General features: G+C 70.1%; 52 protein-coding genes and 1 pseudogene (1 of these 53 cut by a window edge). 27 read left to right on the top strand and 26 right to left on the bottom strand.

Annotated features, from left to right (window positions below; translation table 11 throughout):
* Positions 1–471 precede the first annotated feature (471 nt).
* The gene (locus tag HW837_RS34920) at positions 472–1,611 is read left to right on the top strand and encodes a DUF262 domain-containing protein (protein WP_193383135.1); all 1,140 of its coding nucleotides are present in this window, start codon (positions 472–474) and stop codon (positions 1,609–1,611) included.
* 20 nt (positions 1,612–1,631) lie between these two features.
* Positions 1,632–2,372, top strand: coding sequence for a HEPN domain-containing protein (locus tag HW837_RS34925; protein WP_193383136.1), 741 nt, complete (start codon positions 1,632–1,634; stop codon positions 2,370–2,372).
* A gap of 984 nt (positions 2,373–3,356) precedes the next feature.
* On the opposite strand, the gene HW837_RS34930 is transcribed toward HW837_RS34925, so the two are convergent.
* The 4 genes from HW837_RS34930 to HW837_RS34945 form a co-directional block, all read right to left on the bottom strand.
* Positions 3,357–3,653, bottom strand: coding sequence for a hypothetical protein (locus tag HW837_RS34930; RefSeq protein WP_193383137.1), 297 nt, complete (start codon positions 3,651–3,653; stop codon positions 3,357–3,359).
* A 304-nt stretch (positions 3,654–3,957) separates the two neighbouring features.
* Complete coding sequence (locus tag HW837_RS34935; protein ID WP_193383141.1) at positions 3,958–4,191, bottom strand: hypothetical protein; 234 nt, start codon at positions 4,189–4,191, stop codon at positions 3,958–3,960.
* Positions 4,188–5,024, bottom strand: coding sequence for a hypothetical protein (locus HW837_RS34940; protein ID WP_193383138.1), 837 nt, complete (start codon positions 5,022–5,024; stop codon positions 4,188–4,190). Before HW837_RS34940 ends, HW837_RS34935 begins: the two co-directional genes overlap by 4 nt.
* A complete protein-coding gene (locus HW837_RS34945) occupies positions 5,021–5,269 on the bottom strand; it encodes a PadR family transcriptional regulator (RefSeq protein ID WP_237270506.1) in 249 nt (82 codons plus the stop codon). Before HW837_RS34945 ends, HW837_RS34940 begins: the two co-directional genes overlap by 4 nt.
* A gap of 346 nt (positions 5,270–5,615) precedes the next feature.
* Here HW837_RS34945 and HW837_RS34950 point away from each other — a divergent pair, with 346 nt between their 5' ends.
* The 3 genes and pseudogenes from HW837_RS34950 (at position 5,616) to HW837_RS34960 (ending at position 9,103) form a co-directional block, all read left to right on the top strand.
* Complete coding sequence (locus HW837_RS34950; RefSeq protein ID WP_193383139.1) at positions 5,616–6,074, top strand: hypothetical protein; 459 nt, start codon at positions 5,616–5,618, stop codon at positions 6,072–6,074.
* Between the two features lie 605 nt (positions 6,075–6,679).
* Positions 6,680–7,791, top strand: a pseudogene (locus HW837_RS49715) (ArsR/SmtB family transcription factor).
* Between the two features lie 52 nt (positions 7,792–7,843).
* A complete protein-coding gene (locus tag HW837_RS34960) occupies positions 7,844–9,103 on the top strand; it encodes an MFS transporter (protein ID WP_193380353.1) in 1,260 nt (419 codons plus the stop codon).
* Positions 9,104–9,382: 279 nt separating this feature from the next.
* On the opposite strand, the gene HW837_RS34965 is transcribed toward HW837_RS34960, so the two are convergent.
* Positions 9,383–10,042 carry a response regulator gene (locus tag HW837_RS34965; protein ID WP_193380352.1) on the bottom strand — a complete coding sequence of 220 codons (660 nt, stop codon included), beginning with the start codon at positions 10,040–10,042 and terminating at the stop codon, positions 9,383–9,385.
* On the bottom strand, positions 10,039–11,235 hold the full coding sequence (locus HW837_RS34970) for a sensor histidine kinase (protein WP_193380351.1): 1,197 nt from the start codon (positions 11,233–11,235) through the stop codon (positions 10,039–10,041). The genes HW837_RS34965 and HW837_RS34970 overlap by 4 nt, the downstream gene beginning before the upstream one ends.
* 162 nt (positions 11,236–11,397) lie before the next feature.
* Here HW837_RS34970 and HW837_RS34975 point away from each other — a divergent pair, with 162 nt between their 5' ends.
* The 3 genes from HW837_RS34975 (at position 11,398) to HW837_RS34985 (ending at position 15,104) form a co-directional block, all read left to right on the top strand.
* A complete protein-coding gene (locus HW837_RS34975) occupies positions 11,398–12,138 on the top strand; it encodes an ABC transporter ATP-binding protein (RefSeq protein ID WP_193380350.1) in 741 nt (246 codons plus the stop codon).
* Positions 12,135–14,144 carry an FtsX-like permease family protein gene (locus HW837_RS34980; protein WP_193380349.1) on the top strand — a complete coding sequence of 670 codons (2,010 nt, stop codon included), beginning with the start codon at positions 12,135–12,137 and terminating at the stop codon, positions 14,142–14,144. The genes HW837_RS34975 and HW837_RS34980 overlap by 4 nt, the downstream gene beginning before the upstream one ends.
* 696 nt (positions 14,145–14,840) lie before the next feature.
* Entirely contained in the window at positions 14,841–15,104 is a 264-nt protein-coding gene (locus HW837_RS34985; protein WP_193380348.1) for a hypothetical protein, read from the top strand.
* Between the two features lie 111 nt (positions 15,105–15,215).
* On the opposite strand, the gene HW837_RS34990 is transcribed toward HW837_RS34985, so the two are convergent.
* The 3 genes from HW837_RS34990 to HW837_RS35000 form a co-directional block, all read right to left on the bottom strand.
* Positions 15,216–15,566, bottom strand: coding sequence for a YybH family protein (locus HW837_RS34990; protein ID WP_193380347.1), 351 nt, complete (start codon positions 15,564–15,566; stop codon positions 15,216–15,218).
* 391 nt (positions 15,567–15,957) lie between these two features.
* On the bottom strand, positions 15,958–16,308 hold the full coding sequence (locus HW837_RS34995) for a YybH family protein (protein ID WP_193380346.1): 351 nt from the start codon (positions 16,306–16,308) through the stop codon (positions 15,958–15,960).
* 162 nt (positions 16,309–16,470) lie between these two features.
* A complete protein-coding gene (locus HW837_RS35000) occupies positions 16,471–17,283 on the bottom strand; it encodes an MBL fold metallo-hydrolase (protein ID WP_193380345.1) in 813 nt (270 codons plus the stop codon).
* 90 nt (positions 17,284–17,373) lie between these two features.
* Here HW837_RS35000 and HW837_RS35005 point away from each other — a divergent pair, with 90 nt between their 5' ends.
* The 4 genes from HW837_RS35005 (at position 17,374) to HW837_RS35020 (ending at position 20,962) form a co-directional block, all read left to right on the top strand.
* The gene (locus HW837_RS35005) at positions 17,374–17,748 is read left to right on the top strand and encodes a winged helix-turn-helix transcriptional regulator (RefSeq protein WP_193380344.1); all 375 of its coding nucleotides are present in this window, start codon (positions 17,374–17,376) and stop codon (positions 17,746–17,748) included.
* A gap of 329 nt (positions 17,749–18,077) precedes the next feature.
* Positions 18,078–19,232: an ABC transporter ATP-binding protein gene (locus HW837_RS35010; RefSeq protein WP_237270507.1), complete on the top strand. Its 1,155-nt coding sequence runs from the start codon at positions 18,078–18,080 to the stop codon at positions 19,230–19,232.
* Positions 19,233–19,235: 3 nt separating this feature from the next.
* Positions 19,236–20,099, top strand: coding sequence for an ABC transporter permease (locus HW837_RS35015; protein WP_390623602.1), 864 nt, complete (start codon positions 19,236–19,238; stop codon positions 20,097–20,099).
* Positions 20,100–20,101: 2 nt separating this feature from the next.
* Complete coding sequence (locus HW837_RS35020) at positions 20,102–20,962, top strand: ABC transporter permease (RefSeq protein ID WP_237270508.1); 861 nt, start codon at positions 20,102–20,104, stop codon at positions 20,960–20,962.
* A gap of 51 nt (positions 20,963–21,013) precedes the next feature.
* Here the strand turns inward: HW837_RS35020 and HW837_RS35025 are convergent, their stop codons facing one another.
* Entirely contained in the window at positions 21,014–21,754 is a 741-nt protein-coding gene (locus tag HW837_RS35025) for a TetR/AcrR family transcriptional regulator (protein ID WP_193380343.1), read from the bottom strand.
* A gap of 143 nt (positions 21,755–21,897) precedes the next feature.
* Positions 21,898–23,598 (bottom strand): IclR family transcriptional regulator domain-containing protein, encoded by a 1,701-nt coding sequence (locus tag HW837_RS35030; RefSeq protein WP_193380342.1) that lies wholly within the window; start codon positions 23,596–23,598, stop codon positions 21,898–21,900.
* 318 nt (positions 23,599–23,916) lie between these two features.
* Here HW837_RS35030 and HW837_RS35035 point away from each other — a divergent pair, with 318 nt between their 5' ends.
* Complete coding sequence (locus HW837_RS35035) at positions 23,917–24,735, top strand: IS5 family transposase (protein WP_193380341.1); 819 nt, start codon at positions 23,917–23,919, stop codon at positions 24,733–24,735.
* An 86-nt stretch (positions 24,736–24,821) separates the two neighbouring features.
* Here the strand turns inward: HW837_RS35035 and HW837_RS35040 are convergent, their stop codons facing one another.
* On the bottom strand, positions 24,822–26,138 hold the full coding sequence (locus tag HW837_RS35040; protein WP_045556178.1) for a M6 family metalloprotease domain-containing protein: 1,317 nt from the start codon (positions 26,136–26,138) through the stop codon (positions 24,822–24,824).
* Positions 26,139–26,405: 267 nt separating this feature from the next.
* On the opposite strand from HW837_RS35040, the gene HW837_RS35045 reads away from it, so the two are divergent.
* Together HW837_RS35045 and HW837_RS35050 are read left to right on the top strand one after the other, a co-directional pair.
* Positions 26,406–27,089, top strand: a complete 684-nt coding sequence (locus HW837_RS35045; protein WP_045556179.1) for a TetR/AcrR family transcriptional regulator — start codon at positions 26,406–26,408, stop codon at positions 27,087–27,089.
* A 317-nt stretch (positions 27,090–27,406) separates the two neighbouring features.
* Positions 27,407–28,945 carry an MFS transporter gene (locus tag HW837_RS35050; protein ID WP_193380340.1) on the top strand — a complete coding sequence of 513 codons (1,539 nt, stop codon included), beginning with the start codon at positions 27,407–27,409 and terminating at the stop codon, positions 28,943–28,945.
* Positions 28,946–29,086: 141 nt separating this feature from the next.
* Here HW837_RS35050 and HW837_RS35055 read toward each other — a convergent pair whose 3' ends face one another.
* The gene (locus HW837_RS35055; protein ID WP_045556181.1) at positions 29,087–29,593 is read right to left on the bottom strand and encodes a MarR family winged helix-turn-helix transcriptional regulator; all 507 of its coding nucleotides are present in this window, start codon (positions 29,591–29,593) and stop codon (positions 29,087–29,089) included.
* 208 nt (positions 29,594–29,801) lie between these two features.
* Between HW837_RS35055 and HW837_RS35060 the strand changes: the two genes are divergently transcribed.
* Positions 29,802–30,587: a dioxygenase family protein gene (locus tag HW837_RS35060; RefSeq protein WP_045556182.1), complete on the top strand. Its 786-nt coding sequence runs from the start codon at positions 29,802–29,804 to the stop codon at positions 30,585–30,587.
* Positions 30,588–30,847: 260 nt separating this feature from the next.
* A complete protein-coding gene (locus tag HW837_RS35065; RefSeq protein WP_045556183.1) occupies positions 30,848–31,198 on the top strand; it encodes a DUF1330 domain-containing protein in 351 nt (116 codons plus the stop codon).
* 70 nt (positions 31,199–31,268) lie between these two features.
* Here the strand turns inward: HW837_RS35065 and HW837_RS35070 are convergent, their stop codons facing one another.
* On the bottom strand, positions 31,269–31,787 hold the full coding sequence (locus HW837_RS35070; RefSeq protein ID WP_093791168.1) for a GNAT family N-acetyltransferase: 519 nt from the start codon (positions 31,785–31,787) through the stop codon (positions 31,269–31,271).
* A 211-nt stretch (positions 31,788–31,998) separates the two neighbouring features.
* On the opposite strand from HW837_RS35070, the gene HW837_RS35075 reads away from it, so the two are divergent.
* A complete protein-coding gene (locus HW837_RS35075) occupies positions 31,999–32,997 on the top strand; it encodes a sigma-70 family RNA polymerase sigma factor (RefSeq protein WP_045556185.1) in 999 nt (332 codons plus the stop codon).
* A 1,012-nt stretch (positions 32,998–34,009) separates the two neighbouring features.
* Here HW837_RS35075 and HW837_RS35080 read toward each other — a convergent pair.
* Positions 34,010–34,984, bottom strand: coding sequence for a helix-turn-helix transcriptional regulator (locus HW837_RS35080; protein WP_045556424.1), 975 nt, complete (start codon positions 34,982–34,984; stop codon positions 34,010–34,012).
* Positions 34,985–35,046: 62 nt separating this feature from the next.
* On the opposite strand from HW837_RS35080, the gene HW837_RS35085 reads away from it, so the two are divergent.
* The 5 genes from HW837_RS35085 (at position 35,047) to HW837_RS35105 (ending at position 41,431) form a co-directional block, all read left to right on the top strand.
* Positions 35,047–36,642, top strand: a complete 1,596-nt coding sequence (locus tag HW837_RS35085; protein WP_045556186.1) for an MFS transporter — start codon at positions 35,047–35,049, stop codon at positions 36,640–36,642.
* A 241-nt stretch (positions 36,643–36,883) separates the two neighbouring features.
* On the top strand, positions 36,884–37,708 hold the full coding sequence (locus HW837_RS35090; RefSeq protein ID WP_193380339.1) for a DeoR/GlpR family DNA-binding transcription regulator: 825 nt from the start codon (positions 36,884–36,886) through the stop codon (positions 37,706–37,708).
* A complete protein-coding gene (gene pfkB / locus HW837_RS35095) occupies positions 37,705–38,652 on the top strand; it encodes a 1-phosphofructokinase (RefSeq protein WP_045556188.1) in 948 nt (315 codons plus the stop codon). Before HW837_RS35090 ends, pfkB begins: the two co-directional genes overlap by 4 nt.
* 186 nt (positions 38,653–38,838) lie before the next feature.
* Positions 38,839–40,974, top strand: coding sequence for a PTS fructose transporter subunit IIABC (locus tag HW837_RS35100; RefSeq protein ID WP_045556189.1), 2,136 nt, complete (start codon positions 38,839–38,841; stop codon positions 40,972–40,974).
* Between the two features lie 178 nt (positions 40,975–41,152).
* Entirely contained in the window at positions 41,153–41,431 is a 279-nt protein-coding gene (locus HW837_RS35105) for a hypothetical protein (protein WP_045556190.1), read from the top strand.
* A gap of 31 nt (positions 41,432–41,462) precedes the next feature.
* Here the strand turns inward: HW837_RS35105 and HW837_RS35110 are convergent, their stop codons facing one another.
* The 4 genes from HW837_RS35110 to HW837_RS35125 all read right to left on the bottom strand — a co-directional run bounded on the left by HW837_RS35110 (position 41,463) and on the right by HW837_RS35125 (position 46,176).
* Positions 41,463–42,221 carry a DUF6227 family protein gene (locus HW837_RS35110; protein WP_045556191.1) on the bottom strand — a complete coding sequence of 253 codons (759 nt, stop codon included), beginning with the start codon at positions 42,219–42,221 and terminating at the stop codon, positions 41,463–41,465.
* A gap of 157 nt (positions 42,222–42,378) precedes the next feature.
* The gene (locus tag HW837_RS35115; RefSeq protein ID WP_045556425.1) at positions 42,379–43,596 is read right to left on the bottom strand and encodes a L,D-transpeptidase; all 1,218 of its coding nucleotides are present in this window, start codon (positions 43,594–43,596) and stop codon (positions 42,379–42,381) included.
* 272 nt (positions 43,597–43,868) lie between these two features.
* Positions 43,869–44,900 (bottom strand): P1 family peptidase, encoded by a 1,032-nt coding sequence (locus HW837_RS35120; protein ID WP_193380338.1) that lies wholly within the window; start codon positions 44,898–44,900, stop codon positions 43,869–43,871.
* Positions 44,890–46,176: a low temperature requirement protein A gene (locus tag HW837_RS35125; RefSeq protein WP_078853327.1), complete on the bottom strand. Its 1,287-nt coding sequence runs from the start codon at positions 46,174–46,176 to the stop codon at positions 44,890–44,892. Before HW837_RS35125 ends, HW837_RS35120 begins: the two co-directional genes overlap by 11 nt.
* 190 nt (positions 46,177–46,366) lie before the next feature.
* On the opposite strand from HW837_RS35125, the gene HW837_RS35130 reads away from it, so the two are divergent.
* On the top strand, positions 46,367–46,561 hold the full coding sequence (locus tag HW837_RS35130) for a hypothetical protein (RefSeq protein ID WP_193380337.1): 195 nt from the start codon (positions 46,367–46,369) through the stop codon (positions 46,559–46,561).
* A 28-nt stretch (positions 46,562–46,589) separates the two neighbouring features.
* Here HW837_RS35130 and mscL read toward each other — a convergent pair whose 3' ends face one another.
* Together mscL and HW837_RS49050 are read right to left on the bottom strand one after the other, a co-directional pair.
* Positions 46,590–47,066: a large conductance mechanosensitive channel protein MscL gene (gene mscL / locus HW837_RS35135; RefSeq protein WP_177262042.1), complete on the bottom strand. Its 477-nt coding sequence runs from the start codon at positions 47,064–47,066 to the stop codon at positions 46,590–46,592.
* 129 nt (positions 47,067–47,195) lie between these two features.
* Positions 47,196–47,717, bottom strand: coding sequence for a hypothetical protein (locus tag HW837_RS49050; RefSeq protein WP_234442465.1), 522 nt, complete (start codon positions 47,715–47,717; stop codon positions 47,196–47,198).
* A 4-nt stretch (positions 47,718–47,721) separates the two neighbouring features.
* Here HW837_RS49050 and HW837_RS50130 point away from each other — a divergent pair, with 4 nt between their 5' ends.
* Positions 47,722–47,880: a hypothetical protein gene (locus HW837_RS50130; protein ID WP_193380336.1), complete on the top strand. Its 159-nt coding sequence runs from the start codon at positions 47,722–47,724 to the stop codon at positions 47,878–47,880.
* Between the two features lie 133 nt (positions 47,881–48,013).
* Here HW837_RS50130 and HW837_RS35150 read toward each other — a convergent pair whose 3' ends face one another.
* The 4 genes from HW837_RS35150 to HW837_RS35165 all read right to left on the bottom strand — a co-directional run bounded on the left by HW837_RS35150 (position 48,014) and on the right by HW837_RS35165 (position 52,768).
* Entirely contained in the window at positions 48,014–48,970 is a 957-nt protein-coding gene (locus HW837_RS35150; RefSeq protein ID WP_234442449.1) for an S-methyl-5'-thioadenosine phosphorylase, read from the bottom strand.
* Positions 48,971–49,242: 272 nt separating this feature from the next.
* On the bottom strand, positions 49,243–49,566 hold the full coding sequence (locus HW837_RS50135) for an FmdB family zinc ribbon protein (protein WP_078853328.1): 324 nt from the start codon (positions 49,564–49,566) through the stop codon (positions 49,243–49,245).
* Between the two features lie 69 nt (positions 49,567–49,635).
* The gene (locus HW837_RS35160; protein ID WP_193380335.1) at positions 49,636–50,925 is read right to left on the bottom strand and encodes an MFS transporter; all 1,290 of its coding nucleotides are present in this window, start codon (positions 50,923–50,925) and stop codon (positions 49,636–49,638) included.
* A 262-nt stretch (positions 50,926–51,187) separates the two neighbouring features.
* Positions 51,188–52,768 carry a potassium/proton antiporter gene (locus HW837_RS35165; RefSeq protein ID WP_045556196.1) on the bottom strand — a complete coding sequence of 527 codons (1,581 nt, stop codon included), beginning with the start codon at positions 52,766–52,768 and terminating at the stop codon, positions 51,188–51,190.
* A 262-nt stretch (positions 52,769–53,030) separates the two neighbouring features.
* Between HW837_RS35165 and HW837_RS35170 the strand changes: the two genes are divergently transcribed.
* Entirely contained in the window at positions 53,031–55,817 is a 2,787-nt protein-coding gene (locus tag HW837_RS35170; protein WP_193380334.1) for a penicillin acylase family protein, read from the top strand.
* 62 nt (positions 55,818–55,879) lie between these two features.
* Here the strand turns inward: HW837_RS35170 and HW837_RS35175 are convergent, their stop codons facing one another.
* Positions 55,880–56,455 (bottom strand): 5-formyltetrahydrofolate cyclo-ligase, encoded by a 576-nt coding sequence (locus HW837_RS35175; protein WP_045556198.1) that lies wholly within the window; start codon positions 56,453–56,455, stop codon positions 55,880–55,882.
* A gap of 133 nt (positions 56,456–56,588) precedes the next feature.
* Between HW837_RS35175 and galU the strand changes: the two genes are divergently transcribed.
* Positions 56,589–57,061 carry the 5' portion of a UTP--glucose-1-phosphate uridylyltransferase GalU gene (gene galU, locus HW837_RS35180; protein WP_045556199.1) on the top strand. It continues 439 nt past the right edge of the window, so only the first 473 of its 912 coding nucleotides appear in the window; the start codon lies at positions 56,589–56,591; the stop codon falls past the right edge of the window.

Genomic DNA, 57,061 nt, shown 5'->3' on the forward strand with positions numbered 1-57,061 from the left:
CCCCACACGCACCGCAACGACGCGCACAGAAAAGCCGATCACGGCCACCGTCAACCATCAGCTGGGATCGAACTGTCAAGCATCAACCGGGATCGGACAAGCCCCAGCAGGCCGACTGAGTTACAACTTTCTCTACTGGTTCAAGGCGGCTCGCTCCGCTCACCGCGCGCGGCACGGGCGCCGGCCGGGCCTGCGCTCCTGTCTCCGCCCCGCTCCAGCCCGGCCGGCGCCCGTGCCGCACGGACAGCGACCAGTCGTGTGCGGTCAGAGAAGATGTACTTCGTGGCGGGTCGGCCCACTCTGCGACTTTAGCCAGCGATGGACGGGCTCCGCAGTCCCGTACGTCCACCCGCCGGGAGTGCAATAGTGAGTAGTCCATCTTGATGACAAGTACCCACACGGACGAAACCGTTGTGGGAGCATCTGGGCCACCAGCATCAAGGCAGCATCCAGACGGCAAGGGAATCATGCATGGCCGATACCGAAGAGAACACCCTCAGTAAAATCATCGAAGATGAAAATGGCCAGGAGGCGCAAAACGAAGGCGACCGAAATGCGATTAGAGAACGTTGGGAAAGGGGACAGCGTGAGCTAATGACGTACGCATTCGACTTCAATGCGCACACGCTGACATCTCTGGTTAGGGACGGGCAGCTAGATATTTCGCCCGGATATCAGCGCAGGCCGCGGTGGGACATCTACCGCCAGTCGAGGCTTATTGAATCATTCTTGCTCAATATCCCAGTCCCAGCCATTTATTTGAACGAAGACGAGGCTGGGATGTACTCGGTAATCGACGGCATGCACCGAATTGCTGCCATTGTCGATTTCTTTGGAGATCGATATGCACTTTCCGGACTCGAAGTTTTCTATGAAGCAAACGGAAAAAAGTTCAGCGACCTCGACCCGGGAATGCAGCGAACTTTGGCCGCGAGAGCGACTATGCGGGCTACCGTAATTAGTCACCTATCGGATCCCGTAATGAAGTATGATCTATTTCAGCGCTTGAACATGGGCGGCGTTCCACTTAACGCCCAAGAAGTCCGGAACAGCACATTCTCTGGCCCATACAACGATCTTCTTGTCGAGCTGTCCGAGTCCGATGATTTCCGCACTGCGCTCAATTTCACTACGAATTCTTACTCTGCCGTTTGGCGGGCAATGAAGGATGTTGAGCTAGTCCTTCGGTACTTTACCTTGCGCGACTCATGGACGAGCTTCAGGGGCTCCATGACTTACGCCCTGAATGCTCACATGTCTAAGAATGCGTACGCCAGCCTGGGCGAACTGCAGGAGCTGAGAGAGGACTTTCTTTCTACGCTAAAAAAGGCCGCAGCAGCATTCGGCCCGCATCTATTTCGCAGGATCACTAACTCAGGACGCCCATCACCTAGAATCTCAGTCCCCATTTATGATGCCCAAATGCTGTCGGTTCGCGGCTTCTCGATTGCCCAACTCGAAAGAAATACCGAAGCCATCCAGCAGGGAATGAAGGAACTGCTTCAAAATGCATACTTCAACGAATCAACCAGGATCCACACGAGCTCACCGCACAGTATTCACTATCGCATTGAATCCCTAATTGGCATGCTCCACAACGCCGTGGAGTAGACGTGCCTCGACAGACATTCATGAAGCAACTTTCCGACGTAGATGAGCTCCTAAACCTTGCGGATTCACTAGCCGTAAAACACGCATCCCTCACCTATTATCCTCATCGAATCAGCGTAAACCCCCTCCTTTCCGGGGCCGTGGTGTTGCTGTGTGCTCGATTTGAGGAATTCATTAAGAGTGCAATCACTTATGCACTGGAACAGCACTCCCATGCGGTTCCATCATTACAGCTGCCAGACCTCCCGGAAGAGCTTCAAGTTCATATAGTTCATCAGAGCATGAACGCTGCTCTGCAAAGAACGCGGTTTGGTGTCGCGCGCACACCGAACGACCGGCTCAGCGGGGGCCTTGCCATGGCAAGGCGTTTCTTGGCCGGTGACATCTGGGCAGACCATGCTATTGACACTGGCGGGAATCCAGGGCCCGAGACAGTAAAGAACCTAATGAAACTTGTCGGCATTCGCGACCCGTGGGGCGTACTGCAGGGCAAATGCAGGTCTGGCTACAAGCAACCGTCCATTCCTGGCATGACTATAATGCAAGTTGGCGATCCGAAGGATCGCCTTGAAAACATTATGGCTATCAGGAACGAGGTCGCTCACAGCGGCGCGCACATCTCCGCTTCGTCTGCGGAAATCAGATATGATGTTGACTTTGTAGGTCAACTCTCTGGATGGATTTACGATGTCCTTCAGAAGCACGTTGAGGATTTCGCGAGAACCAAAGGTAGGACGCCGGCCGTTTGGCAGCCACGCTAGCTGGGGCACTTGCACTCAACTTGTTGTCAGATGGCGATGTCGTTGTCCACCTACTGACTTTCAAAGCGTGGTGTCGTGAGGATCTGACTGCTCGTGATCCGAGCGGTACGCCGTCTTCATAGGGTACGCGCAGGGTGGCGGGCTGATCTCCGAACGTCGGGCGTTTCGTGAGCGATTGCTGCTGGCCGGGACCTTGCTGTGCGCCGTCCAAGAGAACTGCCATAGGGCATAGTTGAGGACGCGTGCGGCGCTGATCGTATCCGTGTCGGTCAACAGTGGGAGGTTTTCAGTAGGTGACCGCGCCGGTCTTCGGCAGCCGCTGCCTCCTCAAGGACCGCTGACGTGGGTTCCAACGGTGAGGGGGTAGTCGGTAAGCTCCCGACCGGCGGCAAGGCGGAGGCTGACCATGCAGACCTCCTTCACGGCCCGGGCGTAGTTCGTATACGCCGACAGACGACGCTCATCCCACCTGACCGCTCGCTGACGACGCCAACGAGAACGCCCTCGGTGACTGCAGTGAATAGGTAAGAAGTGGCAGCGCCTATCGCCACTCCAAGCAGCGTGGGCACTTGGTCAGCCAACGCCACTTTGAGGGGGGGGGATGCCCCCGAGTCGCCTTCGCGGGCCGACCGTCGCGGCTTGCCCTGGTCGACGGCACCAATAGCGTGGCTGAATGCCGGTGGGGGTGCAGCGAGGCACACGCGCGCCTGGGCGGTCGGCTGACGCGCCGTCGTGGCGGGCTTTCGTCGGCTGAGGCTGAGGCGCGCTGCGACGAAGACGCCGGCCGTCAGCCGAACGAGCCCCCGCACCGGGCGAAGCTGGGCCGTCCAAGGCCGCTCGAAAGTAGCCAATGACGACCAACGACGACCACCAGGCGCACGAACCCATAGCCCCTGACCAGCAAAAACCCAGCTCACCAAGATCCCCGGCAAACCCAGGGCAAGAAGAAGTAGTGCACCGAGCGGTTAGCGTCTGTCGTTTGGATCAGGCCGTGGGACGGCGGCGAGCGCGGAGCCAGTGGGCGGCCTTTACGGCGTAGACGGCAGTCATGAGCGCGAAGCCAGTGAGGGTGAGCCAGAACCAAGATTCTTCCACTGCGAGACTCAGCAGCAGGCCGCCGAGGAGCAGTATGGAGCTGACGACGTCCAGCAGGTCAAGGCGAGCCTCGAAGCGCACTGACGAGTCGGGTCCGCGCAGTCGGCGGATGACGGGAACGAGGCCGAGGGCCTGCAAGACGGCCAGACCAAGAGCGAGCCAGACGAACCAGCCGGGTATGTCCACGGCGCGCACTGTATCGCGCCCTCCGGAACCCTGGAGTGTCTAACCGCGTGACAACGCCGACGAACAACGGCGGACAAGCGTGGACGTCGGCGGACCATCAGCGCAGGTGAGGGGTGCACCAGCCCAAGGCCGAGCGCCCACCCAAGTTGCTTCGGGACGAAGAGGTCGCGGGTCAAATCCCGCCACCCCGACAGTGAAACACCAGGGCAGGAGGCTGGTTCGCATAGCGGTCAGACCTCTGAGTGGTTTCCAGGCCCGTTGGAAGAAATCTGGGCAACTCGGGTCACGGAACGCCCGCAGGCGGTCAGTTGCCGATCAGTTTGTGCAGGCCGAGAGTGCTGGTGCCGAAGCCTGTCAGGCCAGCGAGCAAGGCGGCTGCAACCTGGCCCGCGCTGAAGTAAGTCAGAACGCCGACGACGGCACCGACGAATGCGGCAGCGAGGAACACCACGACAGCGCGCTGACTCAGTAGCGGCTCGACCTCCGGACTCGACGAGTCCGGCGCGGTCGGGGGAGTCGACGGGTGCGGAGTTGTCATTCCGACCCCTTCTCCAGTGTCGACAAGCCGAGTTCGCGCAGCGCGCGGCTCAGGCAGCGCCGCGCGGCTTCGGGAGCACCGCGGCGCTGGTACTCCCGGGCCGCGTCGTGCAGCTGCTGCGCGACCCAGCGGTCACCGTCGGGCTGGGTCTCCAGCAGATGCCGCGCCGTCGCCATCGGACCGTGCCCCGCATCCACCAAGTCCCAGGCGGCTTTGTCATGCATCGCATGACGCACGCTGCACGGAATGGTCTGGTAGACCGTCGTGGCGATGAGCGGGTGCCCAAACTTCGGCATCGGGCCGTCGGTGAAAATCCGCTCGGACCGCAGCAGGTCCGCCGCCTTCACGGCCTCGGCCGTGCCGAGCGCCGCCAGGGACGCCGCCAGGGCCGGCGTCGCCTCGGAACCGAGGACGGCCACAGCCCAGGCCAGCCTCACTGCGGGGCTGCCCAGCTGATCCACCTGGTTCGCCAGGCCCCAAACAGGTGGGGCATCCATATCGGCTGGCTCGCGCCGCAGCGAGCCGAAGCGGTCGGTACGCACCGTGTACGCGTACCGCGGCATTGCAAGGAGCTGCATGACGATCCACGACCACTGGGACCAGCGGCCAGGCAGGTCCGTCAGGTAGCCGCGCTGCTCCTCCAGCCACTCGGTCTGCTCGTCTCCGGGTAGAAGCCAGGCCAAGAGCCGAAGCGCGGTGATACAAGTGCAACCGACTTCTGTGTCTTCGGCCGGTTGAACGGGCTTGCGTAGCCGCCTCCACAGGGGCTCCCGACCAAGCCGAAACCATGGGGAATGCTCCGGCTCTTCCTTGCCGGTCCCGTAGTCGTTCACCCGGCTCCTCCCACGAGGCCGGGTCGGGCGACGCCGGGACGGCCACTGGCCGGCGCGGCGGCGGTGGCTGCGGCGAGGGCGCGCGGGGCGCGTTCGGCACCCTTGGGGGTAATGCGGTAGTAGCGGCGGCGGGGGCGGCCTTCGGTCTCAGCGGCCTGGTCCTGCTCCCAGTACCGCTCGACCCAGCCAGCCTGCCGGAGGCGTTCAAGGAGTGGGAAGAGGGTGCCGTTTGGCAGCCTGGTCATCTCCGACAGCTTCAGTCCGTACAGTCCCTCATTCAGCACCACCGAGCGGCGTTCGCCGTCCGCCCCCTGTCCAAGGAGCGCACGCAGCACCGTTTGAGTGTGCGGAGTCATCCTCACCTCTGACATGTCGTCAATCTACCTAGGTAGGCAGCCTGCGTCTACCTAGGTAGACGAGCTGGGAGCCGTACGACCTTACCGCCGGTACTCAGCTCGGCCGTTCGCCCAGGTCAGCACCCGAACCCGCCTCGAATGCTCGCAGCTTCCCAAGCCGAGGTACCAGCCAAGTCACCGGCGGCAACTGACCTCAAGTCCTGCCACCGGACGTACGAGTGTCTACGATCGCGCGGTGAGCTACGACATCTACTTCTTGAGCCGACGCGAAGGGCAGTCCTGGGATGACGCCCTGGAGGCCATGGAGGACGCAGCTGGGGAGAGCGAGCCGATCCCTGGCCGCCTCCTTGAAGCTTGGGACCGAATCGTGCCGCAGGCTCGGACCCTGCTGGGCGAAGTAGAGATCACGGAATATGGGCAGGAGTCGCGGGACCTGAGTCACTCGGGCACCGGCATCGACCTGTCCGTCTTCGGCGACGAGGTGAGCATCACTGTGCCCTACTGGCATGCGGGGGACGACGCTGCGGTCGTACTCGACAAGGTTTTCGCCCTTGCGGCCATCGTCGAGAAGGAGACTGGGCTGACTGCCTACGATCCCCAGGTGGAGCGTCCACTTCGAGAGACACCGTTGCAGGGCGCTACCGGGCTGATGTCGCGCATCACCGAGGATTTACGCAGCCGCTACGGCGGTTGATCACCAGGCAAGGCGGCGCCGGGCCAGGTTCGAGCCATCTACGCGTCGCGTGCCACAGTCGTGCCAGATACAGGGGTCAGCTGCGGTCAACAGGGGTGACCGGCAGGCACCATCGTGCCGACTGGCTTGGTCGGGGTATCCGCAGGTCACCTACCTTTCCACCCAGCCTCTCTCCTAAAGCGGGTGTCGCAGGTTCGAATCCTGCCGGGGGCACAATGCGTTACCGCTCTGACCTGTGGTTTCTTCCCCAGGGAGGCGCTCTATTCGGCCTCGGACTCCTCGTCCGGGGCCGTTTGCGTGAGCGGACGGGGAGTTGACCTCCCGAGCGTCTCCCAACGGATCAACACCGTTCGGCACGGATTCCGTGTCGGGCTCCTCCGCGTCGGCGGGCTCGAGTTCCGCTTCAAAAGCGGTGTTCTGCCTCGTTGATCGCCAGGTCCGCGGAAGTAGGGCCTCTTGCGCAGCCCGCAGGCGGGACACGCTCACCACCTCGAGGCGGGCCCCCGGTGAGAACGACGCACAGGTCATCGTCAGTCACCATCGCCGACCACCGTCTCGTGCGGCACGCTCCCTCAGGGGACGCCGGACGGCGAGGATGGCGAGTCATGACGATCGTGTTCCGGGTGCCCGCCGGTGGTGCGGAGCGGGTGGGGTTCGCCTACTCGCCGGCGATGGAAGCCGTACTGAGCCTTCATGTGCTGGTGGAGCCCAAGCACCACCCCGTCCAGCACGGCTGGGTACGCGCGATGCGCAAGCTGTCGCCGGCGCTGAAGCGGGAGATCGAGGCGTTCTCCTACGCGGTGCGCTCGTACTTTCCCGAGTTCCTCTTCCGCGGCCGACCGGAGGGCTCGCGGACTTCGGCAGCGAGCTGGCCGGCCTGCGCACGGCGGACCCGGAGCTGGTCCGCATGGAGTTCGCCATCCCGCTGCTTTCGCCGTGGCCGGGCGGCGGCGAGGGCAGGGACCCCCACGCGCTGCGGGAACCGGACGCACGCGGCCTGCTGCGCGAGCGCGCCGCGCGCGAGAGCGACGAAGCGATGGCCGCGATGCTCCTGGACGACCCCCGCGCACTCCTCGAAAGGTTCCTGAGCATGCTGGAACGCTACTGGCGGGAGGCGTTCGAGGAGGAATGGGCCCGGATCGAACCGGAACTGGCCGCCGGGGTGAGCGAGGCCGGGCACCAGATCGAACAGCGCGGCCTGTACGGCATGCTCCGCGGCCTGTGGCCGGAGGTGCGCAGCGACCGGCAGGCCGAACGCTTCTGGCTGGAGCGTCCCCACGACCACGAGGTCGCCATCGGCCCGGACGACACCCTGCTGCTCGCCCCCAGCGCCTATGTGTGGCCGCACGTCCGGGTCAACTGCGACGGCCCCTGGCCACTCGGCCTCGTCTTTCCCGTCTCTTCGATCGCCCGGGAGGCCCGCCCCAGAATTCCCCCCGCACAGCTCGTCGGCACGCTTCGCGCGCTCGCCGACGACACCCGCCTGCGTGCCCTCCGGCTGATCGCCGAACGCCCGCGCAGCACCCAGGAGTTGGCTCCACTCGTCGGCGTCAGCGAGGCCGCCCTGTCCAAGCACCTGCGCGTCCTGGCGGACGCGGGCCTGCTCGAACGCCGCCGTGAGGGCTACTACGTCCTCTACCGGCTCCTGCCCGGGCAGGTGGCGGGTCTCGCTCCCAGCCTGGAGAGCTTTCTGCATACCGCCGACCCCATTGATTAGCCATCTGCCTAATAAGTGGATCAGGTGCCCGAGGAGATCCGACAGTGGCGGCATGTCACTGCTCAGGGACCGCGATTTCCTGCTTCTCTTCGTCGGCCAGGCCGTCTCACGCTTCGGCGACGGCCTGTACACCGCCGCGACCGCCTGGCTGGCCTGGACGCTGACGAAGGACCCGACGGCCGTCGCCGTGGTCAGCGTGGCCGCGTTCGCGCCCGCGTTCCTGGCCACGTTCGTGTCCGCCTCGTACGCCGACCGTTACGACCGCCGCAAGCTGATGATCGCCACCGATCTGGCCCGGGTCGCCGTGGTGGCGGTGGCCGCGGTGCTGCTGTCCCTCGGCCTGCTGAACCTGCCCCTGCTCGTGGTGACAACGGCGCTACTGGCCCTGATCGGCGCCCCGTTCGCCCCGGCCCGCAACGCCATCGTCACGCAGATCGTCCCGGCCGACCGTCTGCAACAGGCCAACGGGCTGCTGCAAGTCGCCTTCCGGGCCGCCTTCTTCGTCGGCCCGCTCATGCTCGCGCCGCTGCTGGCCCACGGCTCCATGCGGGCGGCGCTGGTGGTCAACGGACTGACCTTCCTCGGTTCGGCGGGCGCCGTGGCCGCCATCCGCGTCACCCGCCCCGTCCTCGCCGCAGGCCAGGCGGGCCTATGGGCCGACCTCGCCGCCGGGCTCAAGGCCGTGCGGGCCGCTTCCGACGTGCTGGTGGTCATCGTGACCTTCGTGCTCGCCCTCGCCCTGACCAGTGGTTTCCTGACGGTGGGGCTGGTCGCCGTCGTGGGGCAGGGCGGCCGCTACGGGCTGTTGCTGGGCGTCGCCGGGGTCGCGGAAGTGGCGGGGGCGCTCCTGTTGGCCGGTCTGCGGATGCGCAGGCTCGCCCTGGCGGCGGTGCTGGCCTGGGCCCTGCTCGGCATCTTCCGTGCGCCGCTCGGGATCGTCACCTCCACTGCCGGGGCCACAGTGCTCCTGATCGCCACCGGGCTGGCCTCGGCCCTCACGGACATCCCGCTGATCGCGCTGGTGCAGCAGCGCATACCGAGTCACCATCTGGCGAAGGCGTTGGGTCTGTGGGAGGCCGGAGTGGCAGGAGCCCTGGCCGTTTCCCCCTTCGTGGCCTCGACCACCATCGCACTCACCGGAGTCCAGGACGCCTTCCTCCTCTCGGGCGCGGCCCTCGTCGTTCTGGCCATGAGTGCCGCGCTCACCCTGGCCCGCATGGACAGAGCACAGCGGCCCGGGCAGTCGCGCATCGGCGTTCCGGCTGGTTCCGAGGCCGAACAACCGGTGGTCGTGCCGGAGTCCGCCCGGTGACTGACCCCCTGCTGTCGTCCAGCCGGCCCCGATTCCGGACGGCCCGCCGTGAGTGAGGCTCGCCGCACCAGTCGTGAGCCGTTCGCGCTGAACCAGACGTCCGCGCCGCCGCCCTTTCGGCCAGACACGCCTCCTGGGAGCCCGCCTGACCTTCCGCGATCGTCCGGGCGGCGAGACGGAAGCCGTGCTCGGACTACCGACCGGCCTCCAGGGTGAAACCGCCGGCCCTTTCCGCGACGTCGAACTCCCGGTCTGGCCGCAGCGACTGTGCAGCGGGTCCTATCGTTCTCGCACCGTGCCGGACTCCCAGGCCCAGGCGGCGATCTCGACCCGGTTGCGGGCGTCGATCTTCTGCTGGATGTTGGCCAGGTGGGTCTTGACCGTGGACAGTGACACCACGAGTTGCTCGCAGATCTCCTGGTTGGTGCGACCCACCGCGACGAGTCGGGCCACGTCGAGTTCGCGGTCGGTGAGCGGGCTGCCGGCGTCCGGGGCGGGCCGTGTGGCGGACAGTTCCCTCAGCAGCCGGACGGTGACGGCGGGGGAGACCAGGGCGTCGCCGCGTGCGGCGGCCCGGACCGCCTCGATCAGCAGGCTGGGCGGGGCGTCCTTGAGCAGGAAGCCGCACGCCCCGTTGCGCAGCGCCGTGTGGACGTAGTCGTCCTGGTCGAACGTGGTGATCACGACGACCCGCATCGGGTTGTGGACGCCGGGTCCGGCCAGCGCGCGGGTGACGTCCAGGCCGTCCAGTTTCGGCATCCGGATGTCGACCAGGCACACGTCGGGTCGCAGCCGGCGGGCGAGTTCCACGCAGGCGGCGCCGTCGGCGGCCTCGCCGACCACCTCGATGCCGGGCTGGGCGCCGAGGATCAGCCGGAAGCCCATGCGGACCAGTTCCTGGTCGTCCGCGATCAGTACGCGGATCACCGTGTCGTTCACGCCGGTGATCCTGCCACGGCGGCCAGCATCGGGAAGTCGGCGGTCACCCGCCAGCCGCCGTCGTCGGTGGGGGCGGCGGTCAGCGCGCCCTCCACCGCTTCCACGCGTTCGCGCAGGCCGATCAGGCCGAAGCCGCCACGTCCGCCGACCGGGCCGGGGTGGCGTGTGGCCGGTGCCGTGTTGTGCACCTCGACCCGCAGCCGGGGCCCGTCCATGTCGACCCGTACGGCCACCACGGCGCCGTGCGCGTGGCGGCGCACGTTGGTCAGGGCCTCCTGCACGATTCGGTGCACGGAGGTCTCCACCTCGGGGGCGAGACGCGCCCCGCGGGCCGCCGCGGCGACGTGCAGCCGGACGTCGGCTTCGTCTTCGGAGAACGCCGAGACCAGACGGGCGAGTTCCGCCCACACCTCGCCGGGCCGCACGCCCTCGTGGTCGTCCTCGCGCAGGACCCGCACCAGGCGGCGCATCGAGTCCAGCGTCTCCGATCCGGACCGGGTGATGTTCTCCAGCAGCGGTCCGACCTGTTCCGGTGCGGTGTGCTGGAGTGCCAGCGCGGCGTTGGCCTGGACGATGATGCCGGTGACGTGGTGGGCGACGAAGTCGTGCAGGTCGTGGGCGAGTTCCAGGCGCTGGCGCTGGCGTACGGCGGCGATGTCGCGGGCCCGTTGCTCCTTCAGCAGCCGTGCGCGCAGGCCCCAGGCGAGAGCTGTGCCGGCGCCCAGCGTCATCAGCAGGCTCCAGTTGACGGCGGTCTGGCTGTCGGTCTGGATGTCCCTCGGCAGCCAGCGCAGCGGGATCGCGATGGCCGCCACGGCCAGTGCGGCCGACACGGCTGCCGCGGTCCTCGGGCGCGGCACATCCCCCACCGCACGGGAAAGCAGCACCAGCAGAGCGACGCCCTCAAGCAGCCCCCAGGTACCGGCACCGTCCGGGCCCGCGACTGTGCCAATCCCGATAGTGAGGGCCAGCGAGCCGCCGGCGACGAGTACGGCACGTACCTGCGTCTTGGGCCCACGGCCGGGCCACAACAGCGCCGTGCAGGCAAGCGGGCCGGACACGATCGGCAGCCAGCTCGTCCAGCGGTAGTCGGGTTCCCGACCGGCGAACACGTCGAGCAGTCCCAGCAGGCTGAGCAGGATCCAGCCGGCGGCGATCAGCGCCCGGCGGAGCGGCGAAGTCTCGGTGTACACGCTCGGCAGAATACGGAAGAGGCGATTCCCCGCGGACTCGGCCGAATGGCCGATGTCCGGCCCTCACAACCGGCCGTCCGGCCGAGCCCGCCGGGTGGCGTACGCCCAGATCGTGGACGGCATGCATCCGATGATCACCGTTTCCTCCGGGGAGTCCGCCCGATGAACACTGCTTCCGCCGTCCTGACCGGCACCGGCCTGTTCAAGTCCTACGGCATGGCCCGTGCCCTGGCCGGCGTCGACGTCGACGTGACGGCCGGGGAGTCGCTGGCCGTCATGGGCCCGTCCGGCTCCGGCAAGTCCACCCTGCTGCACTGCCTGGCCGGGATCGAGCGGCCCGATTCCGGCGAGGTGCTGCTCGACGGCAAGCGCGTCGACCAGCTCCGTGAGCCGGCCCGCAGCGAGCTGCGCCGCACCGCGTTCGGCTTCGTCTTCCAGTCCGGCCAGCTGCTGCCGGAACTGCCCGCCGACGAGAACGTCGCCCTGCCGCTGATGCTCGGCGGCACGCCACGCCGGGCGGCCGTCGAGCAGGCCCGGCAGTGGTTCGGCCCCCTGGGACTGCAGGGTCTGGAGGGCCGGCGGCCCGGGCAGCTGTCCGGGGGCCAGGCACAGCGGGTGGCCATCGCCCGGGCTCTGGTCGGCAAGCCGAAGGTGATCTTCGCCGACGAGCCGACCGGCGCGTTGGACCAGGCCACCGGCATGGAGGTCATCGACCTGCTGACGGACGTCAGCCGCCGCCAGGGCGCCGCCCTGGTCCTGGTCACCCACGACGCGAACGTGGCCCGCTGGTGCGACCGCACGGTGCAGGTGCGTGACGGCCGGCTGGCCGAGGCTCACACCGGGACGGAGGCCGGGGCAGGGACGGGCACCGGGGCCGAGGCGAACGCGGGGTACCGGCGATGAGGACACTGGACCGCACCACCTGGGCACTGACCTGGCGGCTCACGCGGGCCGGCGGCCGCACCGGCCTGCTCGCCACCGGGCTCGCGGTCGCGGCGGCGGCCGTGTCCACCGCCCTGCTCCTGCTGAGCGTCGCGATGAACCTGGGCTTCCAGCACCGCGCGGACCGCACCGACTGGCGCAACCCCGTGGAATCCTCCCGCCCCGTGGCGGTCGAGGCGGTCGGGACCACCTTCACCGGGAGCGAGCCCGTCACGGTCGTGGACGTCGCGCGACTGCCCGGCCGCGCCGCTCCCGCCCCGCCCGGCCTCGGCCGCTTCCCCGCGCCCGGCGAACTGTGGGTCTCCCCGGCGCTCGGCGCCCTGCTCGACCGGCTGCCCGCCGACCGCCATCCGGTGCCCGGCACGCCCACCGGAACCCTGGGCCGCGCGGCACTGGCCCACCCCGGCGAACTCGTCGCGGTGATCGGACACCGCCCCGGCGACCCGGCGGTCACCGCCGACCGCGCGCCCGACCCGCGCCGGGCCGGCGACATCGTCTCCCCCACCCGCGTCGCCTCCTTCACCGGCGCGCCGCTGACGGACGGCACGGGCACGGCGTACGAGGCCCTGGCCCGGGTCGCCACGATCCTCGTCATCGTTCCGCTGCTGGTGCTCGCGGCCTCCGCCGCACGCCTGTCGGTCTCCCGCCGCGACCAGCGCCTCGCCGCGCTGCGCCTGATCGGTGCCACGCCGGGCCGTGTCGCCGGAATGACGGCCGCCGAGGCACTGCTCACCGGGGCGGCCGGGGCACTGCTCGGCGCCGTGGGGTACGCGGTGCTGCTGCCGCCGGCGGCGAGTCTGCCGCTCGCGGGAGGCGCCTGGTACCCGGCCGACCTGTGGATCGGCGCGCTGCCACTGCTGGCGGTCATGGCCGGGGTGGTCGCGCTGGTCGTGGTCAGCGCGCTCGCCGGACTCCGTCAGGTGGTCGTCGGCCCGCTGGGCGTGGCACGCCGCTCCCGCAGCCGGGGCGCGAGCGTCGTGCGGGCGGTGGTCTTCGTGGCCGTCGTCGCCGTATACGGCTGGATCAGCAAGGAATACGGCAGCGACGACTCCCTCGCGCTGTACGCGTTCGCCGCGGTCTTCCTGGCGCTGGCCGTGATCGGGCCGTGGGTGGTCCGGTTGCTCGGCAGGATCGTCACCGCCCTGGCCGAGCGGCCGGCGACACTGCTGGCCGGGCGCCGGCTGCTGGACGATCCCAAAGCAGCCTGGCGGATCGTCTCCGGACTCACCCTGGCCGGTTTCGTCGCCGGGTTCTTCGCCCTGCTCACCCTGGACGCCGCTCCCCCGTGGGGAGGACGGCCCGACCAGCTCGCCATCGCGGCTCCGGTCCACAAGGTGGCGCAGGTGCGGAAACAGGCCGAACAGCGTCTGCGGGACGCAGGGGTGAGCGCCGTGGTGGGCGTGGACGACGGCTTCGTGGCCACGGCTCCCTACGACAGCCGTCAGGTCACCGCCACCGTCTCCGGCGGCCCGGTCGAACTGGACCGTGCCCGCACCGCGCTGACCGGCCTGATGCCGGACCAGTACCCGCTCACCACCATCGACGTGAACTGGTCCGAGACGCAGTTCACCCAGGACTTCACGACCCTCACCCGGGTGGTGCTCGTGGTGACCTTCACGGTCGCCATCACCTCGGCCGGGATCACCGCGGCCGCCGCCGTCCTGGATCGCCGCCGCACCTACGCCCTGCTGCACCTGGCCGGAACCCCGCTGCGCGTCCTGGACGCCGCCCGCAACCGCGAGACACTCATCCCGGTCACCGTGCTGGCGGGCGGGGCCGTCGCGGCCGGGCTGCTGTGCGGGGGCTCGATGATGCTGGCCGGCGGCGACTCGTCGTTCGACGCACGTGGCCTGACCGTTCTCGCGGTGTGCTGCGCCGCCGGGGTCGGCGGGATTCTCGCGGCCGGCGGCCTGAGCCGCCCCCTGCTGCGCTCGGTCACCCGGCAGGCGGGCGCGCGCGGGGAGTAATGCCGTGGGTGCCGGCCCGGCCCGGCACCCACGCTGCCCGTGGTCGGCCGGGGGCGAGCTCTGCCGGTCTCCCGCCCGCCCCGGCCGTAGGCGTAGCCGACGACCTGCCGACGGAGTCTCTCATCGACGGCCCTGTCTCCATGCGGTGGTAACGAGAGTCGTGAGGGTCGTTGACACTCGCGTGAAGGATGTCAACGAGCTGGTGCGGACGGTGTTTCGGGGCGGGTGCACGGATCTCACCTGCAGCCGCACACCCACTGGTCCTCAAGGAGAACCTCGACGGATTGGGATCCCTGTTCGACGAAGACGCCATGTTCATACCGGGAGCGGGACAGGAACCGGTCTGTCGCACGCGGTGATCGCTCCGCGGCTCTTCCTGGAGAACCTGCTTCTGCCGCCGATCTCGGACAACGCCGACGTCGCCGCTGCCCTGTTCGATCGCCCCGACATCACCGGCACGATCGCCGTGGGACAGCACCCGGGGATCACGAGTCCCGACCTCGCCCAGGCCATCACCGACCACCTCGGCCGACGCGTGTCCTACGAACCTCTCGCCCGAGGCGTTCGGCCACTGCTCGTCCCCCGCCCCGTCCCTTCGGCCCCGAACGCGTACAGGCCCACCTGGCCGAGGACTTCCACGACCACAACCGCCCCGCAGGCTTCGGCGACGAAGCCAGCGACCGCGACGTCCTTGTCATGCTGCTGACCGCACTGGCCACGGCATCTCCCGACGGCCGGCCCATCATCGAACGACTCATCCCCGTCGGCACCGACGAAGCACTGCTGTACCGGCGGTTCACCGGCACAGCCTTCCTCGGCGCCGTGACAGCCGGTGCCCGCGTGGACTTCGCCGGCACCGGCCTGTTCACCGCCGGCAGCGGAGCTTTCACCGTGCAACGCCACGTCGAAGACCTGCTCACCCTCACCAGCCGACTGCGCCCGGACCACGCCGGATCATGACTGTGGCATCGACGCCGGACAGCAAGCGGGGGCCGCATCGAGAATGTCGATACGGCCCCCGCTGCCGTGACGAGGTTCCGTCGCCCGACGGTGATGCCGGGATGACGAGAATCAGACGCCGTAGGGGTTTTCGATGATGTAGACCCAGTCCCCCTCGCTCGTCCTCTTCATCACCTCGACCGACTTTCCTTCCAGGGTGCCGTCCTCGCCCGTGATCCGCCAGGGCACCTGGACCATCGCCAGGTCGCCGTTCTGATGGACCGACGCGGCCCCCATCTCAAAGGTGCCGGGCGCGGCGAGGTAGGGCTTCAGCGCTTCCTTGATGCCTTCTCTGCCGTAGACGGGCTCCTGTCCCGGTCCCGGTACGAACATGGCGTCTTCGTCGAACAGGGAACCCAGTCCGTCGAGGTCCTGGTCCTTGAGGTACTGGGCGAAGCGCTCGTGTACGACTTCCGGTGTCATGTTCTTTCCTTTTCTTTTCGTTTCTTCGTTGCGGACGGACGGGTCGGCTACAGGCGGATCTGCGTGAGTCGTTGACCGGTGGTGCGCGGCGTCAGCCGCAGAAATTGCCGGGCGCTGTCGTGCGCGCTGATGATCTTGTCCGGCACGGTGGCGAGGCCCTCGCGCAGTGCGGTGACCGCAGCCGCTCCCGCGTCTGCGGCGGCGTGGAAGGGGCGGGCCGGTATGCCGGCGGCGGCACCGGGTGAGGTGTCAGCGGGTGTGCGGGTCGGGCAGGGTGACGGGCCGACCCGGGGTGGGCCAGTGCAGCGGGGGCCGCATCGAGGACGCCGATACGGCCCCCGCTGCCGTGACGGGGTTCCGTCGCCCGACGGTGATGCCGGGATGAGGCGAATCAGACGCCGTAGGGGTTGTCGATGATGTAGACCCAGTCCCCCTCGCTCGTCCTCTTCATCACCTCGACCGCCTTGCCTTCCACGATGCCGCTCTCGCTCGTGATCCGCCAGGATGGCTGGACCATCGCCAGGTCGCCGTTCTGATGGACCGACGTGGCGAGCACCTCCATGGTGCTGGGCGCGGCGAGGTAGGGCTTCAGCGCTTCCTTGATGCTTTCCCTGCCGTAGACCGGCTCCTGTCCCGGTCCCGGTACGAACATGGCGTCTTCGTCGAACAGGGAACCCAGTCCGTCGAGGTCCCGGTCCTTGAGGTACTGGGCGAAGCGCTCGTGCACGGCTTCCGGCTTCATGTTCTTTCCTTTTCTTTTCTTTTCGTTTCTTCGTTACGGACGGGCGGGTCGGCTACAGGCGGATCCGCGTGAGTCGTTGACCGGTGGTGCGCGGCGTCAGCCCCACAAGCTGCGGCCCAGAAGGAGCGGGCCGGTGCGCCGGCGGCGGCCCTGGGTGAGGTGTCAGCGGGTGTGCGGGTCGGGCAGGGTGACGGGCTCGCCGGGGGTGGGCCAGCACAGCGGGACGCCGACGCCGTCGAAGACCTGCTGGACGTGGCTGCGGTCCTCGGTGTAGTGCGCCCAGCCCTCGGCGTGCACGGCCACCACGAGGGGGTCGCCGAGCAGGCTGCGGGCCTCGACGGCCTGGACCGCGGTCAGCGACAGCCGTACGTCACCGAATGCCTCGAAGCCGGCCGCGCCCAGGTGCAGCAGCGCCACGTCGATGTGGTACCGGTCGGCCAGGGCGCTCATCGCGTCCAGGTCGACGGTGTCACCGGAGACGTACACGCTCGGTGCGGAGCCGTCGTCGGTGTGCAGGAGGAAGCCGGTGACCGGACCGGTGAGGTCCTCGGTGCCGACGGGCCCGTGGCGGGCGGGGACCGCGGTGATGTTCAGCGGCGTGCGGCCCGGCTTCGACAGGGTCCGGGTCTGCCAGGGCTCCAGGCCGACGGCTGCACCCCCGAGATCGGTGGCGCCGGCGACGGTGGTGAACACCTGCGAGGCAGCGGAGGCCACCGTACGCCCGGCGGTGTCGAGGTTGTCCAGATGCCCGGTGTGGCTGACCACGACGGCGTCGAGAGCGGGCAGTTGCGAGGGCTTCAGCGCCGGGTCGGCGGTCTTGCGCACCGAGACCGGGCCGTCCTGGTACTCGGTGCCGGCGGCGTCGAAGGTCGGGTCGGTCAGCAGCGTCCATCCGGCCAGGCGGATCAGGGCGGTGGGGCCGCCGAGCACCGTCACAGTGTTCGCGGCGCGGGGCACAGCAACGTCGGTTACCACAAGTACTCCTTGACGATCAGCGGTTGGCTCGCTCACTCTGACTGAGTTACTTTCTCGAGGGAAGTACATACCTTTAGGTGAGGTGAGCACGTGCAGGAAAGTGCACGAGGCAACGTCCGCAATCCCGCCTGCCTGAGCAGGCAGCTGTTCGACCTGGTCACCGCCCGGTGGGCCACCCTGGTCCTGGTCGACCTGATCGACGGCCCGCAACGCTGGTCCGAGCTGCGCCGGAGTGCCGGCGGTGTCAGCGACAAGATGCTCGCGCAGACCCTGCGCGACCTCGAAGCCGGTGGCCTGATCACCCGCACCGTGCACGCCGACCGCCCACCGACGGTGCTGTACGCCCTGACCGACCTCGCCCGCGGCGCCACCGCCGCACTGCAACACCTTCAGAACTGGGCCGAGGAGCACACCAGCGACTACGACCACTACCGGCGTACCCACACCACTGCCCCGAAGCCCTGACAAGGCCGGCCCGGTGCACACGTCACCGGACTCTCCTGCGCGAAGGCTGACGAAGGCAAGGTGCCCGGTGGGTGGGGTGGGTAGTTAGGTCCGGGCGGTCGAGAAATCGGTTTGCCGGGGGCGTCTGCGGGCCTAGCATGCCGCAGTCGTTCCGAGTGGACTTCCGAGGCGAGTCACGAGCGGGGTTCCGAGTGGAGTCCGGCTGGCGTTCCGGGGCGTTCGGCCAGGTGGTTCGCCAGGTGCTGCGAAGTGATTCGAATGGTGTCCGGGATTTCGGACGGAGTGGTGCGTGTGATGTCGAGCGGGTCGGGTGAAGGGGAGTGGCGCCGTTGTCCGCGGTGATCGAGGCGCGTGGGCTGTCCAAGGTGTTCCAGACGACCGTGCGGCAACCCGGGTTCGTGGGGGCGCTCAGATCGCTCGTCAGTCCGCGGCGTGTGGACAAGGTCGCCGTGCAGGACGTCGACTTCAGTGTGGGCAGAGGGGAGTTGCTCGCGCTCCTCGGTCCCAACGGGGCCGGCAAGTCCACCACCATCAAGATGCTCACCGGCATCCTCACGCCCACCTCGGGCGAGGCACTCGTCGCCGGTGTCGTCCCGCACCGGGACCGGGAGCGCAACGCCCACAACATCGGGGCCGTCTTCGGGCAGCGCACGCAGTTGTGGTGGGACCTCCCCGCCCGGGAGTCGTTCGAGATCCTCCGGGACATCTACGGCGTTCCCGAAGCACGGTTCCGCGAGCGCATCGAGGAGTTCGACGGGCTCCTCGAACTCTCCGGGTTCTGGGACACCCGGGTCCGCCATCTGTCCCTCGGGCAGCGGGTGCGCTGCGATCTCGCCGCCTCCCTGCTCCACGATCCTCCCGTCGTCTTCCTCGACGAACCCACCATCGGCATGGACGTGGTGGTGAAGGAGCAGGTACGGCGGTTCCTGCGGCACCAGGTCGAGGAGCGCGACCGTACCGTCCTGCTCACCACGCACGACATGACCGAGGTGGAACGCCTCGCCGAACGCGTCGTGCTCATCAACCACGGCCGGATCGTCCTCGACGGCTCCCTCCAGGAGATCCGGCGGCGCTTCGGCGGCACCTGGCAGGTCCGCGCCACCCTCGCCGACCCGGCCGACGTCGAGGCCGTCGAGCAGGGCGAAGGGGGCGGCGGTCCCGTTGCGCTGCCCGGGTTCGGCGGTATCGGGGTACTGCGGCGCGAAGGGCCGCGGGTCGTCTTCGGGCCGGTCGGGGAGGACGCGCCCACCGTCCACGAGGCCCTCAAGGTGATCATCGGGCGGTTCCGGGTCGCGGACCTCGCGCTGGAGGAGAACGACCTGGAGGACGTCATGCGCGCCGCCTACCTCAGCGACGTACCGCCCCAGGGGGATCGAGAGGAAGGCCAGGTGGATCAAGAGGAGCAGCACCTGGCTACCGTCTCCGCCTCCGCCTCCGCCCGCACCCCCGGCCCCCCTTCCCCCACCACCCCCGAGGGCAGCTGAACCATGGCCGCCACCACCCCCTCCGCTCCCACCCCCTCCACTCCCACCCCCACCACCCTCACCGCCGCCCTCTCCCGTGCCCGTCGCGTCTCCTGGATCACCCCCCGTGGTGAACTGCTCGCGCCGCCCCGGATGTCCGCCACTGCCATACGGCTCTTCGTCCAGGTCTGCCTGGTCGTCTACCTCTGGCGCGGGCTGTACGCGAACACCGACTCCAGCGCCGGGCTCGACGAGACCCAGGCCGTCGGCTACGCCGTACTCGCCGTGCTCGCGAACCGTATCCGCGGCCTCGACCGGCAGGCGGGCCGCGACATGGTGATCCAGCACCTGCGCTTCGGCACGATCGTCTACTGGTACCTGCGGCCGATGAAGCCCCAGCGCTACTACGCCCTGCGCGCCCTCGGCGACCAGCTGTACGGCTTCTGCTGGGTGTTCGCCGGATACGTGCTGTGTCTCGCCGTGGGCGTCGTCCCCCTCCCCGCCTCCCCCACCGTCGCCGGGGTCTTCGCGGTGAGCATGCTGCTCGGCCAACTCGTCCTCTACTACGTGATGATGCTGGTCGACCTGCTCTGCTTCTGGACCCTGCGCAACGAGGCGGCCCTGCTGATCCTCGTCTTCGCGCAGAACCTGCTCTCCGGCGTGTACGCCCCGCTCTGGTACTTCCCGGACTGGTTCATCACGCTCAGCTCGTTCCTGCCGTTCCAGGCGACGCTCAGCGTGCCGCTCTCCATCTACGTCGGCCGGATCGCGGTCGGCGACGCCTTCGGGCAGTTGGCCGTCCAGGCCGTCTGGGTCGTCCTGCTCGCGCTGCTCACCCGCCGGCTCTGGGACCTGGCCGGCCGTCGCGTCGTGTCCCAGGGAGGATGACCATGGAGACCACAACCACACACAGCACCCAGGGGAGTTCCCAAGACATCCCCCACGGGGCCGCGCACGCCTGGCGGGTCGTCTGGCGGATCACCAAGCTCAACTTCAAGGCCCGGCTGGAGTACCGGGGCGAGTTCCTGATGGGCATCGCCATCGGGGCGATCTGGCAGGTCTCCATCGTCGTCTTCGCCTCCGTCCTGCTCACCCGGTTCCCCGGCCTCGGCGGCTGGTCCAGCTCCGACGTGCTGCTCATCGCCAGCATGCGCATGCTGGCCCACGGCCTCTACGTGCTCTTCCTCGGCCGGATCCAGTACATGAACATGCTCGTCCAGGAAGGAGTCGTCGACCCCTGTCTGATCCGCCCGATGCCGGTCTACCGGCAGGTCCAGCTGACGTTCTTCCCGGTCAACGCCATCGGCGACCTGGTCGTCGCGGTCGGTCTGTTCGTCGCCGCGCTCCAGCGCAGCGCGCTGGACTGGACCGCCGGCCGCATCACGTACGTGGTGGCCGGCGTCCTCGGCGGCATGCTCGTGGAGGCGGCGCTCTTCACCGCCCTGGCCGCCGCCGCGTTCCACTTCCCGGCCACGTCGTACTGGAGCCAGTGGCTGGAGGAGCTGATGGGCACCTTCGGCAGCTACCCGCTGAGCATCCTGCCGAAGGCCGCGTCCGCCGCGTTCACCTTCGTCGTACCGCTCGCGTTCATCGCCTACTTCCCGGCCGGTGTGCTGACCGGTCACGGAGACGCGATGGGCGTACCGGAGGTGCTCGCGGTCGCCTCCCCCTTCATCGGCCTCACCGCCTTCGTCCTGTCACGCCTGCTCTGGAACTGGAGCCTCAGCAAGTACACGGGCGTCAACGGATAGGAGGGGAGGGAGGGTTGGGGGAGCAGAAAGTGGGGGGAGGTGTCCTCCGGGTCACTTCAGCCGGGTCGCCAAGCCGTCCAGGACCCGGTCGAGGCCGTACTGGAACCCTTCCTCCCGGGCCGCCCGGGGATCCGCGCCGCGCTGTTCGGCGTAGCCCTCGCGCAGCAGCGGATAGTCCTGGGCGGCCTGTTCGGCGGCGGGCCACAGCTGTTCGACCATGCTCTGCTCGTCCTGCCCGCTGCGGGCGAGGACGTTGAGCCAGGCGGCCTCGGTGGTGGCCGTGCCGGTGACGTACGCGACGACCGTGGTGAGCGCGCGGTCGGCCTCGTCGGCCGGGAACCCGGCGGTGGTCAGCACCCTCAGCATGGCCTCGGAGACCCGCATCCAGTTCGGGCCGAGATAGGACATCCCCAACTCGCCCTGCACCGAGGCGAGCCACGGGTGGCGCAGGATCGTGGTGCGCAGGTTGTGGGCGCAACTCGCGGTGTCGGTGCGCCAGTTCGCCGCAGCGGGGGTCGTGGGCACCTCGATCTCGCCGTAGATCTCGTCGACGGCCAGCTCCAGCAGCTCGTCCTTGTTGGTGACGTGGCGGTAGAGGGAGGTCGCGCCGGCCCCCAGGCGGGCGCCGAGCTTGCGCATGCTCAGCGCGTCGATGCCCTCCTCGTCGAGCAGCCGCAGCGCCTCGGCCACGATCTGCTCCCGGCTCAGCGCGGGCTGCTCCCGCCCTGTCCGGGGCCGGGTCCAGACCGACCGGATCCCCTCCTGCTTCCTGACCGGCTTCTCGGCTGCCATGGGGATGCGTCTCCTCTCCTTGCGTACGGCTGACGCGACCGGCGTACGGCCGACACGAACAGCGTACGGCGTGCGCAGCCCGCAGAAGCCCGCAGAAGCCCGCAGCCCACCCCGCGCAGCCCGCAGCCCGCTTCTCCCGGAGGTCAGACTTCCGCTACGCGTCGGAACATGCCCGCCACCGCCAGCTCCGCCTCGATCCGGCCCACCGCGTCCCGCATCTCGGGGAGGACTGCCGTCACGCACTCCTCGATCGACCGCCGGCTGCTGTGCATCGCGACGTTCACCGCGGCGACGACCCGTCCGCCGCGCTCCCGCACCGGTACGGCGATGGACCGCAGCCCCTCCTCCAACTCCCCGTCGACGAGGGCGTACCCGGTGTCCCGTACGCGTTCCAGGACGGTCAGCAGTTGCCGCCGGTCGGTGACCGTGTGCGGGGTCAACGGGTCGAGACGCTCCGGCAGGGGGACCTCGGGCAGCCGGTCGGCGAGGATCACCCGCCCCAGGGACGTCGCGTACGCCGGCAGCCGCGTTCCGAGGGTGATGTTGACGCTCATGATGCGGCTGGTGGCGACCCGCGCCGTGTACTGCACCTCCTCCGCGCCCCCGGTGAGGACGGCGAGGGACGCCGAGTCGTGGAGCCGTGCGGAGAGTTCGGCCAGGTGGGGCGCGGCGATCGCGGAGAGGGGCAGCATCGACAGGGGTGGGAAGCCGAGGCCCAGCACGCGGGGTGTCAGACGGAAGACCCGGTCGTACGACTCGACGTACCCGAGGTGTTCGAGGGTGATCAGCGCGCGCCGGGCCGTCGCCCGCGCGAGCCCGGTGGCCTGCGCGACCTCGGTGAGCGTCAGCTCGGCCCGGCCCTTGCCGAACGAGGTGATCACGGTGAGCCCCCGGGCGAGCGACTCGACGAACTCGCGGCCCAGTTCCTGCTTGGAGGCACCCGTCCAGGCGGCGAGCCCCGAGGCCGCCGCCCCGTCGCCCCCGACGACGGCACCGCCCATCCCCTTCGGCTCCCGCGGGTCGCGCGCTGCCCGCAGCTCTCGTTCCATCTCCGCCACTGTCGCGCGCAGCCGGGGCAGCAGTGTCGAGCGCAGCGCGTCCGCGGTGTGCCGGCTCGTGTGGCTGACGACGCTCGCCACACACGCGATCCGTCCCGTACGGGGATCCCGTACGGGTACGGAGACCGCCACCAGCCCCGGTTCGATCAACTGGTCGTCCAGCGCCCACCCCTGGGCGCCCGCCCGGGCCGTACGGTCCTCGAAGTCGTCGTAGGCGCCGCCGCGCGGAGGGACCGCCGGGAAACCGTGGCCCTCCGGGTCGGCGGTGCGGCGGGCGTGCCACCGGGCCCAGTCGCCGGACTCCCACTCGGTGGCGAACAGGGGGCCCGGCGCGGTGCGTTCGGCGGGGAGGAGGTCGCCGATGCGGAAGCTGAGGGACATCGCGCGGCGGCGGGTGGCCTGGTGGATGAAGCGGACGCCGTCCTGGTCGCGGACCGCGAGGGACACCGACTCGTCGAGTTCGTCGGCGAGGGCGTCCGCGTGGGCGTCCAGGAGGCGGGGGAGGCGGAGGGCGGCCAGATAGGCGTTGCCCAGCTCCATCAGCCGGGGGGCGAGGACCGCGTCGCGGCCGTCCAGCCGTACGTAGCCCATGCGGGCCAGGGTCGCCGTGATCCGGTCCACGGTGGAACGGGCCAGCCCGGTCGCCTTCTCCAGCGCGCTCGGACTCAGCGTGCCGTCCGCTTCGGTGAGCCGGCGCAGCACGGTGATGCCCCGCATCAGGGGGGCGACGGCTTCGGGCGGCGCGGGCGCGGGGGCGGCGACCGCGCCGGGGGCGTTCGGGAGCATGGGTTCACGGTAATGCGGTCGGGCTGCGCCGCTGTGCCGGGCGCCTGATAGCTCGGGGGTTCGGGTGCGTTGGCGGGTGCGGGTCCGGTGGGGCTTCTCGCGCAGTTCCCCGCGCCCCTGAAAAGCAGGGGCTGCGCCCCACGCTTTCCGGCCCGCCCGGCCGCCGCCCTTCGGCCCGCCCGGCTGCCGTCTTCAGGCCCGCCCGGCCGTGGTCTTTCAGGCCCGCAGGGGCCTGACGCTTTTAGGAGTCCTTGCAGAAAGATCGTGTTGTGGCACGGTGGAGAGGTATGTGATCCCGTCTTTTGTGGGGTGTGGACCATGGCGCGGCGGAAGCCGTGGGAGGTCAGTGACGAGTTGTGGGCGGTGATCGAGCCGCTGTTGCCGAAGCATGAGCGGCGGTTCCGGTATCCGGGGCGCAAGCGGATCGATGACCGCAGGACGCTGCAGGGTGTGCTGTTCGTCCTCTACACAGGTGTTCAGTGGGAGTTTCTGCCGCAGGAGTTGGGGTTCGGTTCGGGGCCGACGTGCTGGCGTCGGCTGGCCGAGTGGCAGGAGGCGGGGGTGTGGGAGGAGCTCCAGCGGGTGCTGCTGGACGGGTTACGGGCGGCGGACCGTCTCGACTTCTCCCGCGCCACCGTCGACGCCTCGCATGTGCAGGCCAAGCGGGGGCGCAGCAGCCCAAAAGTCGGTCCGAGCCCGGTTGACCGCGCACGGCCGGGCTCGAAGCATCACGGGCTGACCGATGCCCGCGGCACTCCGCTGCGGGTGTCGCTGACCGGCGGTCACCGTCACGATGTCACCCAGCTTCTGCCGCTGGTCGACAGCCTTGGGCCGGTACGGGGCAAGCGGGGCCGGCCCCGGCGCAAGCCCCGCACGTTGTACGCCGACCGCGGCTACGACTACGACATCTACCGCCGCCGTCTGCGCGAACGCGGCATCACACCGAAGATCGCCCGGCGAGGCCGGCCACACGGCTCGGGCCTGGGCAAAGTCCGGTGGGTCGCCGAGTCGGCCATCGCCTGGCTCCACGGACCCCGCCGCCTACGGACCCGCTGGGAAAGGAGAGACGACATGCACGACGCCTTCCTCCAGCTCGCCCACTGCATGACCCTCGCCCGCAAGCACCCGGCTTTCTGAAAGCACCCCTTAGGGGCGCGGGGAACTGCGCGAGAAGCCCCACCGGACCCGCAGCCGAAAACGCACCGCACCGCCCCCCACCCCCCTCACCTCCGGCTCACCACCACCCGGTGGTTCCCCCCGACATCCACCCCCGCCACAGCGATCTCCACCCCCGTCCGCGCGTCCTTGAACGTCTCGCCCGGTACGAGCGGCGCGTCGGACAGCTCCGCGTGGACGTTCGGGCTCCGGGTGCACCCCCCGCTGTCCCGCCGTGAGTCGTGGACCTTGATGGGCCCGTTCCCGGTGTCGACGGCCGCGTCGACCCGGTACACCAGCACCCCCGGCCGGCACACCACCGCGTCGTTGCCCGCCCGCGTCCGCAACTCCGCCACGTACGCCGTACGGGAGCTGAGCGGCACGACGATCAGCTTCGCCCCGCCCTCGGAGGCGAGCGGCGTCAGCGGATACTCCGCCGAACCGACGTGCGCCACACACGCCACCTGCGTCTCGTCGAGCCACCCGAGCTTCCACTTGTGCCAGCCCAGCAGATCGTTGTCGACGCCCCAGTCCTCGCTCATGATGTCCCAGTGCCCGACCGCGCCCCCGCCCTCGTGCGTGTAGAGGTCGGGAAGGCCGAAGACATGACCGTTCTCGTGGGGGAGCACCCGGTACCCGGTCTCCCCGTACGACCCCGAGCCGTCGTCCTGGCGGCTGTAGACGAAGGACGCGTTGGAGACCGGCACACCGTCCGCGACCGGTGCCTCCCGATTGCCCGCGAACGTCACCGACAGGACCGTGTCCAGGGCGGAGGGCCCCGCGTTCGGGGTGACGAGGACGTTGACGAGGTCGTACGACCGGAAGTCCACGAGCGGATCGGCGGCCCGCACCATGTCCTGGACCAGCCGGCGGTAGCCGGGGTCGAAGGGGGCGCCGCGCTCTATGTCGTAGGAGCGGAAGGATTTCGGCATCCGCAGCCACTCGGTGAGCGGCGCCTCGGGACGGTAGTCGACACGGCCGTACGAACTCGTCCTGAACCACTTCTGGGTCTGCGGCGCGAACTCCGCGAAGCGGTCCATCGCGCTGCCCTCACCGGGGGCGTCGGAGAAGTCGATCATCAGGTTGAGCGCGCGGACCGTGCCGGTGGAGCGGGAGTAGCCCGGCGACGTCGGGATGCCCTCGGACATCTGGGTGCCGAGCGGGCCGCGGATCAGACAGGGGCCGAGCGCCGAACCGCGGACCACGGCGGTGGCCCCCGCGGCCGTCGTCGTGTCCTTCGCCATCAGCCGCCCGGCACCGGCGGAGGTGCTGACCGCGAGCGTGAGGGCGGTGACGGAGGCGAGCGCGACGGCCCGGCGCGGACGTGTCCGCCGCGCGCGTATCCGGCGCGGAGGTATCCCGCTTCTGCGGAACGGCTGCTGCATGCCCGCGCCCTTCGCTCCACGGCAGCCGTCCGGTGACAAGGCTGCGCCCTCTTGATCACCCTGGGTCGACGGCTGTGCGGGCGCGCGCTGGAAGGGCCGAACGTGGGTTCACCTCGACGGACGCCGCCCCACCTCGCCTGTGACCCAGGTCACGCGAAAAGTCTTCGGAGCCGGGAAATAACCGGGGGCCGTTTCCCCGTTTAACCCTTCGTCCGAGCGAAACGGGGACTCCATCCCCGGATCGTCACCGGGCACCCCCCACACCACATGGATCTGGCAGAGGAGTACGCCGTGGAGAGCTGCACCGCCACCGCCGTGCGTCGCAAGGTGCCTCGCCCTCGGGCGGACGCCCTGCGCAACCGTGAGCGGATCGTCACCGCCGCCCGGGAGATGTTCGTGGAGTTCGGCCCCGAGGTGCCGCTCGACGAGATCGCCCGCCGGGCCGGTGTCGGCAACGCCACGCTGTACCGCAACTTTCCGGACCGTGACGCACTGGTCCGTGAGGTCGTCTGCTCGGTCATGGACCGCACGGCCCTCGCGGCCGAGGTGGCGCTCGCCGAGACCGGTGACGCGTTCGAGGCGCTCTCGCGCTTCGTGCACAGCTCGGCCGACGAACGGGTCACCGCGCTCTGCCCGATGGTCCAGAGCACGTTCGACAAGCACCACCCCGACCTGGAGGCGGCGCGCGAGCGCCTGGAGGACCAGGTCGCAGGGATCATGCGGCGCGCCCGGGATGCCGGGCAGCTCCGCCCCGACGTGGGTGTCGGCGACCTGATGATCGCCGTCAGCCAGCTCAGCAGGCCGCCGGCCGGCACCCAGTGCGCGGGCGTCGACCCCTTCGTCCACCGCCATCTGCAACTGCTCCTGGACGGACTGCGCGCCCCCGCCCCCTCCGAACTGCCCGGCGCCCCGGTGACCGTGGAGGACCTACGGAGGCCCACCCAGCCCTGAACCGCCTGCCCTGAACCGCCTGCCCTGACCCACCGACTCCACGGCCGCCGTCGTAGACCCCGGCACCGAAACCGGCATCCACATCCGCACCCGCACCGCACGTGCGCCGACGCCGATCCCGCTGCCGCTGCCGCTGCCGCTGCCGCTGCCGCTGACGCCGAGCCGTAGGCCCTCGACGCCCTTATTCCGCCACCCGATACCGATCTTTTCTCGACCTCTTCTGACCTCTTCTGACCTCTTTCAATCTTTCCGATCTCTTCCCGATCGCCCGATCTCTTCCGATCTTTCCGTCACGAAGTCCCGAAGTGGGTACCCCCATGTCCAAAACAGCCGTATCCGGAACCCCCGATACCGACAACGCGCACGCCAACCGCTGGAAAGCGCTCGTCTTCATCGCCCTCGCCCAGCTGATGGTCGTGCTCGACGCGACCATCGTGAACATCGCCCTCCCCTCCGCCCAGCAGGACCTGGGGATATCCGACGGCAACCGCCAGTGGGTCATCACCGCGTACGCCCTGGCCTTCGGCGGTCTGCTCCTCTTCGGCGGCCGTATCTCCGACATCTGGGGCCGCAAGCGCACCTTCGTCACCGGTCTGATCGGCTTCGCCGGCGCCTCCGCGCTGGGCGGCGCGGCCACCGGTGAGGCGATGATGCTGGGCGCCCGCGCCCTCCAGGGCGTCTTCGGCGCGCTGCTCGCGCCCGCCGCGCTCTCCCTCCTCGCGGTGATGTTCACCGACGCCAAGGAGCGCGCCAAGGCGTTCGGCATCTACGGCGCGATCGCCGGTGGCGGCGGCGCCGTGGGTCTGATCCTCGGCGGCTTCCTCACCGAGTACCTGGACTGGCGCTGGACGTTCTTCGTCAACATCCCGTTCGCGGTGATCGCGGCGGTCGGCGCGTACCTGGTCGTCCGTGAGCCGGCCGGCGGCCGCAACCGCTCCCCGCTCGACGTCCCCGGCGTGGTCCTGTCCACCCTGGGCCTGGTCTCCCTGGTCTACGGCTTCACGCGAGCCGAGTCCGAGGGCTGGGGCGACTCGATGACGATCACCCTGTTCGTCGCCTCGGTGGTGCTCCTGGCCGCCTTCGTGTTCGTCGAGTCCAAGGTGAAGGCCCCGCTGCTGCCCCTGCGCGTGCTCCTGGAGCGCAACCGCGGCGGTGTCTACCTCTCCCTCGGCCTCGCGATCATCGCGATGTTCGGCCTGTTCCTCTTCCTGACCTACTACCTGCAGATCGTGAAGGGGTACTCCCCGGTCAAGACCGGCTTCGCCTTCCTGCCCATGATCGCGGGCATGATCATCGGCTCGACCCAGATCGGCACCCGTCTGATGACCCGGGTCGCGCCGCGCCAGCTGATGGCCCCGGGCTTCCTGGTCGCCGGTCTCGGCATGCTCCTGCTGACCCAGATGGAGGTCGGCTCCTCGTACACCACCCTGCTCCTGCCGGCCCAGCTGCTGCTCGGCCTCGGTATGGGTACGGCGTTCATGCCGGCGATGTCCCTGGCGACCTACGGGGTCGAGCCGCGGGACGCGGGCGTGGCCTCCGCCATGGTCAACACCTCCCAGCAGGTCGGCGGCGCCATCGGTACGGCCCTGCTGAACACGATCGCGGCCTCCGCCACCACGTCCTACATCGCGGACCACATCGGCTCGGCCACCTCGAAGCCGGCCGCCCAGCTGGTCCAGCTCGACGGCATGGTCCACGGCTACACCAACGCCATCTGGTTCGCCGTGGCCATCCTGGTGGCCTCCGCCGCCATCGCCTTCACCCTCATCACGACGGGCAAGCCCGACATGACCGGGAGCACGGCCGAGGGCGAGGACGCGGCGAACGAGGTCAAGGTCCCGGTGATCGCCCACTGATCACGGACACCGACGGGTCCGACGGGTACTGACGGTTACAGACGGGAGGGGATGGAGCGGGGGCCTTGCCCCCGCTCCATCCCCTGACAGGCTCCTACCGACCTACCGACCTACCGACCTGCCTACCTACGACCTGCCGCCCTACCGCAGCCAGGGCAGGTCCGCGCCCGCGTCCGTCGGCTGAAGTCCCTCCGCGACGATCTCCATGATCTCGCCGAGGGCTTTCTGCTGTTCCGGCGACAGACGGTCGAACAGTGCCTGCCGCACCGCCGCCACGTGCCCGGGCGCGCTCTTGGAGAGCGTCTCGAACCCGCCGTCCGTGAGGACGGCGAACTGCCCCCGCTTGTCCACGGGGCAGTTCTCGCGCCGTACCCACCCGTTCTTCTCCAGGCGGGCCACGGCGTGCGACAGGCGTGATCGCGTGATCTTCATCTGCATCGCCAGCTCCGTCATCCGCAGCCGCCGCTGCGGCGCCGACGACAGCACCACGAGCATGTGGTAGTAGAGGTGCGGCATGCCCGCGTCGCGCTGCAACTGGCGGTCGAGATGGTCTTCGAGCAGTGTCTTGGTGTGCACATAGGCAACCCAGGTGCGCTGCTCCTCATCGGTGAGCCAGCGGGGTTCTTCCTCGGCGGATGCGGTCTTCATACCCCCACTGTACGAGGCTCCTCCTTGAAATTTGAACTATAGAGATGTAAGGTGAAACAAGAAATATTGAGACTTCAACTACTGGGGAGTTGGGAGAGGTCTCAAGCGCCTGGAGAACCGGGCGTGACCAAGGAGACAGAAGCGACTGCCGGGCCCGCCGAGGCGTGAGTGTCGTGTGCGTCGCACATGTGTTGAGGGAGTCACCCCTATGTCCGCCGCCACCGCCGAGCGCATGCCCGCCCTGTATCTGAGTCACGGGGCCCCGCCGCTCGCCGACGACCCGATCTGGCCCGGCGAACTCGCCGCCTGGGCCGCGAAGCTGCCCCGCCCCAAGGCGATCCTCATGGTCTCCGCCCACTGGGAGGAGGCCCCCCTCGCCCTCGGCGCGATCGAGACGATCCCCCTGGTCTACGACTTCTGGGGCTTCCCCGAGCACTACTACAAGGTCCAGTACGCCGCCCCGGGCGCCCCCGAACTGGCGGCCTCCGTCCGCAAGCTGCTCCAGGCCCCCGGCACCCCCGTCCAGGACATACCGGACCGGGGCCTCGACCACGGCGCGTACGTCCCCCTCGTCGAGATGTACCCCGACGCCGACATCCCGGTCCTGCAGATCTCCATGCCGACCCTGGACCCGCTGAAGCTGATGGACGTCGGCCGCAAGCTCGCCCCCCTGCGGGACGAGGGCGTGCTGATCATCGGCTCCGGGTTCTTCACCCACAACCTGGCGGCCCTCCGTCAGCCCGGTGTCCCCACCTGGTCTACCGAGTTCGACGACTGGGGCCACCGCGCCCTGGAGACGCGCGACTGGGACGGCCTCCTCGACTTCCTGCACAAGTCCCCGGCCGGACAGCTGGCCCACCCCCGTACGGAGCACTTCGCCCCCCTCTTCGTCACGATGGGCGCGGCCGAGGCCGCCGGCGAACTCGACGCCCAGAGGTCGGTGATCGACGGCTTCTGGCTGGGCCTGTCGAAGCGGTCGGTGCAGTTCGGCTGACAGACGGGTGCGAGGCGCGGCACGCGAGGCGCGGCGGAGAGACGCAAGGCGCGGGGCGCGGGGCGCTGGCCGAGAGGCGCAAGGCGCGGGGCGCTGGCCGAGAGGCGCGGGGCGCGAGCGCGGGCCGGGGTCGCTTACCTGACAGGTCATCGACCCGGGCCCGTACGCCTGCCAGGCTCGACGGCGTAAGCAGCCGACCGACGCGACCGGCACGTCCCACGCGACCGACGTGTCTCACGCGACCAGCCGGAGGGATCCGCATGCCCGCCTACGCCATAGCCCACCTGAAGGACGCCGCCCCGCACCCGGAGATCGCCGAGTACATCGAGCGCATCCCCACCACCTTCGAGCCCTACGGCGGACGCTTCCTCGTGCACGCCACCCCGCACGAGGTGAAGGAGGGGAGCTGGCCCGGGGCCGTCGTGATGATCGGCTTCCCCGGTATCGCCGAGGCGCGCGCCTGGTGGGACTCGCCCGGGTACCAGGAGATCGCCCCGCTCCGCTCACGTCACGTCGAGGGGGACATCATCCTGGTCGAAGGGGTACCCGAGGGCTACGACCCCCGGGCCACGGCGAAGGTCATGCGGGAGTCCCTGGCCGCCGAGCGGTGAGCCCGTGGTTCCCGCGGTCAGCCCGTGGCTGGCGCGGTGAGTCCCGGGGCCCGGAGAGCCGGAAGGCGTCTCACAGTTCCTTCTCGTACCAGGCCACGTCCCAATACCGCCCGAACTTCCGCCCCACCTCGCGGTAGGTGCCGACGTGCCGGAACCCGAAGCGCTCGTGCAGCCGGGTCGACGGCACGTTCGGCTGGGCGATGCCGGCGTAGGCGCGATGCACGTCCTCGTCGGCGAGCGCCTCGAACAGCGCCTTGTACAGCAGGGTGCCCACACCCCGGCCACCCGCCTCCGGAGCGAGGTACACCGACACCTCCACCGAGGTGTCGTACGCCGCCTTCGGGCGAAACGCGCTGCTCGTGGCGTATCCCAGAATCCGCTGTGAACCCGTCTCGACGGCAACCATCAGACGGTGCCGTCCGTCTTCAAGGTGGGAGAGCAGCCAGGGGCGGCGCTCTTCCGGAGTGAAGACAGCCGTGTCGAATGTGATGGGCGTCTCACGGACGTAGTGGTTGTAGAGGTCGGTGAGAGCGGTGAGGTCGGTCTCGACTCCTGGTCTGACCTGCACCTCTACGGACTCCGTCGACATCACGCCCCCTCCTGTGGCGGCACAGGGTACTGCAAGATCAGAAAAATAGTGGGACGGGTTGGGAATTCTGTCCTGATTCCAGTCGTTGTTTCCTTCGGAAGCAGGGCACTCGGGAGAGTGTCCGGGCGGCCACATCACCACCCACGTAGGAACCCGTACGACCAGACAGCCAGATACCACCCTGCCAGCCCACCATCGCAAGGGAGCACGCATGGCAACCCGTGCCGTCGCCGCTCGTCGTTCGTCCGCCTCCGGCCGGACCGACGCGGCTCGCAGCGTTCGCGCCTCTGGCGGCGAGATCGCCGACCGCGACCTGGTCGGCATGTACCTCGACGAAATCGCGCGTACACCGCTGCTCGACGCCGCCAAGGAAGTCGAGCTGTCCCAGATCATCGAGGCGGGTGTGTTCGCGCAGCAGATCCTCGACGGCGAGGAGGAGGCCAGGGCGGACGCCACCCGTGAGGAGCTCGAAGCCCTCGTCGCCGACAGCGAGCGGGCCAAGGACATCTTCATCCGGTCCAACCTGCGCCTCGTCGTGGCCGTGGCCCGGCGGTACCCGCGCAGTGGCCTGCCCCTGCTCGACCTGATCCAGGAGGGGAACGCCGGCCTGGTCCGCGCGGTGGAGAAGTTCGACTACCGCAAGGGCTTCAAGTTCTCGACGTACGCCACCTGGTGGATCCGTCAGGCCATCACCCGTTCGATAGCGGACCAGTCGCGCACCATCCGGCTGCCCGTCCACCTCGTCGAGGAGCTGGGCCGGATCCGCCGTGTGCAGCGCGAGTTCAACCGCGAGCACGGGCGCGACCCGGAGCCCGCCGAGATCGCCGCCGAGCTCGGTTCCAACGCGGACCGCGTCAGCGACGTCCTCGACTGGGCCCGCGACCCGGTCTCGCTGAACATGTCGGTGGACGACGACGGCGACACCCAGTTCGGCGATCTGCTGGAGGACACCTCCGCCGTCTCGCCCGAGCAGTCCGTGCTGACGCTGCTGCGCAGCGAGGAGCTGGACGGCCTCATCGGGCGCCTCGACCAGCGCACCGCGTCCATCATCAAGATGCGGTACGGCATCGAGGACGGCCGCGAGCGCACCCTCACCGAGGTCGGCAAGGAGCACGGTCTCACCCGCGAGCGGATCCGCCAGATCGAGAAGCACGCCCTGCTCGAACTGAAGAAGCTCGCCCGGGACACCGGCTTCGACGCGGCCGCCTGACGGAGGCGGCATGACCGAGGCGGCATGACCGAGGCCGACCACCGAGGTTCGACGATCCAGGTCCGACGATCGAGGTCCGACGATCGAGGTCCGACGATCGAGGTCCGACGGTCGAGGTCCGACGATCGAGGTCCGACGATCGCGATCTGGACAGCCGAGGTCCGCAAGGCCGAAGTCGACCAGCCGACCAGCCGAGGCCCGAACACCGACCAGGGCCCCGTAACGGCCCGCCCCCCTGGGGCCGCCACGGGGCCCGGCCCGGCCCACCGTCGTACGCACGCCGCCCGCACCGGGTCGTACGTCGGCCGCGCTCCGGTCCGTATCTGCGCCGCGCTCCGGCCGCACTCCGACATGTTCCGGCGGTACTCGCGCCGCGCTCCGGACGCGCTCGGGCCGTACTCGCGCCGCGTTCCGATCGGACAGCGGCGGGGCACCGGCGGCACTCGGCCGTACGGCGCGGCAGCCCTCCGCCCGTACGCCGGACGCCTTTTGACCGTTCGACATCACCCGCTTGGCCGTTCTCTGCCGCCACTCGGCTGTTCTCTGCCGCCGATTGGCCGTAGGACGCCGCTACTTGGCCGTACTACGCCGCTTCAACTCCCCGTTCGCGGGGCACAAGACTTCCGGGCACGACTTCACCGGCCCGGAGCCTCTGGCCCGGGACCCGGAGTTCGACCGCCTCGACAGCAGTCATCCGAAGCCGAGTCCCGACGCTCTCCCCCCAGCGCCGGGACTCTCCGAGAGCCGGGCTTCGGCGCCTCCCCCCCCTGGCGCCGAAGTCCGGCTCGACTTTCGCCCCGCTGCCGTCCTCGCTACCGGCTCCGCCGCCGGGGAACGCCGCCGGGGAACGCCGCCGGGCCACCCCGGACCTGAACCCCGGGGTGACCCGAACGCCAGATTGTGTCACAGAGCCCCACTTCGCCGGAGGCCCGGCGACGGCCGTCCCCGCACGTCAGAGGCGCAGTAGACCTGCCTCGCCCCCCGCCTCCTCACACCTCGCCCCACCCGCCCCTCACCCGTCGGCGTCCCCGGCCGCCCGGGTCAGTCGAGCCCCCAACTCCCTTACGTACCGCACCAGTTCCGGCGGCTGACGCACCGTGAAGTCGCAGTCGACCACGGCGAGCCGGAACGCGAGCCATTCCACGGAGTCGCCGACCGACGCCCGCAACCGGCAGCTGTGCTCGTCGACGGGCTCGGGCGTACCGAGCCAGCCGGGCACCCGGGCCGCGATGAACTCGGCCGGCGCGGCGAACGTGACGTCGAACTCGTACGTCTCCTGCCGCCGGTACATCGACTGCTTCAGATACTCCTCCGCACTCCCCGTCGGCAGCTCGCGCGGTGTGAACCGGGCGCCCGTGGCGAAGGGTTCCTCGACCCGGTCCACCCGGAAGGTCCGCCAGTCGGCGCGATCGAGGTCGTACGCGACGAGATACCAGCGGCGCCCGGTCGAGACGAGCCGGTACGGCTCGCAGTGGCGGCGCGAGTCCGTCCCCTCGCCGGAGCGGTAGGCGAACCGCAACCGCTCGTGCCCCGCCACCGCCGAGGCCATCACGGTGAGCGTCTCGGGCGTGACGGTGGCCCCGTCGCCGCTGGTCAGGGGAGTGGTGGCGGCCTGCAAGGTGGAGACCCGGTGGCGCAGCCGCGACGGCAGCACCTGTTCCAGCTTGGCGAGCGCCCGTACGGAGGCCTCGTCCACGCCCTCCACCGCGTGCCCGGCCCCGGCCCGCAGCCCCACCGCGATCGCCACGGCCTCCTCGTCGTCGAGGACGAGCGGGGGCATGGCCTTTCCCGCGACCAGCCGGTAGCCCCCGTCGGCGCCCATCGTCGCCTGGACCGGGTAGCCGAGTTCCCGCAGTCGGTCGATGTCCCGCCGCACGGTCCGCCGCGAGACGCCGAGCCGTTCGGAGAGTTCACCCCCGGGCCACTCGCGGGGTGTCTGGAGGAGGGAGAGGAGCTGAAGCAGCCGCGCCGGAGTGTCCGTAGTCATGCCTCCGAGCATGCCGGAGAACTAGGACGCGATCTGACCTACTCGCCCTCTACTTTCCCTGCATGACCTCGACAACGAGCGCCCTGAAGGGGCGCGGGGAACTACGCGATCAGCCACAGACCACCCGCACGGAACCACTGGCAGAAGCCCCAACGGCGCTCGACGCGCCCCCCGGCGGAGCCGATCGCCGACGCTGGACAGCCCTCGCCGTCGTCATGACGGCCGCCTTCATGGACCTCGTCGACGTCACCATCGTCAACATCGCGATCCCCTCCATCCAGCGGGGCGAAGGGGCCACGTTCAGCCAGATCCAGTGGATCACCGCCGGGTACGCCCTCGCCTTCGCCGCGGGTCTCGTCACCGGCGGCCGGCTCGGCGACATCCACGGCCGCCGCCGGATCTTCCTCCTCGGCGTCGGCGGCTTCACCCTCGCCTCCGCGCTGTGCGGTCTCGCCGCGAACCCGGAGATGCTGGTGGCGGCGAGGATCGCGCAGGGTGCGACGGCCGCGCTGATGGTGCCGCAGGTGCTGTCGATCGTGCACGCCACCTTCCCGGCGCACGAACGCGGCAAGGTCTTCGGGCTGTTCGGCGCGATCGTGGGCCTCGGCGCGGTCTCCGGCCCGCTGCTCGGCGCCCTGCTCATCGAGTGGAACCCGCTCGGCCTCGAATGGCGCGCGATCTTCCTGATCAACCTCCCGGTCGGCGTCGCGGGCCTGATCCTGGGCCGCCGGTTCATCAGCGAGTCCAAGGCTCCGCACGCCCTGAAGCTGGACCTCGTCGGTGTCGCGCTCGTCACCGGCGGACTGCTGATGCTGCTGTACCCGCTCACCCGGGGCCACGAGACGGGCTGGCCGCTGTGGGGCTACGTCTCGATGGCGGGCTCGCTCGTCGTGTTCGCGGCGCTGGTGGCGTACGAGCGGCGCAAGGCGGCGCGCGACGGCTCCCCGCTGATCGAACTGTCCCTGTTCCGGGTGAAGAGCTTCGCGGCCGGCATCGCCGTCCAGACCGTCTTCGGGATCGCCCTCGGCGTCTTCTTCCTCGTCTGGACCCTCTACCTCCAGACCGGCCTCGGCTGGAGCGTCCTGAAGGCCGGCCTCACCGGCATCCCGTTCTCCCTCGCCGTGTCGGTCGCGGCCGGGGTGTCCGTCCAGAAGCTCGTCCCGCGCTTCGGCCGCAAGGTCCTCCAGGCGGGCGCGCTGCTGATGGCGGCCGGCGTGCTCCTCTACCTGGCCGGGTCCGAACGGTACGGCCTCGACATCACCCCCTGGCAGATGGCGCTCCCGCTGGTCGTGATGGGCGCGGGCATGGGGCTCGTGGTCGCCCCGCTGACCGACGCGATCCTCTCCGGGGTGCCGCGCGAGCACTCCGGCTCCGCGTCCGGGCTGATCAGCACGGTCCAGCAGATGGGCAACGCGCTCGGGCTCGGGCTGGTCGCCGTGGTCTTCTTCGGCGTCATGGACGACCACCTCGCCCCGTCCGGCATCGGCCCCGCATTCGTCGACGCCTTCGAGTACGCGCTCGGCTGGGTGGCCGCGGTCCTGGTCGCGATCTTCCTGCTGATGTTCGCCCTGCCGGCCCGGTCCTCCACGGCGGGCGCGGAGACGGACGCCGAGGAGCCGGCAGGCGTGGGTGTCGCGGGCCGCGCGGGTGCCGAATAGCGTCGCCGACGCGTGAGACCGACGCGTGAGTGGGGCCCCGCGCCTTCGTGGTGCGGGGCCCCACGCGTACGTCTCACGCGTCTGCCGTCTGCCGTCTGCCGTCTGCCGTCCGCCGTCCGCCGTCCGCCCGATCATGTCCGAGTCGGCCCGAGTGTTGCCCGAACCTGTTTACTTTTCGGGAATCCGGGCGTAACCTCCGAGCGAAACCACAGAATCGGGCATCAGTCGGAGGCGAACGGACATGTACGCACCGGAGCGGCAGCAGGAGATCCTCCGGCTCGCCCGCGACGGCGGCCGGGTGGACGTGGTGTCGCTGGCGGAGGAGTTCCAGGTCACGGCCGAGACGATCCGCCGCGATCTGAAAGCCCTCGACCGGGCCGGCCTCGTCCAGCGGGTGCACGGCGGCGCGATCCCCGCCGGCCGCCTGGACTTCGAGCCCGACCTCGCCGAACGCGAGGGCACCGCGGCCGACCAGAAGGACCGCATCGCCCAGGCCGCCCTCGCCGAACTCCCGACCGACGGCACGGTCGTCCTCGACGCCGGTACGACGATCGCGCGCCTCGCCGCAGCCATCCCGCTGGAGGCCACGCTCACCGCGGTCACCCACAGCCTGCCGATCGCCGCCCGACTCGCCGACCACCCCGGCATCCAGCTGCACCTCGTCGGCGGTCGCGTCCGCCACCGCACCCGTGCCGCCGTGGACGCCTGGGCGCTCCGGGCCTACGGCGAGATCCGCGCCGACGTCCTCTTCGTGGCCGCCAACGGCTTCTCCACCGACCACGGCCTGACCACGCCCGACCTCGCCGAGGCCGCCGTCAAGCGCGCGGCCGTGACCGCCGCCCGCCGCGTGGTGCTGCTCGCCGACTCCTCCAAGCACGGCCAGGAACACTTCGCCCGCTTCGGCGACCTGAGCGACGTGGACCTGCTGATCACGGACACCGGCCTGAGCGCCGAGGACGCCCTCGCCATCGAACGCAAGGGCACCGAGGTGCTGCGCGTCCCCGGCACCGAGCCCCTCGGCGGCTCCGGCACCACCCGGACCAACGGCCGGAAAGACCGCTCATGATCCTCACCGTCACCCCGAACCCGTCCCTCGACCGCACCTACGAGGTCCCCTCCCTCGACCGCGGCGAGGTCATCCGGGCCACCGGCGAACGCATGGACCCCGGCGGCAAGGGCGTCAACGTCTCCCGCGCGGTCGCCGCCGCCGGACGCCGGACCGTGGCCGTCCTGCCCCTCGGCGGCGCGCCCGGCGCACTCGTCGCGGACCTGCTCGACGCCCAGGGCATCGAGGTCGCCCGCGTGGCGGTGGCCGGGGCGACCCGCTCCAACATCGCCCTGGCCGAGGCCGACGGCGTCCTGACGAAGATCAACGCACCCGGCCCGGAACTCACGGCCGCCGAGCGGGAACTCCTCCTGGAGACCGTCCGCGCCCAGTCCGCCGACGCCTCCTGGATCGCCTGCTGCGGCAGCCTCCCGCGCGGCCTCGCCCCCTCCTGGTACGCCGAACTCGTCGCCCGCGCCCACGCCGCCGGCGCCCGCATCGCCCTGGACACCTCCGGCCCGGCCCTCCTCGCCGCGCTCCGCGAACGCCCCGACGTCGTCAAGCCCAACGCCGAGGAACTCGCCGAGGCGGTGGGGCGCCCCCTCGCCACCGTCGGCGACGCCGTCAAGGCCGCCGAGGAACTCCGCGAGATGGGCGCCACCGCGGTCCTGGCCAGCCTCGGCGCCGACGGCCAACTCCTGCTGGACGCCTCCGGCGCCTGGTACGGCACCGCCCAGGTCGCCGCCGTCCGCAGCAACGTCGGCGCCGGCGACTCCTCCCTCGCCGGGTTCCTCATCGCCGGCGGCCAGGGCCCCGACGCCCTCGCCTCGGCCGTGGCCCACGGCGCCGCCGCCGTCCAGCTCCCGGGCAGCGTCATGCCCACCCCCGCCGACCTGGACCCCGCGGCGGTGACGGTGACACGGGAGGTCCCTGCGGACCGGGCGCTGAGGGAGCCGGTGTCATGACCAGCGGGAGCCGACATCCGCGAACGAACCTTCGTTCTGGTTTATCCGGCGCCGCGACCCTCCCCCTCCCCTCATCCCTCCCCCCACCCCTCCCTCGGCCGGCCCCCGTGGCCCGTGCCTCCCACACCCCCGTCCCCACCCCCGCCCACCACAGCCTCGGGCGATACGCGTGCGAAGGAGCCCGCGATGAGCGAGATGATCACCGCGGACCTGGTCGACCTCGACCTGTCCGCCGAGACGAAGGAAGCGGCGGCGCGTGCCCTCGCCGAGCGCATGGTGGCGAAGGGCCGGGTCACCGACCTGGACGGCTTCCTGGCCGATGTGGCGGCCCGTGAGGCGCAGATGCCCACCGGCCTCGACGGCGGCATCGGCATCCCGCACTGCCGTAGCGAGCACGTCACCGAGCCGACCCTCGCCTTCGGCCGCAGCGCGGCCGGCGTCGACTTCGGCGCACCCGACGGCCCCGCCGACCTGATCTTCCTGATCGCCGCCCCGGCGGGCGCGGACGACGCGCACCTGACGATCCTCTCCTCCCTCGCCCGTCAGCTGATGAACACCGAGTTCACGGACGCGCTGCGCGCCGCGGACGACGCGGCCCGCGCCGCCGCCCTCATCCGGGGCGACAGCGCGACCGAGGGCACCGAAGACTCCGCGGCGGCGTCGGGCGGAACGGCCTCCCCCGACGCCGCCGCGGTCAGCACGACCCCGGCCCCGGCGGCCCCCGCCCCGGCGACTCCTCCCTCGGCCGCCCCCGCCCCCGGCCCGGCGACGGACGAAACGGCGGCGCCCGAGACCGCGGCGCCCGAGACGGCCGTCCCCGCCGAGGCCCGCCCCTTCCGGATCGTCGCCGTCACCTCCTGCCCCACCGGCATCGCGCACACCTACATGGCCGCCGAGTCGCTGGAGAACGCGGGTCGGGCCGCCGGTGACGTCGAGATCGTCGTGGAGACACAGGGTTCGGCCGGCTTCACCCGCCTCGACCCGGCCGTCATCGCCGCCGCCGACGGCGTGATCTTCGCCCACGACGTCCCCGTACGGGAGAAGGACCGGTTCGCCGGAAAGCCCACCGTCGACGTCGGCGTGAAGGCCGGCATCAACCGTCCCGCCGAACTGATCTCCGAGGTCCGCGGCAAGGCGGAACGCGGCGAGACCACGGCCGCCGCCCGCCCCGGCACCCCCGTCGACCGCGCGGGCGACTCCGGCGACGGCTACGGCACCAAGCTGCGCAAGTGGCTGATGTCCGGCGTCAGCTACATGGTCCCGTTCGTCGCGGCCGGCGGCCTCCTCATCGCCCTCGGCTTCGCGATCGGCGGCTGGGAGATCAACAGCGCCAAGCCGGTCACCGAGCACTTCGACTGGCTCCAGGTCGACAGCTGGGCGGCCCTGCTCTTCCAGATCGGCGCCGTCGCCTTCGGCTTCCTCATCCCCGTCCTCGCCGGTTACATCGCCTACGGCATGGCGGACCGGCCCGGCCTCGTCCCCGGCTTCGTCGGCGGCATGATCGCCGCCAACATCAACGCAGGCTTCCTCGGCGGCCTGGTCGCCGGTCTGATCGCCGGCGGGGTCGTCATGGGCATCCAGCGGATCAAGATCCCGCCGGTGCTGCGCGGCATCATGCCGGTCGTCGTGATCCCGCTGATCTCGTCGATGATCGTCGGCTTCCTGATGCTGGTGGTGATCGGCAAGCCCATCGCCGAGGCCCAGAAGGGCATGACGGACTGGCTGAGCGGCCTCTCCGGCAGCAACGCCGTCCTCCTCGGCGTGCTCCTCGGCCTGATGATGTGCTTCGACCTCGGCGGCCCCGTCAACAAGGTCGCCTACGCCTTCGCCACCGCCGGTATCGCCGTGCAGGACCCCAGCGACTCCGCGATGAAGATCATGGCGGCGGTCATGGCGGCCGGCATGGTCCCGCCGCTGGGCATGGCCCTCGCCACCACGATCCGCAAGAAGCTCTTCACCACCGCCGAGCGCGAGAACGGCAAGGCGGCCTGGGTGCTCGGCGCCTCGTTCATCTCCGAGGGCGCGATCCCGTTCGCCGCCGCCGACCCGCTGCGTGTGATCCCCGCCTCCATGGCGGGCGGCGCCGTCACCGGCGCGCTGGCCATGGCCTTCGGCTCGACCCTGCGCGCCCCGCACGGCGGCATCTGGGTCACCCCGCTCATCGGCAAGCCGTTCCTCTACCTGCTCGCCGTCGCGATCGGCACGGCCGTCACGGCCGGCCTGGTCATCGTCCTGAAGGGCATGCGCAGGACCCAGCCGGGCGCGGCCCCGCAGGCCGCCCCCACCGCCACGGCGGAGACGAAGGAGCCGGTCGCGGCCTGAACCCGGGACCGTACGACGGCCGCGGCCCCCTCCCGAGCGAGGGGGCCGCGGCCGTCCGCGTTTCCGCCCCGTGCGCCCCTTTGGGCGCCTTTACAACCCGTGTGACGTGTAAGCCGTACCTGCGAGATACGTCACGGTCCGGGCTCAAAGTCCCATCCGGTGGTGTCTACTGGACGGCATGCCTGAGCACGTGTCAATACTCCAGCTGTTGGGCGGGACAGCCCTTGTCCTCGCGGCGGTCATCTGGGTCGCCGTGCTCGTACGGGTGCTGCGCCGCGACCACGAGGCCCACCGCGCCCGCTTCGTCGGCCTGACCCGCGGCCGCGGCCGAGGGCTGCGCGGCCTGCCCCATCAGCGCCGCAAGGGCCCGCACGTCGAGCACGTGGAGCTGACCCCGGCCGAACAGGACGCCTTCGCGTTCCTGGCCCGCCAGTTCAGCGACGACCGCCTGGCCTGAGCGCACCGCTCCCAGGAGGCCGCCCGGTCGGCTAACCGAGCGTCCCCGCCCGCCGTTCCATCGCGTCGCGGGCCGCGTCCTCCGACACGTACACCTCGCACATGTGCCGACCGTCCGGGGTGGCCGTGTGCTCGACCTCCCAGAGGGAGATCTCCTGCCCGTCGGTGAGCAGGAAGGCGTGCTCGTAGAGCGAGAAGCTGAGGCCCGGCCGGCCCCGGCGCGCGGGGCGGTGCGGGCGGCCGAAGGCCTGGGTGATCTCGTGCGCGAACGCGGTCCGCAGCAGCAGCGTGGCCAGCTCGTCCCCGGGCGGGTCCGGGTTCTCCGCGCGCCGCAGCAGCCGACGGGCGTGATCCGCCGAGTCGTCCGGCACATACTCGTGACGCGGCTCCGGGAACGCCGCCAGCTCCACCGTGACGGGCAGCTCGAAGTCGGGGGCGTCCGGCGGCAGCGGCAGCCGCGCGGTGGCGGCCCGCAGCTCCTCGTCGTCCGTGTAGACCTCGTGCTGGGTGTCGCTGCCGGGCACCGTGTTGTGCACCAGCTCCCACAGGGTGACCGCCGAGCCGTCGGCCAGCAGCCAGGTGTGCCGGTACGTCGCCCGGTGCAGCCCCGAACTGTAGTGCGCGGAGTGCAGCGAGCTGTCGTGCGCGAGGGCGCAGTCGAGCTGCCGTATGGTCTCGTCGGGCAGTTCGAAGGAGTTCAGGGCGCGGCCGAGGAGTCGCGCGAGGTGCTCCTCAGGAGACTCGGGCGACTCGGGTGGCTCGTACGCTGCCGTCTCGTACGGAACGCTCAAGGTTTCTCCCGGCGTTGCTGCATGTCACCTTGTGGGTGCATACCGTAGCCCCTCGGTCGGACATCATGTCCGGGAACCGAGAAAACGTACGCCTCTAAAACGCCGGAGCCGCGCGGTTGGTTCCCGCGCGGCTCGGCGAACTACCGGAACGACGTGGTCAGATGGCGCCGCCCGCCGTCCACTCGCTCCACGGCATGTTCCAGCCGTTGAGGCCGTTGTCCGGCGCGACCGTCTTGTCGGGGGAGTTCTTGACCGTCACCACGTCGCCGATCAGCGAGTTGTCGAAGAACCACTTGCCGTTCGTGGCGCTGTTCGCGCCCTGGGCATCCGCGAGACCGATGCAGCCGTGGCTGGTGCCCTGGCGTCCGAAGGGCGGGTTTCCCCTGCTATACCAGTAGTTGCCGTGGACGAAGGTGCCCGACGTCGTCAGCCGCATCGCGTTCGGCACGTCCGCGATGTCGTACTCACCGCCGAAGCCCACCGTCGACCCGTTCATCCGCGTCTGCCGGAACTTCTCCGAGATCACCATCTGACCGTTGTACGTCGGGTTCGCCGCGGCGCCCGCCGAGATCGGCAGCGTCTTGATCGTCTTTCCGTCCCGCACGACCGTCATGGTCTGCGTGTTCACGTCGACCGTGGACACCTGCGACCGGCCGACGGTGAACGTGACGGTCTTGTCCTGCACCCCGTACAGCCCGTTCGCACCCTTCACACCGTCCAGGTCGATCTTCATCGTGACCTTGGAACCGGCCTTCCAGTACTCCTCGGGCCGGAAGTCGAGCCGCTGCTCCCCGAACCAGTGCCCGACCACCTCCTGCCCGCTGCTCGACGTCACCGTGATGTGCGACTGCACGGCCTTGCGGTCCGCGATCGCCTTGTCGAAGGTGAACGACACCGGCATCCCCACGCCGACCGTGGTGCCGTTGTCCGGCGTGTAGGTGCCGATGAAGCTGTTGGCCGTCGACACGGTGGTGAAGATGGAGTTGGCGGCCGACGTCTTCCCGGCCGCGTTCTTCGCCGTCGCCGAGATCCGGTACTTCGTGCCCCGCTCCAACTGCTCCTTCGGCTTCCAGGACCGCCCGTCGGCGGCTATCTCGCCCGCCACGGCCTCGCCGCCCTCCGCGACGGTCATCTCCACCTCGGTCAGCTTGCCGCCGCTGACCTTCACCCCGGTCGAGTTGATGGACGCGCCCGTCGAACCGTCCTTCGCCGAGATCGTGATCTTCGCCGCCGTGTCCTCGGCCGAAGTCCCCTTGCCGTCACTCTTGTTGTCGGCCTGGGCGTCCCCGCCGCAGCCGGTGAGGGTCAGCGCACCGACCACCAGCACGGCACAGGTCCCCAGTGCCCGCCGTACAGCAATCTTCGGCCTCGTCACGATCTGCTCCAGCTTCTTCGCTTCTAGGCGATCCACGTCATCCGCTCCGGTACGTGGACATAGAGCGACCGGCGGCAGAGCGGGTTCCCCCTGCCCCCGCCCCAGCACAATCACGTGACAGAACCGGGACATTCACTCCCGCCGCCCCACCTCAACTCACCGCCCCCCACGACTCCCGGGAGCCTCCCCCCTCTCCTCCCCGGCTCCCTCCCCCTCGCGTCTTCGTGGCCCCGCAACAGGGTCGTCGTTCGCCCCTGGCTTCCCCTCGCCCCTCAACGCCTCCCGTACAACTCCCCGTACGACGGCCACACTCCGCCCGGGCCGGCCACCGGCTCGGCTGCTCGTACCGCCCGGACGATCGCGCGGGTCACCAGGTCCGCTCCTGCCGCGAGGAGTTCGTTCAGGGCGAGAGGGCCGGCCTGGGGCGGCAGCGGTCGCGTGCCCGTCGCCAGGGTGAACACCGTGTCCCCGTCGTTGAGCAGATGCACAGGACGCACCGCGCGGGCTATCCCGTCGTGTGCCGTGCCGGCCAGCTTCTGGGCCTGGGCGCGGGTCAGGTCGGCGTCGGTGGCGACCACGGCCAGCGTGGTGTTCATCGGGGGAGGGGCACTCGCCGCGGCGGCCTCGGCGATCCGCCGACGCGCTCCCTCGTGCACCTCCATCGCCGGATACGTCACACGCCCCTGGAACAACTCCCCGTACAGCACCCCCGTCTCCGGATCCGTCACCGATCCCGCCGCGTTGGCCACCACCAGGGCCGCCACCGTGATCCCCGAGTCCAGCACGGTGCTCGCGGTGCCCACGCCGCCCTTGAGCAGTCCAGCCGTCGCCCCCGTCCCGGCCCCCACACATCCCTCCGCCACCGGGGCGCCCGGCCCGCTCTCGTCCGCCGCTTCCACCGCGGCTCGGCCCACGGCGGCATCCGGTCTGGCCTTGAAGTCACCGCCCCGGCCCAGGTCGAAGACACAGGCCGCCGGCACGACCGGCACCACGTGCGCCGGGTCCAGGCCGACCCGCACGCCCCGCCCCCGCTCCTCCAGCCAGGCCATCACCCCCGACGCGGAGTCCAACCCGTACGCACTGCCGCCGGTCAGCACCACCGCGTCGACCCTCTGCACCAGGTTGCGCGGATCGAGCGCGTCCGTCTCCTTGGTGCCGGGCCCGCCGCCGCGCACGTCCACGGCCGCGACCGCGCCGCCCTCCGGAGCCAGCACCACCGTGGTCCCGGTGAGCCAGCCCCCACCGACCCGTGTGGCGTGCCCGACCCGCACACCGGGCACGTCGGTCAACGCGTCAACTGCCATGAGTGTCTCGGGTGTTGTGGGTCTGCCCGTGCGTCCCGTGCGTCCCTGCCGCGTGGGCGTGCGGGACGCTGTGACCGCGGGCGCCGATGGCCACCCCGGCCGCGACCGTCAGGGCCGTCACAGCACCCGCCGCCGGTACCGCCCAGTGCCCGAGGAACGTGCACAGCACCACGGCCAACGCGGCGAGCGGCAGCACGGCCTGCTGCGCCGTGCCCACCTTGTAGTGCCGGGCGTGCAGCGCCCACACGGAGACGAGGTACAGCGCCGTCGGCAGTGTCACCGCCGAGGACGCGGCCAGGGTGGAGATGTGCGCCTTGTGCACCGTCTCCTCCACCGCGACCTCCAGCCCGGCGCCGATCGCGGCAGCAGAAGCGAAGATCAGGTAGTGGCCGTACCCCCACAGGAAGCTCTGTCTGTTGGAGCGCAGATGCCCGTGGATGGGAACGGTGAAGTAGATCCACCACGCCGAGAAGACGATCAGCAGCCCGCCCACCGCGATGGGCAGGAGGTCCCCCAACGCGTCGTGCTCGTCCGCCGCCGACTTCACCGCGACCGTGGCCGCCAGGATCGTCTCACCCAGCACGATGATGGTGAACAGGCCGTACCGCTCGGCGATGTGATGCGGATGCCAGGACGTCTGGAAACCTCTCTCCGCGTACAGCGGGACGGACAACTCGGCGATCGCCATCACCAGGAACAGCCACGGTCTGGCCGGCTCCGGCAGGACCAGCAGCCCCAGCCAGCCGATCTGGCACAGCGCCACACCGCCCGCGTACCGCAGGGCCGTGACCCGTTCCGCGTCCGTCGCGGTCCGCGCGGCCCGCAGCCACTGCGCGGTCATCGCCAGCCGCATGATCACATAGCCGAGCACGACCAGGGACCAGTCGTGGTCCTCGAAGGCCCGGCCGACCCCGGCGGCGAGCACCAGCACACCCGCCATCTGGACGAGCGTCACCAGGCGGTAGGGCACGTCGTCGTTGTCGTAGGCCGAGGCGAACCAGGTGAAGTTCATCCAGGCCCACCAGATCGCGAAGAAGACCATCGCGTAGTTCAGGATGCCCTCGGCGGCGTGTGCCTCCGCGACGGCGTGGACCAGCTGGACGCCCGCCTGGGCGACGGCCACGACGAAGCACAGGTCGAAGAAGAGCTCCAGTGGCGAGGCGACCCGGTGTTCCTCCCCACGGCCCCGCGAGACCAGCCTGCGCACCGGCGCCCTTCCCGCGCCGGAGGAGGGGGCGGGAGCCGAGGGAGGCGGGGGCGCGGAACGGGGCGTCATGGGGCCAAGCACACCAGAAAACCCGGTGGACGTCTCGCTCAGGTGTCCACCAGTACCGGGCCGGACCGAGGGTGTGCATGGACGGGCCCGCAAAGGGGCCGACGGAGGACCCGGGGCCGAGGGCGGCGTCGGGGCGAGCCCAGGAGGCGGCGCGGGAGGTCGTCCAGGTGCGGGGCCGTACGCTGGAGGCATGAGTACCGCTCCCACCCCCGGCTCCGGCTCCGAACCGCGCGACCCCAAGGCCGCGCTGGTCTTCGACGACCCGCTCAGCCGGCCGTCGTCGGACGACACGGACCACGGATGGGGCGAGCCCTCCGGCGACGGCGGCGACAGCGCGGCCGACCTGAAGCGCTTCCTCGACGAGAAGCCGCCCCACCACATCTGACGGTGCCGGCCGAAGGCCCCGGCCGCCGCTACGTGCGGTCGTGACCCGAGCCGCGCTGGGCCACCAGGGCGTCGCGGATCTCCTTCAGGACCTCCAGCTCGGTCACCTCGATGACCTCGTGCGTGCCCTCCTTCGCCTTGCGGCGGGCCTCCACCCGGGCCAGGTACTTGGCCATGGGGAGCACCATCAGGAAGTAGACGACGGCCGCGGTGATGAGGAACGTGAGCGTCGCGTTCAGCACCGTGCCCCAGAGGATCGCGACGCCGTGGGTGACCGTGCCGTCCGCGGCCACCGTGCAGGGGTCCTTCCAGCAATAGCGGTACTGGTCGAGGTTCTTCGTGCCGAACGCCCCCACCAGCGGGCTGATGACCCCCTTCACCACCGAGTTGACGATGTTGGTGAAGGCCGCGCCGATGACCACGGCGACGGCCAGGTCGACGACGTTCCCCCGCATCAGGAAGGCCTTGAAGCCCTCCCAGACGCTCGGCTCCTTCTTCTCGCTCACCACGAGGCCTCTCTGCGCTGGTTGTGGAACAAACGACTCCGCAACCTACGTCAGGGTCGGTCCCCGGTGTCCAACTGGGTCCCTCCATCGTGGGACTTGACGGACCTGGTCCCGTCGTCGGGCGCGCGGTCACCACAGTGTCACCGCCAGGCGGGACGTGGCACCCGCGCCGGCCAGCCGGGCCGCCGTGCGGCGGGGCACGGTCAGGACGACCAGGGCTCCGCTCTCGGCCGCGTCGGCGGCGGGCACCTCGGAGACGCGGGCGCCCCGGGCGACGATCCTCGCGGCACCGCCCGACGCGGAGTCCTCGGCCGCGATCACGTCGACCCGGTCGCCCGGGCGCAGCAGCCGTACCGTCGCGCCGTCGGCGATGCGGACCGGGGCGGTCACCGTCCCCACGCGGGCGGGCCGTTCGGGGACCGGGTCGGCCACGGGGTGCCCCCTGACCCGTTCCGCCTCCTTCGGGCCCGCCCCCGTCACCAACAGGGCGGCGGCGGTCACCGCCAGACCGGCGGCCATGGCTCGCCGCCGGCAGCGGGCGAGACGGCGGAGCCGGTGCGCCCCGCCGCGCACCCGAAGCGGGGCGAAGTGTGGGACCTCGCAGGTGGGAGGGGCATCGGTGCCGGGTGGGCCGGCGGCCCAGGACGGGATACGTGTGGACGACGAGGACGAGGACGAGGACGAGGACGAGGGCGAGGCCGACGCCGAGTGTGAGTGCGAGGGCGAGGAGGAGGACGGCGCGGGCGAGAAGGCGCTCGGGGTGTTCGGGGGCACTGACGACGTACGGGACATGAGGCCACCACCTGCTGTGTGAGATCGGCTTGCGGTCCCACGATGAGGCTTCGCGGCGAGACCCGCCGAGCCCTGTGGACCACCCACCGGTTGTGGAAAACCTCGCCACTCGAACGAGGACTTCCGCCTCGGTGCGGCCCCCGGCCCTCACCCCGTCACGGCAGCACGAACCCCGGATCCATCCCGCCCAGCGCCTTCGTGCACAGGCAGTCGCGGCCCTCGTTCGGCGGCAGGGCGGCGACCGCCTCGAAGAGGACGCCCCGGAGGCGGTCGATGTTGGCGGCGAAGACCTGGAGGACCTCCTCGTGGGAGACGCCCTCGCCGGTCTCGGCGCCGGCGTCGAGGTCGGTCACGAGGGTCAGGGAGGTGTAGCAGAGCTCCAGTTCACGGGCGAGGATGGCCTCCGGATGGCCGGTCATGCCGACCACGGACCAGCCCTGCGCCTGGTGCCACAGGGACTCGGCGCGGGTGGAGAAGCGGGGGCCCTCGACCACGACGAGGGTGCCGCCGTCCACCGGCTCCCAGTCGCGTCGGCGCGCCGCTTTCAGGGCGGCCTCGCGGCCGACGGGGCAGTAGGGGTCGGCGAGCGAGACATGGACGACGTTCGGGACGGCACCGCCGGGCAGGGGGAGTCCGTCGAAGTACGTCTGGGTGCGCGACTTCGTACGGTCGACGAGCTGGTCCGGCACAAGGAGCGTGCCCGGTCCGTACTCGGGCCGCAGACCGCCCACCGCGCACGGGCCGAGCACCTGGCGCGCCCCGACGGAACGCAGGGCCCACAGGTTGGCGCGGTAGTTGATGCGGTGCGGCGGCAGGTGGTGGGCGCGGCCGTGGCGCGGGAGGAAGGCGACGCGGCGTCCGGCGATCTCGCCGAGGAAGAGGGAGTCGCTGGGCGGTCCGTAGGGGGTGTCGACCTGTATCTCGGTCACGTCGTCGAGGAAGGAGTAGAACCCCGACCCACCGATGACCCCGATCTCGGCCAGGCCGCCCGCTGCCGTGCTGTGGGCCACTGCCGTGCCGCCCGCCGCCGCCGTGCCGCCAGCCGTGTCGTGCGCCGCGCCGGTCCCGCCCGTCGGCCCGGCCCCGTTGTCCACGTGCTCCGTGTTCGCCATGCCCGCACCCTAACCGGGCCGGAAAACGCCGAGGACCCCGCAGGTCGTCGTACGACGGCAGGGTCCTGAACGGAAGGCGCTCATGCCGACGCGACGCAAGCGTCACCCGGCGATCCGCACCACCCGGCGATCCGCACCACCCGGCGATCCGCACCACCCGGCGAACGGCGCTACGCGGCGAAACGCGCCACCCGGCGACACGCATCACGCGTCGAGACGCATCAGGCAGCGAGACGCATCACGCATCGAAGCGCACCTCGCCGCCTCACGCACTACGCGGCCGACGTGCTGCTCGTGGAGGAAGAGCCCGAGGACGACGACTTCGCGTCGGATGACGACGAGGACGAGGTCGTGGAGGACTTCGCGTCCGAGGAGGACGAGGAGGCCTTCGACGTCGCCGGGCTGCTGCTCGACGACGAGCCACGGCTGTCGTTCCGGTAGAAACCGGAGCCCTTGAAGACGATGCCGACCGCGGAGAACACCTTCTTGAGGCGGCCGTTGCAGTTGGGGCACTCGGTCAGGGCGTCGTCGGTGAACTTCTGCACCGCTTCGAGGCCCTCACCGCATTCGGTGCACTGGTACTGGTACGTCGGCACTGGTCTTCCTCCTGGCACTCTCACTCGATGAGTGCTAACGACAGTCCATACTGACCTATTCCCCGGGGATCAGTCCACTGCCACCGGCACTCGGTGACCGACGACACGCGCGACGGTACGGCTGCGGGGGCTCCCCACCAGCCTCGTACGCAGCGCCAACAGCGTCGCCAGCGCCAGTGCCGTACCGGCCGCCGGCACCAGGAATCCGGCGCCGGCCCACAGCCGGTCCTCCAGCTGACCGGCGGCCGTGACGGCGGCCGCCTGGCCGAGCGCGACCGCTCCGGTCAGCCAGGTGAAGGCCTCCGTGCGGGCGCCGGACGGGACCAGGGAGTCGACCAGCGTGTAGCCGGTGATCAGGGCGGGGGCGATGCACATGCCGACCAGCAGGCCGAGCGCGGCGAGGACGAACACGGAGTCGGCGGTCCACAGGGCGGAGGCGGCCAGCGCGAGAGCCGTGTAGCCGATCACCAGGCGCCGCTGCGGAGCCGCCTTCCAGGCGAGCGCGCCGCACACGATGCCGGAGAGCATGTTGCCGGCGGCGAACACGCCGTACAGGACGCCGTTCAGGCCGGGCTCGCCGATCGACTCGGAGAAGGCGGCCAGGGAGACCTGCATGCCGCCGAAGACGGACCCGATGCCCAGGAAGGTGACGATCAGGACGCGCACCCCGGGGACGGACAGGGCGGAAACGCGCTCCACGCGCGCGTGGGCGGCCGGGACGACCCGGGGCTGGGTGCCGCGTTGCGCGGCGAACAGCAGACCGCCGATCAGGGTGAGCGCGGCCTCGGTGAGCAGGCCGGCGGCCGGGTGCACGGCGGTGCACAGCGCGGTCGCGAGCAGCGGGCCGAGGACGAAGGTCAGCTCGTCGGTGACCGACTCGAAGGCGGCCGCGGTGCTCGTCAGGGGCGAGTCCTGGAGCTTGACGCCCCAGCGGGCCCGCACCATGGGGCCGATCTGCGGCACCGACGCGCCGGTGGGCACGGCGGCGACGAAGAGCGCCCACAGGGGGGCGTCCATCAGGGCGAGCGCCGTCAGGGAGAGTCCCGCGACGCCGTGGACGAGGACGCCCGGGATCAGGACGGCCCGCTGGCCGCGCCGGTCGGCGAGACGGCCGCTCCAGGGCGCGAACAGGGCCATGGCGACGCCGGTCACGGCGGCCACGGCGCCGGCCGCGCCGTACGAGCCGGTGGTGTGCTGGACGAGCAGCACGATGGAGAGCGTCAGCATCGCGAACGGCTGACGGGCCGCGAAGCCGGGCAGGAGGAACGTCCACGCGCCCCGGGTGCGCAGCAGCTGCCCGTAGCCAGGACGGGACGCTTTGGAGGAGTTCGAGGTGTGCGAGGTGACCGTGGATGCCACGGCCGTGCCTTTCCGCCGCCTGGTAGCGCGCCTGTGCGGGGGCGCCGAGAGCTGTCCTCTTGCGCCACTGCGGTAGATGCCGGGCCCGGGAGAGGGGCGTGACGGCCGCCATACGGTCGCGCCAGCTCTGCGTCAGACAGAGTTGGTCCGATCAAGTGCACCTTCATCGTACAGGGGATCAGCCCTGGTCACCTGTGAAAGTGAGCACCATCGGCGGCCACACCCCCGCTTCCGGAGGGTGTGAACAGGACGAAACGTGCCCTTAACGCCGGGATCCGCCGCCGTCGCCTCCGCCGTTGCCCGTGCCCAGCCAGTCGGCCAGCTTGCCGCCCTGTCCGACGGCCCTGAGGCGGCGCTCCGCCTGGTCCCGGACGGGGTCGGTGGTGACGACGAGGAGTTCGTCGCCGCGCCGCAGGACCGTGGTCGGCAGGGGGACGAAGGACTTGCCGTCGCGGACGACGAGGGTGACGGCGGCGCCCGCGGGGAGCCGCAGCTCGTTGACCTCGACGCCGTGCATACGGGACTTCTCGGGGATGGCGACGGACAGCAGGTGGCCGCGCAGCCGCTCCAGGGGCGCCGACTCGATGCCGAGGTCGGCCGCCTCGTCCCCGGAGCCGCCGAGGCGCAGCTTGCGGGCCAGCCAGGGCAGCGTCGGTCCCTGGACGAGGGTGTAGACGACGACGAGCACGAAGACGATGTTGAAGATCCGGCGGCTGCCCTCGACGCCGCTCACCATGGGGATCGTCGCCAGGATGATGGGCACCGCGCCGCGCAGTCCGGCCCACGACAGCAGGGCCTGCTCGCGCCACGGCACCCGGAACGGCACCAGCGCGACGACCACGCTCAGCGGTCGAGCCACCATGGTCAGCACCAGGCCGATGACGAGCGCGGGCCAGATGTCGTCGCCCATCTCGTGCGGGGTGACCAGCAGTCCGAGCAGGACGAACATGCCGATCTGGGCGATCCAGCCGACGCCCTCGGCGAAGCCCCGGGTGGCGGGCCAGTGCGGCAGCTTGGCGTTGCCGAGGACCATGGAGGCCAGGTAGACGGCGAGGAAGCCGCTGCCGTGGGCGAGGGCGCCGGCGGCGTAGGCGGCGACGGCGATGGCCATGACGGCGATCGGGTAGAGGCCGGAGGCGGGCAGCGCCACATGCCTGAGGGCCCAGGACCCCAGCCAGCCGACGGCGAGGCCGATGGCGGCGCCGATCGCCAGCTCCAGCACTATCTCGCCGATCAGGACGTACCAGTGTTCGACCGGTCCGGCCATGGAGAGCGAGGCGACGAGGATGACCACCGGGGCGTCGTTGAAGCCGGACTCGGCCTCCAGGGTGCCCGTCACGCGCGCGGGGAGGGGGATCTTGCGCAGTACGGAGAAGACGGCCGCCGCGTCCGTGGAGGACACGACCGCGCCGATGATGAGCGCCTGCCGCCACTCCAGCCCGATCAGATAGTGCGCGCCCGCAGCCGTGACGCCGACGCTCGCCGCGACTCCGACCAGCGCCAGTGAGCTGGCGGCCGGCAGGGCCGGCTCGATCTCCTTCCACTTCGTGCCGAGGCCGCCCTCCGCCAGGATCACGACGAGGGCCGCGTAGCCGATGACCTGGGTCAGTTCGGCGTTGTCGAAGTGGATGTCGCCGATGCCGTCCTGGCCCATGGCGATGCCTATGCCCAGGTACACGAGCAGGCTGGGGAGCCCGCTGCGCGACGAGATCCGGACCGCGGCGACCGCGACGAGAAGGACGAGCGAGCAGACGAGCAGGAGCTGGTTGAGATCGTGGACAGTCAGCGGGCCGTACCTTTCTTGCCGAACCGCACGTGGTTCCGAGTGTGGGGTGCCGAGCACTGGATGGAGGCACGCGCGCGTGTGGGCATGCGAAGCCGATCACGGAAACCGTGCGATTGCGGTTACGTCAGTGCAAGTACTTCGTTACCTTACCTAACTCTTGACGATTTCTTGACGCTCACGAGGGCAAGATCGAACAGTCGTCCGCGCCAGTTCCCGACTCCGCGTCAAGTCGTGTCGGGCCCTGCGCCTATGGTTGCTCCAGCGTTCAGTACAAAGCACAGCCCGACCTGCCGCTCGTGTTAGGACAGCAAGGACAGCGATGCCCACCGACACCACCCCCTCCGGCCAGCAGTCCGGCAAGTCCGGCAGGAAGAAGGGGCGAAAAGTCCGCCTTCTCCTGATCGTCCTGGTCCTGGCCATCATCGGTGGCGTCGGCTACGGGGCGTTCTGGTCCGTCTCCACCGTGCGCGCCTCCTTCCCGCAGACCAAGGGTTCGATAACCCTGGACGGTCTGTCGGGACCGGTCGACGTCAAGCGCGACGGCTACGGGATCCCGCAGATCTACGCCTCCTCCGACGAGGACCTGTTCATGGCGCAGGGCTACGTCCAGGCGCAGGACCGGTTCTACGAGATGGACGTACGCCGCCACATGACGGCCGGCCGCCTCTCGGAGATGTTCGGCGAGAGCCAGGTCGACAACGACGAGTTCCTGCGCACCCTCGGCTGGCACCGGATCGCCGAGGAGGAGTACGAGAAGACCCTCTCGGCCGAGACGAAGAAGTACCTCGACGCCTACGCCAAGGGGGTCAACGCCTACCTGGCCGGCAAGGACGGCGACGAGATCTCCGTCGAGTACGCGGCCCTCGGCTTCACCAACGACTACACGCCCGAGGAGTGGACCCCGGTCGACTCGGTCGCCTGGCTGAAGGCGATGGCGTGGGACCTGCGCGGCAACATGCAGGACGAGATCGACCGCGCCCTGATGACCAGCCGCCTCGGCCCCAAGCAGATCGCCGACCTGTACCCGCAGTACCCGTACAGCCGCAACGGGACGATCGTGCGGGAAGGCCAGTACGACGAACTGACGAAGACCTGGTCGGACGGGTCGGGGACGTCGCAGGGCACCGGCGGCTCCACACAGGGCACCGGGGGCACGGGGACGGGCACCGGAGGCACCGGCACGGCCGCCGCCGGCACGTCCTCCGACTCCGGAGCCCTCCAGACGCAGCTGGACGGCCTCTACAACGTCCTGGAGGGCCTGCCCGAGGCCGTCGGTGTGAACGGCAACGGCATCGGCTCCAACTCCTGGGTCGTCTCCGGCGACCACACCATCACCGGCAAGCCGCTGCTCGCCAACGACCCGCACCTGACGGCGTCGCTGCCCTCGGTCTGGTACCAGATGGGCCTGCACTGCAAGTCCGTCTCCGCGAAGTGCCAGTACGACGTCTCCGGCTACACCTTCTCCGGCATGCCCGGCGTGGTCATCGGCCACAACGCCGACATCGCCTGGGGCATGACCAACTCCGGCGTCGACGTCACCGACCTCTACCTGGAGAAGCTCACCGGCGACGGCTACCAGTACGGCTCCAAGGTCCTGCCGTTCGACACCCGCGAGGAGACCATCGAGGTCGCCGGCGGCGCGTCCAAGACGATCGTCGTCCGCACCACCAACAACGGTCCCCTGCTCTCCGACCGCTATGACGAACTCGTCCAGGTCGGCAAGAAGGCCACGGTCGACCAGGACGCCCCCGACCGCGGCGACGGCTACGGCATCGCCCTGCGCTGGACCGCGCTCGACCCCGGCACCTCCATGGACGCCGTCTTCGCCATGAACCGGGCCAAGGGCTGGGACGACTTCCGTGAGGCCGCCGCCCTGTTCGACGTCCCCTCGCAGAACCTGATCTACGCCGACACCGAGGGCCACATCGGCTACCAGCTGCCCGGGAAGATCCCCACCCGCGGCAAGGGCGACGGCTCGCTGCCCGCCCCCGGCTGGGACCCCCGGTACCGCTGGACCGGCTACATCGACGAGGACGAACTGCCCTACGAGTACGACCCGGAGCGCGGCTACATCGTCACCGCGAACCAGGCCGTCGTCGACAAGAAGTACCCCTTCACGCTCACCACGGACTGGGGCTACGGCACCCGCGCGCAGCGGATCACCAGCCTGATCGAGTCCAAGATCAAGGGGGGCGGCAAGATCTCCACCGACGACATGCGGCAGATGCAGATGGACAACAGCAGCGAGATCGCCAAGCTGCTGGTGCCGCTGCTGCTCAAGATCGACGTCGGTGACAAGCACGTCCGCGAGGCGCAGAAGCTCCTGGAGGGCTGGGACTACACCCAGGACGCCGACTCGGCGGCCGCCGCGTACTTCAACTCGGTCTGGCGCAACATCCTCAAGCTCGCCTTCGGCGACAAGCTGCCCAAGGAACTGCGCGTCGAGGGACAGTGCCTGTCGGTCGAGCCGGTCGACTCCACTGGGCCCGCCGACGAGGACCAGCAGGTGCGCGAGTGCGGCAGGCGCGACGCGGACCAGGCGCAACCCGACGGTGGCGACCGCTGGTTCGAGGTGGTCCGCCGACTCGTCGACGACCAGGACAACGCCTGGTGGTCCACGCCCAAGACGCGCAACCTGAAGGCCGCCGACACCCGCGACGAGCTGTTCAAGCGGGCCATGCGGGACGCCCGTTGGGAGCTGACCGCCAAGCTGGGCAAGGACATCGACAGCTGGAGCTGGGGCCGGCTGCACCGGCTGTTCCTGAAGAACCAGACCCTCGGCACCGCGGGCCCCGGTTTCCTCCAGTACATGCTCAACCGCGGCCCCTGGAAGCTCGGCGGCGGCGAGGCCACCGTCAACGCCACCGGCTGGAACGCGGCGGGCGGCTACGAGGTCGTCTGGGTGCCGTCGATGCGGATGGTGGTGAACCTCGGGGACCTCGACAAGTCCAAGTGGATCAACCTCACCGGCGCCTCCGGGCACGCGTACAACGCGCACTACACCGACCAGACCGACAAGTGGGTCAAGGGCGAACTGCTGACGTGGTCGTTCTCGGACAAGGCGGTCCAGGACGGCACGAGCGACACGCTGCTGCTCAAACCGTGACGCCCGGCTGAACACGGAAAGCGGCCTCCACGCACGCGTGGAGGCCGCTTTCCGTGTCCGGATCACCGGAACCGTCGTGCCCCCGACGGCGTCACCACCGCGTGCACCGGGCGGTCGTGCTCCTCCTCCGGGACGCGGTCCAGCACCTCCGTGTCGTACAGGAGCACCACCAGCGCCGGATCGGCGCCCGCGCGGGCCAGGCGGGCCAGGACGCGGTCGTAGGAGCCGCCGCCCCGGCCGAGGCGCATCCCGCGCGCGTCGACCGCCAGGCCCGGCAGCAGGACGGCGTCGGCGGTGGTCACGGCGTCCGGGCCGAGCCGCTCGCCGGCGGGTTCGAGGAGTTCCATACGGCCGCCGTGCCGCACGCGCGCGAGGGAGGCCTCTCCCTCGTAGACGCCCCAGTCGAGGTCGTTGTCGGGCAGCAGCACCGGGAGCAGGACGCGCACGCCCCGCGCGCGGAGTGCGTCGAGGAGCGCGAGGGTGCCCGGTTCACTCCCCACGGACACGTACGCCGCGACCGTGCGCGCGTGTGCCAGTTCGGGCAGATCGAGAGCCCGGTCCGCAAGGGCGCCCGTCGTTTTCCGGACGTCATCCGGTGTCAACCCGCTCCTCACCAGGAGGAGCTCTCGTCGCAACATTCGCTTGGAAAGCTCCGGTTCAGGTCCCATCCGGCTCACAGGTGGCTCCATTATTATTCGTAATCGGCTCATATGAGAACGAATTCATCGGAGCCACAGATTCCCCACAAAGGCACCGGATATGGTTCGGCGCATGAGTGAGGCGAACCCCAGGATCAGCAAGGCTGTCATTCCCGCGGCGGGTCTGGGAACCCGGTTCCTGCCGGCGACCAAAGCGACTCCCAAGGAGATGCTCCCGGTCGTGGACAAGCCGGCGATCCAGTACGTGGTGGAGGAGGCCGCGGCAGCGGGCCTGGACGATGTCCTGATGATCACCGGCCGCAACAAGCGCCCCCTCGAGGACCACTTCGACCGCAACCACGAGCTGGAGTCCGCCCTCCAGAGAAAGGGCGACGGCCACCGGCTCGCCAAGGTCCAGGAGTCCAGCGACCTCGCGACCATCCACTACGTCCGCCAGGGCGACCCCAAGGGCCTCGGCCACGCCGTGCTGTGCGCCGCCCCGCACGTGGGCGACGAACCCTTCGCGGTCCTCCTCGGCGACGACCTGATCGACCCCCGCGACCCGCTCCTGCGGCGCATGGTCGAGGTCCAGGAGCGGAGCGGCGG

This window comes from Streptomyces caniscabiei (assembly GCF_014930365.1).
Lineage (GTDB): Bacteria > Actinomycetota > Actinomycetes > Streptomycetales > Streptomycetaceae > Streptomyces > Streptomyces caniscabiei.

Coding starts and splice junctions, on each gene's coding strand:
- HW837_RS34920 (WP_193383135.1), top strand. CDS start 472: ATGGCCGATACCGAAGAGAACACCCTCAGTAAAATCATCGAAGATGAA.
- HW837_RS34925 (WP_193383136.1), top strand. CDS start 1,632: ATGAAGCAACTTTCCGACGTAGATGAGCTCCTAAACCTTGCGGATTCA.
- HW837_RS34935 (WP_193383141.1), bottom strand. CDS start 4,191: ATGACAACTCCGCACCCGTCGACTCCCCCGACCGCGCCGGACTCGTCG.
- HW837_RS34945 (WP_237270506.1), bottom strand. CDS start 5,269: ATGACCAGGCTGCCAAACGGCACCCTCTTCCCACTCCTTGAACGCCTC.
- HW837_RS34960 (WP_193380353.1), top strand. CDS start 7,844: ATGTCACTGCTCAGGGACCGCGATTTCCTGCTTCTCTTCGTCGGCCAG.
- HW837_RS34975 (WP_193380350.1), top strand. CDS start 11,398: ATGAACACTGCTTCCGCCGTCCTGACCGGCACCGGCCTGTTCAAGTCC.
- HW837_RS34980 (WP_193380349.1), top strand. CDS start 12,135: ATGAGGACACTGGACCGCACCACCTGGGCACTGACCTGGCGGCTCACG.
- HW837_RS34985 (WP_193380348.1), top strand. CDS start 14,841: ATGCTGCTGACCGCACTGGCCACGGCATCTCCCGACGGCCGGCCCATC.
- HW837_RS34990 (WP_193380347.1), bottom strand. CDS start 15,566: ATGACACCGGAAGTCGTACACGAGCGCTTCGCCCAGTACCTCAAGGAC.
- HW837_RS34995 (WP_193380346.1), bottom strand. CDS start 16,308: ATGAAGCCGGAAGCCGTGCACGAGCGCTTCGCCCAGTACCTCAAGGAC.
- HW837_RS35015 (WP_390623602.1), top strand. CDS start 19,236: ATGGCCGCCACCACCCCCTCCGCTCCCACCCCCTCCACTCCCACCCCC.
- HW837_RS35020 (WP_237270508.1), top strand. CDS start 20,102: ATGGAGACCACAACCACACACAGCACCCAGGGGAGTTCCCAAGACATC.
- HW837_RS35025 (WP_193380343.1), bottom strand. CDS start 21,754: ATGGCAGCCGAGAAGCCGGTCAGGAAGCAGGAGGGGATCCGGTCGGTC.
- HW837_RS35030 (WP_193380342.1), bottom strand. CDS start 23,598: ATGCTCCCGAACGCCCCCGGCGCGGTCGCCGCCCCCGCGCCCGCGCCG.
- HW837_RS35035 (WP_193380341.1), top strand. CDS start 23,917: ATGGCGCGGCGGAAGCCGTGGGAGGTCAGTGACGAGTTGTGGGCGGTG.
- HW837_RS35040 (WP_045556178.1), bottom strand. CDS start 26,138: ATGCAGCAGCCGTTCCGCAGAAGCGGGATACCTCCGCGCCGGATACGC.
- HW837_RS35045 (WP_045556179.1), top strand. CDS start 26,406: ATGGATCTGGCAGAGGAGTACGCCGTGGAGAGCTGCACCGCCACCGCC.
- HW837_RS35050 (WP_193380340.1), top strand. CDS start 27,407: ATGTCCAAAACAGCCGTATCCGGAACCCCCGATACCGACAACGCGCAC.
- HW837_RS35055 (WP_045556181.1), bottom strand. CDS start 29,593: ATGAAGACCGCATCCGCCGAGGAAGAACCCCGCTGGCTCACCGATGAG.
- HW837_RS35060 (WP_045556182.1), top strand. CDS start 29,802: ATGTCCGCCGCCACCGCCGAGCGCATGCCCGCCCTGTATCTGAGTCAC.
- HW837_RS35065 (WP_045556183.1), top strand. CDS start 30,848: ATGCCCGCCTACGCCATAGCCCACCTGAAGGACGCCGCCCCGCACCCG.
- HW837_RS35070 (WP_093791168.1), bottom strand. CDS start 31,787: ATGTCGACGGAGTCCGTAGAGGTGCAGGTCAGACCAGGAGTCGAGACC.
- HW837_RS35075 (WP_045556185.1), top strand. CDS start 31,999: ATGGCAACCCGTGCCGTCGCCGCTCGTCGTTCGTCCGCCTCCGGCCGG.
- HW837_RS35080 (WP_045556424.1), bottom strand. CDS start 34,984: ATGACTACGGACACTCCGGCGCGGCTGCTTCAGCTCCTCTCCCTCCTC.
- HW837_RS35085 (WP_045556186.1), top strand. CDS start 35,047: ATGACCTCGACAACGAGCGCCCTGAAGGGGCGCGGGGAACTACGCGAT.
- HW837_RS35090 (WP_193380339.1), top strand. CDS start 36,884: ATGTACGCACCGGAGCGGCAGCAGGAGATCCTCCGGCTCGCCCGCGAC.
- pfkB (WP_045556188.1), top strand. CDS start 37,705: ATGATCCTCACCGTCACCCCGAACCCGTCCCTCGACCGCACCTACGAG.
- HW837_RS35100 (WP_045556189.1), top strand. CDS start 38,839: ATGAGCGAGATGATCACCGCGGACCTGGTCGACCTCGACCTGTCCGCC.
- HW837_RS35105 (WP_045556190.1), top strand. CDS start 41,153: ATGCCTGAGCACGTGTCAATACTCCAGCTGTTGGGCGGGACAGCCCTT.
- HW837_RS35120 (WP_193380338.1), bottom strand. CDS start 44,900: ATGGCAGTTGACGCGTTGACCGACGTGCCCGGTGTGCGGGTCGGGCAC.
- HW837_RS35125 (WP_078853327.1), bottom strand. CDS start 46,176: ATGACGCCCCGTTCCGCGCCCCCGCCTCCCTCGGCTCCCGCCCCCTCC.
- HW837_RS35130 (WP_193380337.1), top strand. CDS start 46,367: ATGAGTACCGCTCCCACCCCCGGCTCCGGCTCCGAACCGCGCGACCCC.
- HW837_RS35150 (WP_234442449.1), bottom strand. CDS start 48,970: ATGGCGAACACGGAGCACGTGGACAACGGGGCCGGGCCGACGGGCGGG.
- HW837_RS35170 (WP_193380334.1), top strand. CDS start 53,031: ATGCCCACCGACACCACCCCCTCCGGCCAGCAGTCCGGCAAGTCCGGC.
- HW837_RS35175 (WP_045556198.1), bottom strand. CDS start 56,455: ATGTTGCGACGAGAGCTCCTCCTGGTGAGGAGCGGGTTGACACCGGAT.